This is a genomic window from Myroides sp. LJL116 (genome assembly GCF_054871685.1).
In genome coordinates, this window is the sequence record NZ_JBTXLR010000001.1 from 173,014 (window position 1) to 230,684 (window position 57,671).

52 protein-coding genes and 2 tRNA genes (2 of these 54 only partly in view) are annotated in these 57,671 nt (G+C 33.0%); 27 read left to right on the forward strand and 27 right to left on the reverse strand.

Annotated elements, in window-relative coordinates; translation table 11 throughout:
• Positions 1-296: the final stretch of a radical SAM family heme chaperone HemW gene (hemW, locus tag ACYSNM_RS00830; RefSeq protein WP_461755226.1), read on the forward strand. The gene continues 832 nt to the left of window position 1, outside the view; the window shows 296 of its 1,128 coding nt (coding positions 833-1,128); its start codon lies beyond the left edge, outside the window; the stop codon is at positions 294-296.
• Between the two features lie 11 nt (positions 297-307).
• Entirely contained in the window at positions 308-1,084 is a 777-nt protein-coding gene (locus tag ACYSNM_RS00835; protein ID WP_461755227.1) for a cyclase family protein, read from the forward strand.
• A 47-nt stretch (positions 1,085-1,131) separates the two neighbouring features.
• Here the strand turns inward: ACYSNM_RS00835 and ACYSNM_RS00840 are convergent, their stop codons facing one another.
• Positions 1,132-1,713: a MiaE family protein gene (locus tag ACYSNM_RS00840; RefSeq protein ID WP_461752666.1), complete on the reverse strand. Its 582-nt coding sequence runs from the start codon at positions 1,711-1,713 to the stop codon at positions 1,132-1,134.
• A gap of 87 nt (positions 1,714-1,800) precedes the next feature.
• Here ACYSNM_RS00840 and ACYSNM_RS00845 point away from each other — a divergent pair, with 87 nt between their 5' ends.
• The gene (locus tag ACYSNM_RS00845) at positions 1,801-3,054 is read left to right on the forward strand and encodes a glycosyltransferase (protein ID WP_461755228.1); all 1,254 of its coding nucleotides are present in this window, start codon (positions 1,801-1,803) and stop codon (positions 3,052-3,054) included.
• Between the two features lie 54 nt (positions 3,055-3,108).
• Here ACYSNM_RS00845 and ACYSNM_RS00850 read toward each other — a convergent pair whose 3' ends face one another.
• On the reverse strand, positions 3,109-4,497 hold the full coding sequence (locus ACYSNM_RS00850) for a dipeptidase (RefSeq protein ID WP_461755229.1): 1,389 nt from the start codon (positions 4,495-4,497) through the stop codon (positions 3,109-3,111).
• A gap of 137 nt (positions 4,498-4,634) precedes the next feature.
• Between ACYSNM_RS00850 and ACYSNM_RS00855 the strand changes: the two genes are divergently transcribed.
• The 4 genes from ACYSNM_RS00855 (at position 4,635) to ACYSNM_RS00870 (ending at position 7,003) form a co-directional block, all read left to right on the forward strand.
• A tRNA-Leu gene (locus ACYSNM_RS00855) sits at positions 4,635-4,716 on the forward strand.
• Between the two features lie 158 nt (positions 4,717-4,874).
• Positions 4,875-4,956, forward strand: a tRNA-Leu gene (locus ACYSNM_RS00860).
• 290 nt (positions 4,957-5,246) lie between these two features.
• Positions 5,247-6,020: a mechanosensitive ion channel family protein gene (locus ACYSNM_RS00865; RefSeq protein ID WP_461755230.1), complete on the forward strand. Its 774-nt coding sequence runs from the start codon at positions 5,247-5,249 to the stop codon at positions 6,018-6,020.
• A 191-nt stretch (positions 6,021-6,211) separates the two neighbouring features.
• A complete protein-coding gene (locus ACYSNM_RS00870; RefSeq protein ID WP_461755429.1) occupies positions 6,212-7,003 on the forward strand; it encodes a glycoside hydrolase family 25 protein in 792 nt (263 codons plus the stop codon).
• On the opposite strand, the gene ACYSNM_RS00875 is transcribed toward ACYSNM_RS00870, so the two are convergent.
• Together ACYSNM_RS00875 and ACYSNM_RS00880 are read right to left on the reverse strand one after the other, a co-directional pair.
• Positions 7,004-8,095 carry an ABC transporter permease gene (locus tag ACYSNM_RS00875; protein WP_461755231.1) on the reverse strand — a complete coding sequence of 364 codons (1,092 nt, stop codon included), beginning with the start codon at positions 8,093-8,095 and terminating at the stop codon, positions 7,004-7,006.
• Positions 8,096-8,103: 8 nt separating this feature from the next.
• Positions 8,104-10,386 (reverse strand): carboxy terminal-processing peptidase, encoded by a 2,283-nt coding sequence (locus ACYSNM_RS00880; protein ID WP_461755232.1) that lies wholly within the window; start codon positions 10,384-10,386, stop codon positions 8,104-8,106.
• 178 nt (positions 10,387-10,564) lie between these two features.
• Between ACYSNM_RS00880 and surE the strand changes: the two genes are divergently transcribed.
• From surE to ACYSNM_RS00900, 4 genes are read left to right on the forward strand one after another with little or no spacing between them, the layout of a single operon-like run.
• The gene (gene surE / locus ACYSNM_RS00885; RefSeq protein WP_461755233.1) at positions 10,565-11,335 is read left to right on the forward strand and encodes a 5'/3'-nucleotidase SurE; all 771 of its coding nucleotides are present in this window, start codon (positions 10,565-10,567) and stop codon (positions 11,333-11,335) included.
• Positions 11,335-11,613 (forward strand): hypothetical protein, encoded by a 279-nt coding sequence (locus tag ACYSNM_RS00890; RefSeq protein WP_461755234.1) that lies wholly within the window; start codon positions 11,335-11,337, stop codon positions 11,611-11,613. Before surE ends, ACYSNM_RS00890 begins: the two co-directional genes overlap by 1 nt.
• Complete coding sequence (lpxB, locus tag ACYSNM_RS00895; protein ID WP_461755235.1) at positions 11,614-12,738, forward strand: lipid-A-disaccharide synthase; 1,125 nt, start codon at positions 11,614-11,616, stop codon at positions 12,736-12,738. It abuts the gene before it with no gap.
• 10 nt (positions 12,739-12,748) lie between these two features.
• Positions 12,749-13,399, forward strand: coding sequence for a C40 family peptidase (locus tag ACYSNM_RS00900; protein WP_461755236.1), 651 nt, complete (start codon positions 12,749-12,751; stop codon positions 13,397-13,399).
• A 79-nt stretch (positions 13,400-13,478) separates the two neighbouring features.
• On the opposite strand, the gene ACYSNM_RS00905 is transcribed toward ACYSNM_RS00900, so the two are convergent.
• From ACYSNM_RS00905 to ACYSNM_RS00925, 5 genes are read right to left on the reverse strand one after another with little or no spacing between them, the layout of a single operon-like run.
• Positions 13,479-13,931 carry a thioredoxin family protein gene (locus tag ACYSNM_RS00905; protein ID WP_461752656.1) on the reverse strand — a complete coding sequence of 151 codons (453 nt, stop codon included), beginning with the start codon at positions 13,929-13,931 and terminating at the stop codon, positions 13,479-13,481.
• A 23-nt stretch (positions 13,932-13,954) separates the two neighbouring features.
• Positions 13,955-16,072 carry a peptide MFS transporter gene (locus ACYSNM_RS00910; protein WP_461755237.1) on the reverse strand — a complete coding sequence of 706 codons (2,118 nt, stop codon included), beginning with the start codon at positions 16,070-16,072 and terminating at the stop codon, positions 13,955-13,957.
• Between the two features lie 36 nt (positions 16,073-16,108).
• On the reverse strand, positions 16,109-17,644 hold the full coding sequence (locus ACYSNM_RS00915; RefSeq protein ID WP_461755238.1) for a peptide MFS transporter: 1,536 nt from the start codon (positions 17,642-17,644) through the stop codon (positions 16,109-16,111).
• Between the two features lie 34 nt (positions 17,645-17,678).
• Positions 17,679-19,448 (reverse strand): peptide MFS transporter, encoded by a 1,770-nt coding sequence (locus ACYSNM_RS00920; RefSeq protein ID WP_461755239.1) that lies wholly within the window; start codon positions 19,446-19,448, stop codon positions 17,679-17,681.
• 60 nt (positions 19,449-19,508) lie between these two features.
• A complete protein-coding gene (locus ACYSNM_RS00925) occupies positions 19,509-21,674 on the reverse strand; it encodes a S9 family peptidase (protein WP_461755430.1) in 2,166 nt (721 codons plus the stop codon).
• A gap of 209 nt (positions 21,675-21,883) precedes the next feature.
• On the opposite strand from ACYSNM_RS00925, the gene ACYSNM_RS00930 reads away from it, so the two are divergent.
• Both ACYSNM_RS00930 and ACYSNM_RS00935 read left to right on the forward strand, forming a co-directional pair.
• Positions 21,884-23,200 (forward strand): hydroxymethylglutaryl-CoA reductase, degradative, encoded by a 1,317-nt coding sequence (locus ACYSNM_RS00930; protein WP_461755240.1) that lies wholly within the window; start codon positions 21,884-21,886, stop codon positions 23,198-23,200.
• Positions 23,201-23,204: 4 nt separating this feature from the next.
• On the forward strand, positions 23,205-24,131 hold the full coding sequence (locus ACYSNM_RS00935) for a GYDIA family GHMP kinase (RefSeq protein WP_461755241.1): 927 nt from the start codon (positions 23,205-23,207) through the stop codon (positions 24,129-24,131).
• Positions 24,132-24,188: 57 nt separating this feature from the next.
• Here the strand turns inward: ACYSNM_RS00935 and ACYSNM_RS00940 are convergent, their stop codons facing one another.
• Positions 24,189-24,737 carry a hypothetical protein gene (locus ACYSNM_RS00940; RefSeq protein ID WP_461755242.1) on the reverse strand — a complete coding sequence of 183 codons (549 nt, stop codon included), beginning with the start codon at positions 24,735-24,737 and terminating at the stop codon, positions 24,189-24,191.
• A 122-nt stretch (positions 24,738-24,859) separates the two neighbouring features.
• On the opposite strand from ACYSNM_RS00940, the gene ACYSNM_RS00945 reads away from it, so the two are divergent.
• The 10 genes from ACYSNM_RS00945 to ACYSNM_RS00990 all read left to right on the forward strand — a co-directional run bounded on the left by ACYSNM_RS00945 (position 24,860) and on the right by ACYSNM_RS00990 (position 33,709).
• Positions 24,860-26,089, forward strand: a complete 1,230-nt coding sequence (locus ACYSNM_RS00945; protein WP_461755243.1) for a BaiN/RdsA family NAD(P)/FAD-dependent oxidoreductase — start codon at positions 24,860-24,862, stop codon at positions 26,087-26,089.
• 166 nt (positions 26,090-26,255) lie between these two features.
• Positions 26,256-26,600, forward strand: coding sequence for a hypothetical protein (locus tag ACYSNM_RS00950; RefSeq protein WP_461755244.1), 345 nt, complete (start codon positions 26,256-26,258; stop codon positions 26,598-26,600).
• A 162-nt stretch (positions 26,601-26,762) separates the two neighbouring features.
• Positions 26,763-27,848 (forward strand): diphosphomevalonate decarboxylase, encoded by a 1,086-nt coding sequence (gene mvaD / locus ACYSNM_RS00955; protein ID WP_461755245.1) that lies wholly within the window; start codon positions 26,763-26,765, stop codon positions 27,846-27,848.
• A gap of 49 nt (positions 27,849-27,897) precedes the next feature.
• Complete coding sequence (locus ACYSNM_RS00960; protein ID WP_461755246.1) at positions 27,898-28,293, forward strand: hypothetical protein; 396 nt, start codon at positions 27,898-27,900, stop codon at positions 28,291-28,293.
• A gap of 41 nt (positions 28,294-28,334) precedes the next feature.
• The gene (locus ACYSNM_RS00965) at positions 28,335-28,928 is read left to right on the forward strand and encodes a penicillin-binding protein activator LpoB (protein ID WP_461755247.1); all 594 of its coding nucleotides are present in this window, start codon (positions 28,335-28,337) and stop codon (positions 28,926-28,928) included.
• An 11-nt stretch (positions 28,929-28,939) separates the two neighbouring features.
• On the forward strand, positions 28,940-30,376 hold the full coding sequence (locus tag ACYSNM_RS00970) for a COG3014 family protein (protein ID WP_461755248.1): 1,437 nt from the start codon (positions 28,940-28,942) through the stop codon (positions 30,374-30,376).
• 4 nt (positions 30,377-30,380) lie between these two features.
• On the forward strand, positions 30,381-30,734 hold the full coding sequence (locus ACYSNM_RS00975; RefSeq protein WP_461755249.1) for a cysteine-rich CWC family protein: 354 nt from the start codon (positions 30,381-30,383) through the stop codon (positions 30,732-30,734).
• A gap of 70 nt (positions 30,735-30,804) precedes the next feature.
• Complete coding sequence (locus ACYSNM_RS00980) at positions 30,805-31,743, forward strand: mevalonate kinase family protein (protein ID WP_461755250.1); 939 nt, start codon at positions 30,805-30,807, stop codon at positions 31,741-31,743.
• Positions 31,744-31,809: 66 nt separating this feature from the next.
• Positions 31,810-32,754, forward strand: a complete 945-nt coding sequence (locus tag ACYSNM_RS00985; protein WP_461755431.1) for a geranylgeranylglycerol-phosphate geranylgeranyltransferase — start codon at positions 31,810-31,812, stop codon at positions 32,752-32,754.
• Positions 32,755-32,806: 52 nt separating this feature from the next.
• Positions 32,807-33,709: a pseudouridine synthase gene (locus ACYSNM_RS00990; RefSeq protein ID WP_461755251.1), complete on the forward strand. Its 903-nt coding sequence runs from the start codon at positions 32,807-32,809 to the stop codon at positions 33,707-33,709.
• 78 nt (positions 33,710-33,787) lie between these two features.
• Here the strand turns inward: ACYSNM_RS00990 and ACYSNM_RS00995 are convergent, their stop codons facing one another.
• From ACYSNM_RS00995 to ACYSNM_RS01005, 3 genes are all read right to left on the reverse strand, one after another.
• Positions 33,788-34,522 carry a pirin family protein gene (locus tag ACYSNM_RS00995; protein ID WP_461755252.1) on the reverse strand — a complete coding sequence of 245 codons (735 nt, stop codon included), beginning with the start codon at positions 34,520-34,522 and terminating at the stop codon, positions 33,788-33,790.
• A gap of 72 nt (positions 34,523-34,594) precedes the next feature.
• Positions 34,595-35,176, reverse strand: a complete 582-nt coding sequence (locus ACYSNM_RS01000; protein WP_461755253.1) for a Crp/Fnr family transcriptional regulator — start codon at positions 35,174-35,176, stop codon at positions 34,595-34,597.
• Positions 35,177-35,322: 146 nt separating this feature from the next.
• Positions 35,323-36,516: a pyridoxal phosphate-dependent aminotransferase gene (locus ACYSNM_RS01005; RefSeq protein WP_461755254.1), complete on the reverse strand. Its 1,194-nt coding sequence runs from the start codon at positions 36,514-36,516 to the stop codon at positions 35,323-35,325.
• 119 nt (positions 36,517-36,635) lie between these two features.
• Here ACYSNM_RS01005 and rsmG point away from each other — a divergent pair, with 119 nt between their 5' ends.
• Positions 36,636-37,274, forward strand: a complete 639-nt coding sequence (gene rsmG, locus ACYSNM_RS01010; protein WP_461755255.1) for a 16S rRNA (guanine(527)-N(7))-methyltransferase RsmG — start codon at positions 36,636-36,638, stop codon at positions 37,272-37,274.
• A 38-nt stretch (positions 37,275-37,312) separates the two neighbouring features.
• Here rsmG and ACYSNM_RS01015 read toward each other — a convergent pair whose 3' ends face one another.
• The 7 genes from ACYSNM_RS01015 to map all read right to left on the reverse strand — a co-directional run bounded on the left by ACYSNM_RS01015 (position 37,313) and on the right by map (position 45,216).
• A complete protein-coding gene (locus tag ACYSNM_RS01015; protein ID WP_461755256.1) occupies positions 37,313-38,188 on the reverse strand; it encodes a universal stress protein in 876 nt (291 codons plus the stop codon).
• Entirely contained in the window at positions 38,181-39,779 is a 1,599-nt protein-coding gene (locus tag ACYSNM_RS01020; RefSeq protein WP_461755257.1) for a BCCT family transporter, read from the reverse strand. Before ACYSNM_RS01020 ends, ACYSNM_RS01015 begins: the two co-directional genes overlap by 8 nt.
• Before the next feature lie 190 nt (positions 39,780-39,969).
• Positions 39,970-41,595 (reverse strand): L-glutamate gamma-semialdehyde dehydrogenase, encoded by a 1,626-nt coding sequence (pruA, locus tag ACYSNM_RS01025; protein WP_461755258.1) that lies wholly within the window; start codon positions 41,593-41,595, stop codon positions 39,970-39,972.
• Between the two features lie 102 nt (positions 41,596-41,697).
• Positions 41,698-42,084 carry a Co2+/Mg2+ efflux protein ApaG gene (gene apaG / locus ACYSNM_RS01030; protein WP_461755259.1) on the reverse strand — a complete coding sequence of 129 codons (387 nt, stop codon included), beginning with the start codon at positions 42,082-42,084 and terminating at the stop codon, positions 41,698-41,700.
• Between the two features lie 97 nt (positions 42,085-42,181).
• Positions 42,182-43,426 carry a type IX secretion system plug protein gene (locus ACYSNM_RS01035; RefSeq protein WP_461755260.1) on the reverse strand — a complete coding sequence of 415 codons (1,245 nt, stop codon included), beginning with the start codon at positions 43,424-43,426 and terminating at the stop codon, positions 42,182-42,184.
• A gap of 175 nt (positions 43,427-43,601) precedes the next feature.
• A complete protein-coding gene (locus tag ACYSNM_RS01040; protein WP_461755261.1) occupies positions 43,602-44,366 on the reverse strand; it encodes a class I SAM-dependent methyltransferase in 765 nt (254 codons plus the stop codon).
• Between the two features lie 31 nt (positions 44,367-44,397).
• Positions 44,398-45,216 carry a type I methionyl aminopeptidase gene (map, locus tag ACYSNM_RS01045; RefSeq protein ID WP_461754987.1) on the reverse strand — a complete coding sequence of 273 codons (819 nt, stop codon included), beginning with the start codon at positions 45,214-45,216 and terminating at the stop codon, positions 44,398-44,400.
• Between the two features lie 185 nt (positions 45,217-45,401).
• Between map and ACYSNM_RS01050 the strand changes: the two genes are divergently transcribed.
• Positions 45,402-46,670 carry an acetyl-CoA hydrolase/transferase family protein gene (locus ACYSNM_RS01050; protein ID WP_461755262.1) on the forward strand — a complete coding sequence of 423 codons (1,269 nt, stop codon included), beginning with the start codon at positions 45,402-45,404 and terminating at the stop codon, positions 46,668-46,670.
• A 42-nt stretch (positions 46,671-46,712) separates the two neighbouring features.
• Here ACYSNM_RS01050 and gpmI read toward each other — a convergent pair whose 3' ends face one another.
• A complete protein-coding gene (gene gpmI, locus ACYSNM_RS01055) occupies positions 46,713-48,227 on the reverse strand; it encodes a 2,3-bisphosphoglycerate-independent phosphoglycerate mutase (RefSeq protein WP_461755263.1) in 1,515 nt (504 codons plus the stop codon).
• Between the two features lie 248 nt (positions 48,228-48,475).
• Between gpmI and ACYSNM_RS01060 the strand changes: the two genes are divergently transcribed.
• A complete protein-coding gene (locus ACYSNM_RS01060) occupies positions 48,476-49,240 on the forward strand; it encodes a murein L,D-transpeptidase catalytic domain family protein (RefSeq protein WP_461755264.1) in 765 nt (254 codons plus the stop codon).
• Positions 49,241-49,315: 75 nt separating this feature from the next.
• Here ACYSNM_RS01060 and ACYSNM_RS01065 read toward each other — a convergent pair whose 3' ends face one another.
• On the reverse strand, positions 49,316-50,926 hold the full coding sequence (locus ACYSNM_RS01065) for a L,D-transpeptidase family protein (protein ID WP_461755265.1): 1,611 nt from the start codon (positions 50,924-50,926) through the stop codon (positions 49,316-49,318).
• Between the two features lie 219 nt (positions 50,927-51,145).
• On the opposite strand from ACYSNM_RS01065, the gene ACYSNM_RS01070 reads away from it, so the two are divergent.
• Positions 51,146-53,023: a TonB-dependent receptor plug domain-containing protein gene (locus ACYSNM_RS01070; RefSeq protein ID WP_461755266.1), complete on the forward strand. Its 1,878-nt coding sequence runs from the start codon at positions 51,146-51,148 to the stop codon at positions 53,021-53,023.
• 35 nt (positions 53,024-53,058) lie between these two features.
• On the opposite strand, the gene ACYSNM_RS01075 is transcribed toward ACYSNM_RS01070, so the two are convergent.
• The 5 genes from ACYSNM_RS01075 to ACYSNM_RS01095 form a co-directional block, all read right to left on the reverse strand.
• Entirely contained in the window at positions 53,059-53,709 is a 651-nt protein-coding gene (locus tag ACYSNM_RS01075) for a WG repeat-containing protein (RefSeq protein ID WP_461755267.1), read from the reverse strand.
• A gap of 28 nt (positions 53,710-53,737) precedes the next feature.
• A complete protein-coding gene (locus tag ACYSNM_RS01080) occupies positions 53,738-54,484 on the reverse strand; it encodes an SDR family NAD(P)-dependent oxidoreductase (RefSeq protein ID WP_461755268.1) in 747 nt (248 codons plus the stop codon).
• A 9-nt stretch (positions 54,485-54,493) separates the two neighbouring features.
• The gene (locus tag ACYSNM_RS01085; protein ID WP_461755269.1) at positions 54,494-56,770 is read right to left on the reverse strand and encodes a hypothetical protein; all 2,277 of its coding nucleotides are present in this window, start codon (positions 56,768-56,770) and stop codon (positions 54,494-54,496) included.
• A gap of 73 nt (positions 56,771-56,843) precedes the next feature.
• Entirely contained in the window at positions 56,844-57,416 is a 573-nt protein-coding gene (locus ACYSNM_RS01090; protein ID WP_461755270.1) for a pentapeptide repeat-containing protein, read from the reverse strand.
• 43 nt (positions 57,417-57,459) lie between these two features.
• Positions 57,460-57,671 carry the 3' end of a glutathionylspermidine synthase family protein gene (locus tag ACYSNM_RS01095; protein WP_461755271.1) on the reverse strand. Its footprint extends 928 nt past the window's final position, so the window shows 212 of its 1,140 coding nt (coding positions 929-1,140); its start codon lies off the right edge, out of view; its stop codon occupies positions 57,460-57,462.

Consider the following 57,671-nt stretch of genomic DNA (forward strand, 5'->3'; position numbering starts at 1 on the left):
ATAACTTATATATTAAAGGGGTAGAAAGCTCAGAATTACGTTTTGAAAAAGAACATCTTTCACTAGCGGATCGTTATAATGAGTATATTATGACTGGACTTCGAACCATTTGGGGAGTGGACACTTTAAGAATAGCAGAAGATTTTGGTAAGACTTTTCAAGATTATGTTCTTCAAGGTGCTCAAAAGCATATAAATAGTGGTTTAATGCACTTGGAGAACGGAGTTTTAACCATAACAGATCAAGGTAAATTTTTAAGTGATGGACTTGCAAGTGATTTATTTTGGACCAAATAAAAGGTATTACTATGAAAGCAACTATAGAGTATAATGCGACTACATACAATATTGACTTGTCTTGTGCATTGGATTTGAGTATTGAACTTCAAGGCAACCAAAACAATCCCATTGCTTGGTATTTATCCGAACCAAGTATTTTACCAGTTAAAATAGGGGATTGGGTAGGAGAAGTTAAAAGCGGTAGTTCTTCTACCAATTTTAATACTATAACAGTTAATCCCCATGCTCATGCTACCCATACAGAATGTCTTGGACATATTACCTTAGAAAAGTATTCTATAAATGATCATTTAAAGGATTTCTTTTTTCTTAGTCAATTGGTAAGTGTTTATCCAAAATACCAGGATAAAGAACAGGATCAAGTTATCACATTAGAACAAATTGAAGCCCTGTGGGTGGATAAAGGACAAAGTGCTTTCATAATACGTACTCTACCCAATAATAATGATAAAAAAAGCAAAAAATACTCTCATACTAATCCGCCTTATTTATCTTGGGAGGTTGCTGAATTTTTAAAGGAAAAAGGAATTAAACACCTACTGGTAGATCTGCCAAGTGTGGATAAAGAAAAAGATGATGGAGCACTTTTAGCGCATCGCGCATTTTGGAATATTACCCAAATAGATCCATTGAACCGTACTGCTCGCTTAGATGCTACTATTACGGAGTTGATTTACGTAGAAGATAAAATCAAGGATGGTTTTTATTTTTTAAATCTTCAAGTAGCCTCTATTGCTAATGATGCAAGTTTAAGTCGGCCAGTCTTATTTAAGATAGAACAGTAAAAGGGTTTTGCATACAAAAGAGAGTTATCTTTTGTATGCAAAGTATTTTACCCGTGTATTTGCTCTTTGTTACCGTAACTTTGTATAAGGTTACCTTCAAACTCTAACCATTCTTTCCATCTTTTGTCTACATCTACCTTCTCGGTGTATTTTCTAGCAAAATTTAAAAAAGTAGTATAGTGATTAGCCTCAGAAACCATTAGGTCATAATAGAATTTTGCTAACTCAGGATCTTGAATGTTTTGATGAAGAACTCTAAAACGCTCACAACTTCTTGCTTCAATCATTGCAGCAAACAATAGTCTGTCGATAAATGCATCATTTCGACTTCCATCTTTTTTACAAAATTTATAAAGTTGATTTACATAGTCATCTTTACGCTCTCTTCCTAAAGTATATCCTCTGTCCTTGATGATTTGATGTACCATTCTAAAATGTTCCATTTCTTCAATAGCAATATTTGTCATTTCATCTACTAAATCTGGATATTCAGAGTTATAGGTGATAATAGTAATTGCATTGGTTGCTGCTTTTTGTTCACACCAACAATGGTCTGTTAGAATCTCCTCTAAGTTTGATTCAGCGATATTTGCCCATCTTGGGTCAGTCAATAATTTTAATCCTAGCATAATCCGTTTCTTTTATGCAAAAATACTAAATATTATATAGATTAAAAATGAGTGTATTCCATCTATAGAAAGCGTATTTTTGCCTTTATGAATACAGCATTCCAAAATAAAAGAATTGTCATCTTGGCACAAGTGTGGCCAGAGAGTAGATCATCAGCTGCTGGAAAGCGCATGCTTCAGCTTATTGAAACTTTTCAGAGTTGGGATATGGAAATTTTTCTAAGCTCAACAGCTAATAAGAGTGAGTTTAGTGATGATTTAAGCCCTTTTAATGTAAAGGAGTTTGAGTTTTGGCTCAACGATTCAAGAACAGATCAGATCCTAAAAGATTTAGATCCAGATATTGTGTTATTTGATCGCTTTATGGTCGAGGAGCAATTTGGTTGGAAAGTCCAAGAGCAATGCCCAAGAGCAATGACGGTGCTAGATACAGAGGATTTACATTTTTTGCGTTATGCACGAGCTCAAATGTTTAAGGACAATGCAACGGATTTACAATCTTATTTATTTACCGATAGGACTAAAAGAGAATTAGCAAGTATCTTGCGTTGTGATCTTAGCCTACTTATAAGTGATTTCGAATATGATTTACTTATCAACACCTTTGAGGTGAAAAAGAGTCTACTTTTTGTGCTGCCTTTTTTGGAGGCACCTTTGCCAACACAAGAGATGGATAGTTGGTTGACTTATGAACAAAGGCAAGATTTAGTCTTTATTGGCAATTTTATTCATGAGCCTAATTGGCAAACGGTTTTATACATAAAAAAACACCTATGGCCTTTATTGAGAAAGCAATTGCCAGGTGTTAAGATGCATATTTATGGAGCTTATCCCTCCCAAAAGGTATGGGACTTACATAATGCTTCCCAAGGATTTTTAGTGCACGGTAGAGCTCAAGATGCCTTAGGGGTAATTGCCAAAGCTAGAATCATGTTAGCTCCAATTGTTTTTGGAGCTGGTATCAAAGGAAAGTTTATTGATGCCATTAGAGTAGGAACCCCTTCTATTAGTTCTGAAATTGGTGCAGAATCTATGGGGGATCAAACCATTTGGCCAGGATTTATAGCCAATACTCCAGAGGATTATGTACAAAAGACCCTTGAGCTATATACCAATAAAGAGTTGTGGCTAGAAAAGCAACATAAGGGCAAGGATATAATAGAAAAACTATATAATAAAACAAAGCATGCTTCTAATCTATACAATTGTTTAGAGAAAATATTTAAAAACTTAGAAAAACATAGACAAGAACATTTCTTAGCACAAGTTTTTAAACACCATAGTGCTTTAAGTTCAAAGTATATGGGATTGTGGATTGAAGCAAAAAATGCTTTAAAGTAACTACATAATAAAAAAGTCGGATTAGTGATCTAATCCGACTTTTACTTTTATAAACTATTTAGCTAATTCTGTGTAGTATTTGTAGAATAATGGAATAGTTTCAATACCTTTTAAATAATTAAATATTCCAAAATGTTCATTTGGTGAGTGGATTGCATCTGTGTCCAAACCAAAGCCCATCATAATACTTTTAGAGCCTAAAACCTCTTCAAATAAAGCAACAATTGGAATACTTCCTCCAGAGCGAACAGGAATTGGATCTACTCCAAAAGTATCTTTATATGCTTTTTCAGCTGCTTTATAACCAATAAAATCAATTGGAGTAACATAACCTTGTCCACCGTGGTGTGGAGTTACTTTTACTTTAACTGATTTTGGAGCTATACTTTCAAAGTGCTTCTTAAATAACTCAGTAATTTCCTCCCATTCTTGGTTTGGTACTAATCGCATAGATATTTTAGCAAATGCTTTACTTGCTATTACTGTTTTAGCACCTTCTCCTGTATATCCTCCCCAGATTCCATTTACGTCTAGTGTAGGGCGAATAGAGTTACGTTCATTTGTAGAGTAACCTGCCTCTCCATGTACATCTAAAATATCTAAATGTTCTTTGTAAGCATCCAAAGAGAATGGTCTTTTTGCCATTTGATCTCTTTCTTTTTGAGAAAGCTCTTCTACTTTATCGTAGAATCCAGGAATAGTAATTTTATTGTTTTCATCATGTAAAGATGCAATCATCTTAGTTAAGATGTTGATAGGGTTAGCAACCGCTCCACCGTATAAGCCTGAGTGAAGGTCACGGTTTGGTCCTGTTACTTCCACCTCTACGTAACTTAAACCACGTAAACCTGTAGTAATAGAAGGATGCTCATTAGAAATCATTCCAGTATCACTAATTAAAATTACGTCATTTTTAAGTTTCTCTTTGTGGTTTTTAATAAACCAACCTAGACTAACTGAACCTACTTCCTCTTCTCCTTCAATCATGAATTTGACATTACAAGGTAAGGTGTTTGTAGAAATCATATATTCTACAGCTTTAACATGCATAAACATCTGGCCTTTATCATCACAAGCTCCTCTTGCGAATATGGCTCCCTCTGGATGAATAGCTGTTTTTTTAATCACTGGTTCAAATGGGGGAGAGTCCCAAAGTTCAATTGGGTCTGCAGGTTGAACATCATAATGACCATAAACCAATACAGTAGGCAAAGCTGGATCGATTATTTTTTCAGCGTAAACAATAGGATATCCTGGTGTTTCACATATTTCAACGTTATCACATCCGATCTTTTCTAAATTTTCTTTTACAGCTTCTGCTGTATTGAAAACATCCTGTGAATAGGCACTGTCTGCACTTATAGAAGGCATTTTTAATAGTTCAATTAACTCATCTATAAGACGTTGTTTGTTTTCTTGAACAAATTGTTTTGAATCTTTCATTTTTTATAAAGGTAGATTGTTTTTGTAGTTACAAACATAAGCATAAAAAAAAATAAAGTTTTTCTTGCAGATTAAAAAAGTCATTGTATATTTGCAACGTCTTAAAGAAACCGAGACAGGTTTCTAACCAAGTGTTCGCGGGTATGGTGAAATTGGTAGACACGCCAGACTTAGGATCTGGTGCCGCAAGGTGTGAAGGTTCGACTCCTTTTACCCGCACAAAGCCTCTTCTATAACAGAAGAGGCTTTTTTTATTCCTTCTTTTTAAAGGTGAAAAAAAACTTTATTTTTTTTAAAATAAATATTGCACATTAAAAAACTAATAGTATATTTGCAACGTCTTAAAGAAACCAAGACAGGTTTCTAACCAAGCATTCGCGGGTATGGTGAAATTGGTAGACACGCCAGACTTAGGATCTGGTGCCGCAAGGTGTGAAGGTTCGACTCCTTTTACCCGCACAAAACCTCTTCTAAAACAGAAGAGGTTTTTTTTTATCCGTATTTTTCATTATACTACTAATTCCTAAGGAATAATTGATTTTGAATTAGTTATATTTACCTTAGATAGGATTATTTAATGTAATGCCAATTATATGGTTTTAGAGTATGATTTTTTTTGTAAATTCACACTTAAAATTGAATCGCTTTTTCATTAAAGCGTATTATTATAGGGAATTAAATCCATTGCATTGAATTTAAAAGCATTTTTTACCAAACTCTTACATTACGAGTTTTACGCAAGCCAGTCTATGTCCATAACCGTAGGAACTATTTTGTTTATTATAGTGACAGTTATTGTAACGCGTTATGCATTATATTTTTTAAGGAAGGCCATTTTGAAAATGGTTACTCCAGATGTGACAGCTCGTTTAAAGACAGTATTTAACTTTGTTAATTACTTTATTTATTTGATAATGTTTTTTTTCATTCTAAATGCTATTGGAATAAACATTACTTTAATTCTAACTACTTCTGCAGCCTTATTTGTAGGTTTAGGATTAGCGTTGCAAGATATTTTTCGAGATTTGATTGCTGGAATTTATATCATCATTGATAAGACTTTAAATGTTGGAGATGTTATTCAAATTAACAATGAGGTAGCCAGAGTTAGGTCTATCAGTTTGCGTTGTACTATTGTAGAGACTAGAAATAGAAAAAATATTGTAATACCTAACCGTAAGCTTATAGACGATGTGGTATATAACTGGACACATATGGACCCTGTTATTCGTGCTAAAATAGAAGTTGGGGTATATATTGGAACAGATCCAGAATTAGTTAAAGCAGTACTTCTTTCCTGTGTGGATAGTCATCCAAAAGTTTTAAAAAATCCAAAAAGCTTAGTATTTCTTCATGATTTTTCAGAGAGTACAGTTCGCTTTTATCTTTATTACTTTATCGATAGAGCTTTTGAAAATGATCGTATAGCTAGTGATATCCGCTATGAAATTGATCGTAAATTTAAACTTAATAATATTCCATTACCTGTTCCTGTTATTCGATTAGATAATCATAAAATGTAGATGGTTTATTTGTGTCATTTTAATTCTACAAAATAATAGGTATCATGTCAAAGTCAGATCCTAAGCAAAAAGACGTTGATTCAGCAATAAAGAAGATACGCAAAGCGCCTAGAAAAACTACTTCCACTACGGTTAAGAAAACAACAAGAAAAAGTCCTAGAAAAAAAGTGGCTCCAAAGAAGCCCACTAGTATGAAGCTTTATTTAAATAGAATAAAGTGGATTAGTATAATTGTGGGATTATTGGGTATTGGTATTTGGTTTGGAATTCATTTCAAGGAAGGAATTCAATACATATTACAAGATAATTCCAAAGGAGGTGGCCATAAAAGTCTCTATGATGTAAGGACCGTTGAGGTGCTATCTAGACATCAAGAAATGATGGTAGGATTTGATGTTTCCCATTACCAAGGAGTAATAGACTGGCCAAGTATTGATTCTATCGCTTCTTTGAAGCCTTTAGAGTTTGTATTCATTCGTGCTACAATGGGAGTGGATGGAGTGGATAAGGCTTTTAAGTTAAATTGGAAAGGGGCAAGGAGTAATCACTTTATTCGAGGTGCATATCATTATTACCGTCCGGATGAAAATTCTTTGCAACAAGCCAATAATTTCATTAAGAACGTTAAATTAAGTGAAGGAGATTTACCTCCTGTTTTAGATATAGAAGATTTACCAAAAAATCAAAGTATGGACTCTTTACGAAGTGGTTTACAAAGGTGGATTGCCACTGTAGAGAAACATTATAAAGTGAAACCTATTCTGTATTCCGGTGAACATTATTACACGAAAAATTTAAAAAAATGGTTCCCAGACCATATTTTATGGATCGCTAATTACAATTTTTTTGTAGAGGAAATTAAACCAGATTGGCATTTCTGGCAATTTAGTGAAAAGGGAATAATCCCAGGAATTGATACCAAAGTAGATTTAAATATTTATCAAGGAAATAAGACACAAATCAGAACAATGCTCATCAAGTAATTATTTGCTTTTTACATCCAAGGCGTCTCTTAGAGCATTTCCTATCATCATAAAGCTAACTACTACCAAAAACATTGCAAAGCCTGGGAATAGGGCTAAATAGGCTTTCCCTACTAGAATGTAATTATAATTTTCTTTAATCATAGCTCCCCAACTAGGGGTAGGTATTTGAGTACCTAGTCCTAAAAAACTTAGACCACTTTCCATAAGTATTGCTGAGGCAAAGTTTGCTGCACATATCACAATAATAGGGCTTAGGGTATTGGGCAAAATATGTTTGGACATAATACGCAAATCACTATAACCAAGAGCTTTTGCCGCAATGACATATTGTTGGCGTTTAATGCTTATTATTTGCCCTCTAATTACACGTGCAACTTCTACCCACATGGTTAACCCAACTGCTATGAAGACTTGCCAAAACCCCTTTCCTAGAGCTAGGGTTATAGCAATTACTAATAAAAGTGTTGGTATTGTCCAGAATATATTGATAATCCATAAAATAAACGCATCGATTTTCCCTCCATAATAACCTGCTATGCTTCCTAGGGTAATACCAATTAGTAAAGAAATACTCACTGCAACAAATCCAATGCTTAAAGAAACTCTTGAACCTAAAACTAAACGACTTAAAAAATCTCTTCCTTGATTATCTGTTCCCAGATAAAAAGTTTTGTCTTTTATTATTTTATTTAAAGGCGTGTTAGCAGGCCATAGATCTAGTGAGATAGAATCCATTTCTGTTCTTTGAATCCCGTTGGAGAAGCGTTGGTAGTAGATATTGTTTTTATCTATAAAGAAAGTGTCAATACTAATTGGAGAAACATAATTAGTACGTCCAATAAAATAGTCCTTAACACTAGCATTACTTTGTTGAGGTAATATAATTTGCTTAACACTAAATCCAGGTGATTTGGAGTGTAGGGCTAAATCACCACTATTTGCATTTTTACTCTTATCTGGTATGATAAAAAAAGCACCTAAAGAAAGTATAAATAATAGGATGATTATCCAAAAAGACAAAACGCCCCAAAAATTTGATTTGAATTTTTGGAGCGCTAGTCTGTTATGTGAATTTCTATTTGAAATCATTATTTAGTTTAATGGGTATAATTCAACTGAGCATCTATTTTTTTCATGCTACTAGGAGTCTTTTGAGACTGTAAGTCTTTTAATATATTAATTCCTTCTTCTACATAAACATCTGATTTTAGCATTTCATGCCATCTATCTCTTTTTAATTTAATTAAGGAATCTTCTTCTACTCTAATCATTTCACTTGGTAATGAAGCGAAATTAAGAGAGTTTTTATATTCAGAAATAGGTTTGAATTTTTTAGTGATCTCTTCTATTTCTTTTTGTTTTTCTTGGAATTTATCTAAGTTTAATGAGAAAGTCTTTTCATCTTTTCTTTGATTAATCCATTGTGCATTTTCATCAATTAAATTGAATTGTGCATTATCCAAGATACGTTTTTTACTCTTATCGATAACAGAAGAGAAGTCGTAATTATAAGGTACGTAGGCAGCACGCTCGATTTTATCCCAAGGCATTGCATTTTGTAAATCTCTTTCTCCCATATCAATATAAGAATAGCGATCTGGAAGTACAATATCACTTAGAACTCCTTCTTTTTGAGTGGAACCTCCATTAATTCTATAGAACTTTTGTAAGGTTACTTTTAGAGCTCCTAAATCCCCATATGGTTGTTTTTTTAATAGATCATTTAAGTCAATAAGGTTTTGAACTGTTCCTTTACCATAGGTGTGCTTACTTCCAATAACAATCCCTCTGTTATAATCTTGTATTGCGGCAGCGAAAATTTCTGAAGCTGATGCTGAGAAGTTATTTACTAAAACTACTAGTGGACCATCCCAAACAATTTCAGTGCGTTTATCATCTAAAACTTGTTGCTTGCCACGAGAGGCTTTTACTTGTACCACTGGCCCTGGTTTGGCAAATAATCCCACCATATCAACAACAGTAGATAAAGAACCACCACCGTTGTTTCTAAGGTCCATGATTATTCCGTCAATACCTTGTTCTTTTAATTCTATTATTTCTTTTTGAACATCTGTAAAGGCATTTCTCCTGTCTTTGTTTTCAAAATCAATGTAGAATTTAGGTAAGTGAATAATTCCATATTTTCTACCTTTATCTTCAATGATAGAACTCTTAGCATAGGTTTCTTCCATTTCAACTACTTCACGCATAATAGGCACTACTTTAATAGTTCCATCTATTTTTTTAATCGTTAAGTAAACCGTTGTTCCTTTTTTACCTTTAATCTGTTTTACTACATCATCTAATCTAACTCCAACGATATCGGTAGGTTCTTCATTTTTATTTTGGGCTACTTTTAAGATAATGTCTCCCACTTCGATTTCTTTACCTTTCCAAGCTGGACCTCCAGTAACAAGTTCGTTGATTTCAACACCTTCTGCTTTTTTGCGTAATACCGCTCCAATTCCTTCAAAGTTTCCGCTAATGCTTGCATCAAATCGATCTTTGTCCTCTGGTGCGAAATATAAGGTATGTGGGTCATATTGCTCCATGATAGAGTTGATGTATACAGTAAACCAATCTTTTCGCTCCAAATCTTTCATTGCATCAAAGTATTCTGCAAGTGATTTTCCAATAGATTCTCTGGCGTCTATTTCTAATTGCTCAAAAGATTTAATTTCTATTGGTTTTGCTTTTAAAGAGTCGTTTTGCACGCTAGTATCCTCACTATCTACAAAAATTGCTTCTTGTTCTGGTGTGTCAACCTCTATGATTTCTTGTTCTTGCGTAGTTTCTGACTCAGCATCTTGTTCTTTTTGTCTTTTTTCCTGTATTTTAAGGTTATCTGTAATAGTAGATAAAGCATTTAACTTAAGTTGTCTAGCCCATCTTTGCTTTAATTCCTCGCGGTCCTTAGCAAAGGCTAAATTTTCATAATCTGCATCAAATTCTTCATCAATAGTAAAGTCAAATGGCGTAGCTAAAACCTCTTGGTAAATCTGTTCCGATTCAGCCATTCTTTGTTCGATACGTTTTTGAGTTAAATCAAAAAAAGATAAATCCTTTAATTGAATCATATCGTCAATTAAAAGTTCATATACAGCAAATTCGTCTACGTCGGATTGAAGTAGATATCTCTTCATAGGATCGATTGCTTCTAAGTAGGATTTATATACGTTTTGTGAGAATTCATCGTCTATTTTTGCAGGGTCATAATGTGTTTGCTCTAAAAGATAAGTTACTAACTCTAGTAATAATTGGTCTTTTTCAGGACTATCTTTCGGATCTTTCGGCATAAAACTCCATAGCACTGCCGATACTCCTAAGAGAAGTAATATAACTTTAAAATTCTTTTTCATAAACAGCCAAATAGTATTCATTAAATAGTTTTCATCTAAAGTAATTAAAAAAGCAAAGATATAGATGCAATAGGAGATAATTATTTGTTAAAGAGATATGTTTTTGTTCCACTAGAGGTTAACTTGGCTATAGAAAGCTTTTAAAGTGAATTATGCTAAAGTTATAATTAGTAAATTTGCTTGAGTTAAAAATATAAAGATGAAGAAAAAACCACTAATATTAGTTACAAACGACGATGGAATTACAGCTCCTGGGATGAGAGCACTTATTGAGGTAATGAAAGAGCTTGGGGAAGTTGTTGTTGTAGCACCAGATAAAGCTCAGTCAGGAATGGGACATGCAATGACTTTAAATGATACATTGACTTTAGAAAAAGTAGATATCGATAAGGACATAGAGGTAGAGTACGCTTGTTCTGGGACACCAGTGGATTGTGTAAAGATTGCTTTAAGTCAGATTTTAGATCGTAAACCTGATTTATGTGTTTCAGGGGTTAATCACGGATCCAACTCCTCCATTAATGTTATTTATTCGGGTACGATGAGTGCAGCACTGGAAGCTGGAATGAGTGGAATACCTGCTATTGGTTTTTCTTTATTAGACTTTAGCTGGGACGCTGATTTTGATCAAATCAAACCTTTTATAAAGAATATAACCCAAAAAGCACTGGAAAATGGTATTCCTACTGATGTAGTTTTAAATGTAAACTTCCCTAAATTATTAACCCAAGAAATAAAAGGAGTTAAAGTTTGTCGACAAGCAAAGGCTACTTGGAATGAAGAATTTGATAAAAGGGTTTCTCCACATGGAAAGGAATATTACTGGTTAAAGGGAGAGTTTGTAAATTTCGATAAAGGGGAAGATACCGATGAATGGGCTTTACACAATGGATATATCTCTGTTGTTCCTGTACATTTTGATTTAACTGCTTACCATAGTATTAATCGTTTAAATGATTGGGATTTATAATGAAATCAAAAATTAATCAACTACTTATAGGTTTTTTTAGTGCTTTACTAGTAACTATTATAGGGAGTGAACTCTATTTAAGGGTTTTCACTCATTTTGACTTTTTTTTAGATTTTGAATTTATTGTCAAAGCAAAAATGCTTGGCAAGGTAATTGCAATTGGGTCTATTTGTAATTTATTATTATTTAGTGTTTTTATAAATAAAAAGTTAGATAATTACGCCAATGGCTGTATTTTAGCCGTTATAATTTTAACCATTGTAACCCTAGTATTTTAGATGAGGTATTACATTATAGCAGGAGAGGCTTCTGGAGACTTACACGGCTCGAATTTAATTAAGGCTATCAAGAAAAATGATTCTAGTGCGGTAATCCGTGCCTGGGGAGGTGACTTAATGCAAGATCAAGGTGCTCAATTAGTTAAGCATTATAAGGATTTGGCATTTATGGGTTTTATTGAAGTGATTCAAAACTTAGGTACTATTTTGAAAAATATATCTTTTTGTAAAAAAGATATATTAGAATTCAAACCAGATGTGTTAATATTTATTGATTACCCTGGATTTAATATGCGTATTGCAAAATGGGCAAAGCAATTAGGTATACCTACCCATTACTATATTTCTCCTCAAATTTGGGCGTGGAAAGAAAATAGGATTAAAGCCATTAAAAGAGATGTGGATTATATGTATGTAATCCTACCTTTTGAAAAAGATTTTTACCAAGTTAAACATAACTTCCCAGTTACTTTTGTGGGACACCCATTAATCGATGCTATCGATAATTATAAGATTAATTATAAAGGTGATTTCAGAAAAGAAAACAATTTAGATGATAGGCCTATTATAGCTTTATTACCAGGAAGTAGAAAACAAGAGATTAGTAAGCTACTCGAACAAATGTTGGCAGTAGTTGAATTTTACCCTCAGTATCAGTTTGTTATAGCGGGTGCTCCAGGGCAAAATAAAGAATTTTACGCTAATTTTATAAAAAATTCAAATATTACAGTTGTCTTTAATCAGACCTATGCTTTACTCAATCAAGCTTACGCAGCCCTTGTAACTAGTGGGACTGCCACACTTGAAACAGCTCTTTTTAGAGTGCCTCAAGTAGTTTTATATAAAGGAAATGAAATTTCTTTTCAGATTGCTAAGCGAATAATTACTTTGAAATTTATATCTTTAGTGAATCTTATCATGGATAAAGAATTAGTTGTGGAATTAATTCAGAAAGATTGTAATCCAAATAGGATAAAAAAAGAGTTAGATAAAATTCTTCAAACACCTTATAGAACTAACTTATTAGCAGAGTATGATCAATTGATTAATAAGTTAGGGGGAAGTGGAGCTAGTGAGATAACTGCTTTGAAGATAATTGAAAACAGTACTATTACGGATAAATAAACTTTAATTTATGGCAAATTTAATTGGTTTAGCAGTCGGCTTTCTATGCACTACAGGTTTAACTATTGGTAGTGTAAATGCAGCAAATGGTAATTTGGAGCAGTTAGATAATTTTAAAATAGAGAAGTTAGAATCGTCTTATAATGATCCTAAGAAGATAACTGTTTTAACCCAGAGTAAAGACCAGGATAAAGAGCTGCAAGAACAATTAGATAGCCTTTTAGAGGAGTTTATGTCACAAATGGATCAAAGAGAAGTAGAGCTTTCTTTTGTTTCTAGTCAAATTATAAATTCTGCTTTTGATTTCTACGGTGTACGCTACCGTTATGGTGGTACAACAGAAAATGGAATTGACTGCTCTGGATTAGTTTTAAATGCTTTTTCTCAAGCTAGTATAGATTTACCTAGACGTTCTTTAGATATGGCTAAGGTAGGGGAACAGGTTAAAAAGGTAGATGCTCAGAAAGGAGATCTTATTTTCTTTAAGACTAAGGGAAGCCGTATTAATCATGTAGGTATTATTACAGAAGTATCTCAAGATGAAATCAAATTTATTCATTCCTCTACAACCAGAGGAGTAATTGTTTCTTCTACTAAAGAAAATTACTACCATAATAGATTTGTTCAAATCAATCGAGTTTTAGATAAATATAGTATTTAATCCTTGTGGGATTATTTCGAAATAAGATATAAAAAAAGGGCTATCTCATCGAGATAGCCCTTTTTTATGGGAATATATATTATAATTTTGGTGCTAATTCTGTAGGAGTTTTATACCCGACAATAACTTCACTTACATTTAAATCATTTCCTAAAATTACCATAGAAGGGTAACCAGGGATATTTAAAAACTTAGTGAATTCATGCGTAGCATTTCTTCCTTTGCGATTTGCATCATAATTTGGATTAGTGTACTGTTGTCCTTTGTAATTAATTGTCTCTGTACCTTCAGCATCAAATTTTACTGCATTATACTTTGTATTAATTAATTCAACAATAGCTGGGTCACTAAAGGTATTCTTATCTAACATTTTACAAGGTCCACACCATGCTGTATAAGCATCCATGAAAATTGGTTTACCGTTTTTCTTTTGAGCTTCCACTGCTTGGTCAAAAGTCATCCAGTTAATCTCTTGAGCATATGCTCCTAAAGAAAGAAGAGATACTGCTAAAAATAAAAATATTTTTCTCATAGTATTTAATTTTAAATTACCAATTATTTTACTCCGTGCATTAATTTCTTAAGTACAGGATTTAATGCAATTACTAAAATACCTGCAACTATTGGTACTATTGTAAAGATTAAGAAGAAAGTGGAAAGTGAATACTGTTGTGTAATTACTTCAATTTGCCCTCCTAATTTAGCTGCTAAGTTATTTCCAATTGCGATGGCAAGATACCACATTCCGAACATTAGTGCAATCATTCGTGCAGGAACTAATTTAGAAACATAAGATAAACCAACTGGTGAAGAGAATAATTCTCCTAGAGTATGCATTAAGTAAGCAAATACTAACCACAGCATAGAAACTCTTGTATCCTCAGTAATACCATGAGATCCATAAGCTAATATACCAAATCCTAAAGCCATAATAATTAGCCCTAAACCGTATTTAACAGCAGCAGGCGGATTGTATTTAGAGTCCCATAATTTAGAAACTAAAGAAGCAAATGCGATGATAAAGAACGAGTTCAAAATAGAGAACCATGAAGCAGTTATTTCTACTTGATTGTCTTTTGTACTTACGATAGTACCTTGAACAATTTCTGGTACTTTATCATACTTAGCATAGTCTTGTGTTAGTTTATGGTGCTGAGAATTATCAATGATATGGTATTTACCTAATTCTTCATACATAATAACAGGTGCTCCCTTTTCTAATAATTGTTCATTAGCAACTATTGCATGATGAGTAACAACTGTTTCTCCTGTTGTAGCGACATAGTTTTCACTAACTGGTTGGTAGTGATAAATTAGGTCTCCGTGCTCACTTTTTTGGTGCTCACCTGATTTGTCCATCACTGGTGATTGGATTGCTCTATAAGATATTTCATAAGTATGAGATGACCAGTCACGGTTAAGCATCCATATAGCAGCTGCCCAAACTCCGATAAAAGTAATAGCAAGAATTACATTGGATAAAAGTGCTTTTTTATAAGTTTGTTTAGCTAATAAAATAAGTACGTAGCTTACTATTAACAACGGTACAATAGTCAATAAAAGATTAAAGATATTGAAGGTTGTAGCTAAATTACCAGATAAAATTCTTTGGGTATTATCTCTGGCAAAAATTACTAAAGAAGTTGCTCCTTGCTCAAAACTCATCCAGAAGAAAATAGTAAAGAATGCAAAAATAATTACAGCAATCATTCTATCTCTGACTATTTTAGTATAACGAACGATTCTCGAAATAATTAAATATAAGAAAATTACAAGGCCAAAGGCAATTCCTACTGTCTTACCATCAATACCTAAGATAGTATCTGGGAATAATCCGAAACCACCAATAACCCTAAAAGGATCATCAAAGGCATATAAGAACCCTATTATGGTAGTTAATACAATTAAGATGTAATCTGTTGTAGTAAAAGGATTCGGTTTCTCTACCTCTTTTTCAGGTTGAGTACCACCTTGTGTAGTTTGTATTTGTTCTTGTTGTTGCTCTTCTTCTTGTTTTTGTTTACTTGGAATATCTCCAATATTTCCAAAAATTGGTTTTGCTAACCAGAATTGTAATGTTCCTAGTAACATGAAAATACCAGCTAAACCAAATCCATAATGCCAACCAATCTTTTCTCCTAAATATCCACAAAGCATCATTCCAAAGAAAGCACCTGTGTTTACCCCCATGTAGAAAATAGTATAAGCTCCATCTTTCTTTTCTGGGAAAGACTTGTACATTTCCGAAAGGATAGAAGTCATATTGGGTTTAAAGAAACCTGTTCCAGCAACTAGTAGAGCTAGACCTAAATACATGTAAAAAGGTGACTCTAAAGTCATAGAAGCATGACCTAAGGTCATTAATAAGGAACCGATTAAAACGGCCCATCTATAACCTATATATTTATCGGCAATTATACCACCAAAAATAGGAGTAATATATAGTAGCATTGCATAGGTTGCAAAAATAGAACCTGCATCTACGGTAGACATTTCCCATCCAGGGTTAAGTCCAATAACTGACATTGTTAAGAATTGAATCAAAAGTACTCTCATTCCGTAAAAGGAGAACCTTTCCCACATTTCTGTGAAAAACAATACAAACAGCCCTGAAGGGTGTCCTAGTACTTTTGTGTCAAAAAAATTTGGATTTGCTCCGATGCTTTTTTCCATGTTAATAAGTGTAAGTATTTGAAAACAAAAGGTGAATTACTTCACCTCTTGCATTAATTTTTTAATAAATGGGGAAAGCGCAATTAGGATCACTCCTGCTATTACTGCATATAACCCTAACTCTTTGTATCCATTTGTAAATGCAATTAAAGCATCATAATTGGGATCTCCTCCAGTTGATTCTACTGCATTTTTACTCATTGCAGCTCCTAAAAGCCCTGCAACATATTGACCATATGCACTAGCTAAAAACCACATTCCCATCATCATTCCTTGTAGATTAGCCGTGGATAATTTTGTCATAATAGACAGTCCAATTGGCGATAAACAAAGCTCTCCTAGAGTAATGATTAATAAGGCTAGTGTAAAGAAATCTAAAGAAGTTATTCCCTGTAGAGTTGCAAAGAATTTTGTTGCAAATAAAGCATAGTACCCAGCTCCTAAAAGTAAGAATCCAAGACCAAATTTTATAATTGTATTTGGCTCAATTCCTTTTTTATGTAAGTAAATCCATAATAGACCTAATACAGGCGCTATGAAAATAATAAAGAATGCTCCACCTGAATTATTTACTCCGTTTGGATCTAAGTGCATACCTAAAAGATTAGCATCTAGGTTTTTTGAAGCGAAGATACTAAGTGACCCTCCTGCTTGCTCGTAGATACCAAAAAACAAAATAGAGAAAACAATAAAGATTAATGCAGCAATAATTTTCTTTCTTTCACTTGGCGTTAGCTTTGTCATTTCATAGAATAAGTAAAGTAGAGCTAAAGGACCTACTATTATCATGAAATAATTGGTGTACTCGGTATTGTCAATCATTAAAACTACCAATGGAATCATTGCAAATGTAGCTATGTAAGTAGCTATTTCTTTCCATAAAGGCATTTTAGTTTCTTTACCATCTTTATCGATTTGCATAGGTTGTAAACCAATAGGACCTAATGATTTTTTAGTTAAAACAAAGTTTATTAAACTAATAATCATTACCAATGCTGCTAAACCAAAGGCAACATTCCAAGTTTTATCGGATGGAATATAAGTTTCAAATAAGTGCCCTTTTCCAATAGCGATACATACATATCCACCAATTAGTGCACCTAGGTTAATCCCTGCATAAAACAAAGAGAAACCAGCATCTGTACGACCATCTCCTTTTTTATATAGCTTACCTACCATTGTAGAAATATTTGGCTTAAAGAAACCTGTTCCAATTACTGTAAAGGCTATTCCAGTAAAGAAAAAAGTTTTCGGATCATAAGCTAAAATTAAGCTACCAACAATCATAAGTAGACCTCCCCAGAATAGAGATTTTCTAAAACCTAAAATTTTGTCTGCGAAAATACCTCCTAAGAAGGTAAACGCGTAAACAAATGCTTGGGTGGAACCATACTGTAAATTGGCTTGCTCTTCTGCAAAATCCAATTGGTAAATCATAAAGAATACCAACATACCTCTCATACCATAGAAGCAAAAACGCTCCCACATTTCTGAGAAGAATAAACTCCAAATTTGCTTTGGATACTTTCCAGAGAAATTTTGGATTTGTTCTAATGTTTGTGTTTGACTCATTTAAAAGGGTAGTTATTACAAGCAAGGGGTTTGATTAACGAACCCCATGCATTAGTTTTTTTAATAATGGATTTAATAATATAACTAAAACTCCAGCTAAAGCAGGTATTAAAGTGAATAAGAAAAAGAAGTGACTCAAAGAGTAAGACTCTTTAATTACCTCGATTTGACTTCCTAGAATAGCTGCAAATTTCTGTGCAATTGCTAAAGCTAGGTACCACATACCAAACATAAAGGCTAACATTTTTGCTGGAACAAGTTTTGAAACATATGAAAGTCCAACTGGTGAAATAAATAATTCCCCTAATGTATGGAATAGATATGTTAAAACTAAAAATATCATCGACATTTTTACGCCAGGACCCATTCCATGAGATCCTAGGCCTAAAATTAAAAATCCAATGGCTACTAAAATAAGTCCGAAACCATATTTAAAAGCTGCAGGTGGATTGTATTTAGAATCCCATAGTTTAGAAACTGTTGAAGCTAAAGATATAATAAAGAAAGAGTTCAAGATAGAAAACCAAGAAACTGTAATTTGAGAAGTCTCTCTAGAAAACTCATTGTTTAACATCCAAATTGCCAATAACCAAATACCTATAAAACAAATGAAAAGGATCACGTTAGATAAGGCTATTTTTTTCCAAGTGGCTTTGGCAAGTAGGAATAAAACCCAAGAAATAATTAAAAGTGGAATAATAGTCAAGGCTGTATTTACCACATTAAAAATTATTAAGGAATTTCCTTGAAGATCTCTATCAACATAATCTCTAGCTACAAGAACTAAAGAAGTAGCACCTTGTTCAAAACTCATAAAGAAGAACATTACAAAGAATGCCAGTATAATTACGGCAAACATGCGGTCTCTAATAATAGAGCCATATCGTAAAATTCTAGAAACTACTAAGTATATAAATGCTACTAAGGCTAAAATACCAACTATATTTTGTCCTCTTAAAAATGGGGTGTCTAAAGCTTTAAATATATCGATTACTCCATTTTTAGATAAAGGGTCGTTAAAAGCATATAATAATCCAATAATAGAAACAAATGCTATCAAGATATAATCTTTCGCTGTATAAGGGTTTTTCGTTTCTTCTATTTCCTTTAACTCCTGTGGTGTTGGTTTAGTTTGGGTTTGTGTGTTTTCTAATACACCTACATTTCCAAACAAAGGTTTAGCTAACCAGAATTGAATAGTACCTAAAAGCATAAAAATTCCTGCTAGTGTGAAACCATAATGCCAACCTTGGGTTTCTGCAATGTATCCACAAAGCATCATTCCAAAGAAAGCACCAGAGTTTACTCCCATGTAAAAAATGGTATAAGCAGAATCCTTTTTCTCTGGTAAATATCTATACATTTCTCCTAGCATGGAAGGCATGTTTGGCTTAAAAAAACCAGTTCCTAGTACTAGACAGGCTAGTCCAATGAAGAACATAAATTTAGCATCGAAAGCCATAGCACCATGGCCTATAGTCATAATAATTGCTCCTACTATTACAGCCCATCTTGAACCAATGTATTTGTCAGCAATGATACCTCCAAAAATAGGAGTAAGGTATAAAAGCATTGCATAAGTACCATATAAGGCACCTGCTTGTTCTGCGCTCCATCCCCAACCGGAGAAAGGATCATTGTCAAATAATACTTTTGCTGTTAAAAATTGAATTAATAAGACGCGCATTCCATAGAAGGAAAATCGCTCCCACATTTCTGTGAAGAATAATACGAAAAGACCTGCAGGATGGCCTAATACTTTTGATTCAAAAAGACTTGCATTGGTAGAAGTTTCTACTGCCATTTTTTAATTAGTTTGTTTTGGGTTATGTAATGTAATTGTTTTGGAGAACAAGGGGGGGGATTATAAATTATTGACAACGAAATCTGTCATCTTGTTGTATAATTGTAATCTTGTTTTACCTCCATAGATTCCGTGGTCTTTGTCTGGGTAGATTAACCAGTCGAAATCTTTACCTTCTTGCACTAAAGCCTCAATCATGGACATTGCATTTTGAACGTGAACATTATCATCTGCCGAACCGTGAATTAAAAGGTATCTACCTTTTAAGTTTTCCGCATATGTAACAGGTGAGTTCATATCATATCCTGATGGATTCTCTTGTGGAGTTTTCATATATCTTTCTGTGTAGATAGTGTCATAATATCTCCAGTTAGTTACTGGGGCAACAGCAATAGCTAATTTAAACACATCTGGTGATTGAAGTAAACAGTTAGAAGACATAAAACCTCCATAACTCCAACCCCAAATACCAATTCTACTTGCATCTACATAAGGAAGGTTTCCTAAGTGAATTGCAGCATTTGTTTGATCTTCTACTTCGTATTTACCTAATTCATTTTGAGTAACTTTTTTGAAGTCAGCCCCTCTATAACCTGTACCTCTTGGGTCAACAGTAACTACAATATAACCTTTTTGGGTAAGCATTGCATGCCAGTAATCATTAGAGTCATACCATTTATTTGCAACGTTTTGTGAACCAGGTCCACTATATTGATACATAAATACAGGGTATTGTTTTGTAGGGTCAAAATCAGCAGGTTTAAACATCCAAGCATTTAATGTTACTCCGTCAGTAGTAGGAATTTCAATGAATTCTTTCACAGGTAAATTATAGGCTTGTAGCTTTTGTTCTAGCTCTTCATTATTTAGAATCTCTTTTACAACTTTAGCTGTTTTACTTTGTTTAAGTGTGTATTTTGGTGCTGAAGTAGTAGAAGAATGTATGTTGATAAATAAATCATATGCAGGACTGAAAATAGCAGAGTTAGTACCTTTTTCAGACGACAGTTGTTTTTTGTTTTTACCATCTAATCCAATAGAGTAAATATCTCTATAAATAGGCCCATTTTCAACAGATTGGTAGTATACTTTTTTATTCTTCATATCTACTCCATAGTAGTTGGATACTTCCCAATCTCCTTGAGTAATTTGATTGATTAACTTACCGTCTTTATTATAGTAGTAAAGGTGATTGTAGCCATCTCTTTCACTTAACCATACAAAATCATTATTGTCTTGGAAAGTGATTGTTTGTATATCTACATATGCTGGATCTGTTTCATTTAGAATTAAGTTTTTCTCTAAAGTGTTTCCATCAATGAAAAATACCTTCAAATCATTTTGATGTCTGTTTATGATTTGTGCACTTAGATATTGGTTGTCATTTGTCCATTTTATGCGAGGAATATAGAAGTCATTAAACTCACTTAAATCTACTGTTTTAGTGTCTTTATCTTTTAGGTCATAAATATGTAAAGAAACGATAGAGTTTTGCTCTCCTGCTTTTGGATATTTGAATTTTTGTTGTGTTGGGTATAATCCTTTTCCATAGATGTCCATTGAATACTCAGGAACTTGAGATTCATCGAATTTCACATAGGCAATTTTGTCGGAATCTTTGCTCCAGTCGAACATTCTTACTATTCCAAACTCTTCTTCATATACCCAATCTGAAATACCATTAATGATATGATTAGACTGACCATCTGTAGTTATTTGAGTGGTTTTTTGATCTAAGATATCGTAGATATAAAGATTGTTTTTATAAGCATAAGCGATTTTATTTCCATCTTTAGAAAAAGTTGGTTGTAAAATTTGGTGGTCTGCTATTTTTGTGAAAGAGTTATCCTTTGGATTAAATAGGTAATAATCTGCTAAGGTAGAGTGTCTGTAAATTGAAGTGGGGTTAGTTCCAATTAAGATTTGTTGCTCTTTGTCATCAAAAATATAAGAAGCAATAGAGCTAATTTGTTGATGATCTTGGGTAGAGAACAACGTTTTAACTTTTTCTAGTGTTTTGAAACTATATAAGTTGATTTCTTGGTTGTCTTTACCATTACGTTCAAGACGAGTGTAGTTATTCGAGTTTTTCATCGAATTAACAGATTGCATTGCTTTTGAACTAAAAGTTCCATTCCACAATTCTTCTTGTTGGATTTTCTTCTGTGCAAAAGCTATTTGGGTCAAAATAATGCACAATAATAAGGTTAGGTTAGCGTATTTCATGGTTGTCATAATTGAAAAATCTGTCAATTTTAAACAAAAAATATGATTTAGCCCAATTTATTTTTGGTATTAACTAGTAAAAGGATAAAAAGATAGCTATAAGAAGCAATAGTTGCATATAAATGGGACATTAAGTGGTAATTGTGCTTAGATAAGAATTTTTATCTCACTTAGAATAAGTTATATTTGTGCTTTAAAAATAGAAATTTATGCAAAGTAATATTAACGGTTTTTCTAAACTTGATAAGCTTGAGAAAATCAATTGGATAGCTAAGACTTATTTTCAAGATTCTAGTGAAGTAGAAAAAACAATACAAAAATATTGGAATACTGATAAAGATTTACAGAAACTCCATGATGAATTCATTGAAAATACTATTACTAATTTCTATTTGCCTTTTGGTGTTGCACCAAACTTTTTAATCAATGGGAAGTACCATACTATACCAATGGTTATTGAAGAAAGCTCTGTAGTTGCAGCAGCATCTAAAGCAGCTAAATACTGGAGTAAAAGAGGTGGCTTTAAAGCGGAAGTTTTAGGGACCAAAAAAATAGGACAAGTCCACTTTATTTTTCAAGGAGAAAAAGAAGCTTTAGAGAAGTTTGTAGAGAGTATCCAAGAGGATTTTTATAAAGATACCCTTGCTATTACACAAAATATGCAAAAGCGTGGGGGTGGAATTCTATCCATAGAATTGAGAGACAAAACCCATGATATGCCTAATTACTATCAGCTTCATGTAAGTTTTGAAACTAAAGATAGTATGGGAGCTAACTTTATCAACTCTTGTTTAGAGCAAATTGCTTCTACTTTAAAGCAAAAAGCCCTAGAATATAGTGGATTTACATCAAGTCAACAAGACATAGAGGTGATTATGAGTATTTTGTCTAATTACGTTCCAGAGTGCGTGGTTAGAGCAAGTGTGAGTTGTAAAATAGAAGAATTGCGCTCTAGTGATATAGAAGATCCTTATATGTTTGCTGAAAAATTCATTCAAGCTATTCGCATTGCAGAAGTTGAACCATATAGAGCAGTTACTCATAATAAAGGAGTAATGAATGGTGTGGACGCGGTTGTTTTAGCTACTGGAAATGATTTTAGAGCTATTGAGGCAGGAGTGCACGCTTATGCTAGTAAAGATGGACGCTATAGTGGATTATCTCATGCTAGTATTCAAGGTGATGAATTTACTTTTTGGATTGATTTACCTTTAGCAGTTGGAACAGTAGGGGGGCTTACTTCTTTACATCCAATGGTGAAGGTTGCCTTGCAAATGCTAGAGAATCCTAATGCACAGGAATTAATGCAAATTATGGCAGTAGCAGGGTTGGCTCAAAACTTTGCGGCTGTGAAATCTTTGACTACAACAGGTATTCAGAAAGGACATATGAAAATGCACCTTAATAATATTCTAAATCAATTTGGTGCAGATAAATACGAAAAGAAATGTGTATTAGAACATTTCGAAAATAAAGTAGTTACGCACAGTGCTGTTGTTGACTTTTTAGAAAATTTACGTTCGTAAAACTATGCAGAAGTTCTATAGTAATGCAAAAGTATTATTAACAGGAGAGTATCTTGTTTTAGATGGGGTTAGATCTTTAGCTTTGCCTTGTAAGAGTGGACAAACTATGGAGGTTAATCCTATAGAACAACCAATCATAAAGTGGAGTAGTTTTGATAGCGATGCTTCGCTTTGGATGCAAGAAAGTATTGAAGTTTGCGATATTTTAAATAATACCCCAAAAAATGCACAAAGTGGATTCTATACTGCTTTGTTTGAGGTGTTACAAGTAGCTCATACTTTAAATAAGGATGTATTAAATAGCCAGAGCGGATTTGAAGTTAAATGCTTTTTAAGCTTCCCTCGTTTATGGGGATTAGGAACTTCTTCCACTTGGATTAACAATGTAGCCCTTTGGTTTAAAGTAAATCCTTATTTACTTTTAGAAAAATCTTTTAAAGGTAGTGGGTATGATATTGCTTGTGCCAACGCACAAGGTCCTGTTTTTTTTACAAGAAAAGGACACAACCCTGTAATAGAATCTGTTTCTCTTGCTTCAAGTTTGACAAAAGATTTATACTTTGTGTATCTTAATCAAAAACAATGTAGTAAAGAAGGTATTGCTCATTATAGAGAAGTTCTCAAAGAGAATAAGTTTTTATTTGAAAGCAGTGCTAAAGAGGTAGAGCATATAGGACAGACAATTAGTAAATGTAAGGTAGTAGAGGAGTTTATTTCACTTATAGCTACTCATGAGAAAATTATTTCTCAATTAACTAATCAAAGCTGTGTGCAAGAAACTTTGTTTTCTGATTTTAGTGGACAAATAAAGAGCTTAGGCGCTTGGGGAGGAGACTTTGTTTTAGTAGCAAGTAAAAACGATCCTAGTTCTTATTTTATAGAAAAGGGGTATACTACCGTTATACCTTATCAAGATTTTATTTTAGAATAGAAATAAAACTATATAAATGTAAAAAGCGCTTTCCAAAAAAGGGAAGCGCTTTTTATTTTATCTCACTGGTCTTAAAGTATTGCTGAAAGTTACTTTAAAAGGTGTTTTTTTATTTGCGTTGTTTTTCATGATGTAGATAAACTTAAACTTTTTAGCAAGTGAGTTCTCTATGACAACCTCGCCGTTAGTATAGTTATCCTTTACAATGAAGTCTTTGGTGTTGTCTACTCGAATAGATTTTGCTATTCCTGTAGATAAATCACTCATTGTCATGGCGTTAAAAAAGGATTTGTCCTTATTTTTAATGCTTATATTCTCTCCTTTATATCCTTGAGTTAATATAACAACGGAATACATATCCTCTGTGGCACGCATGCCCGCTAAATAGTTGTTCTTTGTTGGTTCTGAAACAGAACGAAAATCGTCTCTAATTTGAGCGAATTCAGGCAAATCGAAAACTTCCAATTCCTCCTCTTCATCTTGTTTTTTGTCTTTTTCTTTTAAAACCTCCTTATTTACCGAATAATCCTTTTTATTGGAAATGTGTTTAGCGGATTTACACATTGTAAATAACGCTAGTAAAGCTAAAAAGGGTAATTTTTTCATATTCTTATAATTAACAATGATACGTATGCGATCGTAAGTAAGTATCTTTGTGGTGGTAAAGATAATTTTTTAGCCCTATAAAAAAAAAATATAGTGTCTAAAAAATTAAAACTAAAAAGGAAATGAATTACGACGTTATAATAATTGGTGGTGGAGCTGCCGGATTTTTCACTGCTATCAATATAGCTCAGTCTAATGCTGATTTGAAAATTGCTATTTTAGAGAGAGGTAAAGAATTTTTAACTAAAGTGAAAATAAGTGGAGGTGGTAGATGTAATGTAACCCATGGATGTTTTGATCCTAAGGAATTAACTCAATTTTATCCTAGAGGAGAAAAGGAGTTGTTAGGGCCATTTCATCAATTTTGTAGTGGAGATACTATTGCTTGGTTTAGTGATCATGGAGTAGAGTTAAAAATGGAAGAGGATGGAAGAATGTTCCCTACTACGGATAGCTCCCAAACTATCATTGATTGTTTTTTACGTTTAGCAAAGAAATATAAAATTGATTTAATTTCTAGTTGTAGTGTTTCAAGCCTATATCAAAAACAGGATACTTGGCGATTAGATACTATTAAAGGTACTTTTGAATGTGCTAAGTTAGTTATGACTACAGGAAGTAACCCAAAAATGTGGGGTTTATTACAGGAGCTAGGGCACACTATTATAGACCCAGTACCTTCTTTATTCACTTTTAATATCAAGGATAAACGCATTAAGGATTTAATGGGGATAGCCCAATATGCTAATGTACAAGTAAAGTCTACCAAGTTAGAAGCACAGGGACCAGTTTTAATTACGCACTGGGGAATGAGTGGACCTGGGATTTTACGTTTATCGGCTTGGGGGGCTAGAATATTGGAAAAGAAAAATTACCAATTTTCCATTTTAGTAAACTGGCAAGTGGATCATGATCAAGATTCCATGTTTGAGCAGTTACAGGCTTTAAAAAAAGAACATGCTAGAAAAAATGTTGTAAAGCGTTGTTTTTTAGAAATGACCAATAGGTTATGGGAGAGCTTAGTTATCGCTAGTGGGATTGATTCTAGTTTAACTTGGGCTGATTTGAATAATAAGCAATTACATTCTTTAGCTAAAGAGCTAACAAATGGGGAATATGCTGTTAATGGGAAAAGTACTTTTAAAGAGGAGTTTGTAACAGCAGGGGGAGTAGATTTAAAGCAAGTTAACTTTAAAACAATGCAAAGTAAAGTTTTGGATAACATGTACTTTGCTGGAGAGATTATTAATATAGATGCTATCACTGGTGGTTTTAATTTCCAAAATGCATGGACAACAGGTTTTATTGCAGCTAGAGATATTGTCGCTAAATTGGATGTAACAAATGAGTAAATTTAGTTATTATAATTCCACAAGTAGGATATTATTATTGCTTTTAGCTATAGGGCCATTTTTTAGTATGTCTGTTTACTTACTAGTTTTTGGTAATACTTTAGCCAAAGTTCTAGGAGTAGTATTGTTTTTTCTCTTTCTTGTATTTGGCTATAAATCTCTCTGTATGAAAGTTATTCTGGACCAGGAAGGGGTGCATTATAAAAGCTTGTTTAAGAAGCAAACAATTCTTTGGGAGCAATTATATGATGTATTAATTGTAGTTAGACAAAGGCGAAATATGCCGGACTATTACAATTATCAAGAGTGGATACAAAGTGGAAATTCTAGTAACGGTAGCTTTTTGTTATTTAGAAGAAACCAAAGTTTTCCGGAAAATCCAATGTTTATGTTTAGTCTGCCTGTAACCCATAATTACATCAGTGTACAGTATAGAGATAAAATAAATGATTTACTACAGGAGTATTATAAGCCTGGGGGTAAAAAGGAAATAGAGGATGTGAAAAAGTAAATTAAACCATGGGGCTTTTCCTATTTGCTTATTTAATTATAATTGAACAGATTCCGGTAGAGATTATCTTCTTTAACTAGGGCTGTTTCAGTCAAAAGACCCCTTGAGATTTGATTGTTATAAAAAGGTAGTATTTTTGTATAAAGTAGAAAAAAAATTGACATGACTATAGATGAATTTATTTTTAATAAACCAGTAGATTATACTCAAAATAGAAAAGGAAAGTTTTCTTGGAACTCTCCTAGTAACATAGCCCTTGTAAAGTACTGGGGTAAAAAGGAAGATCAAATTCCAGCTAACCCTTCTTTGAGTTTTACCTTGAACAACTGTAAAACTACAACTGAATTAGCCTATACTTCCAAAGAAGAAAAGGCGATTAGTTTTGAATTGTTTTTTCACGGTGAATTAAAACCATCTTTTAATGAGAAAGTAGGTAAGTTTTTTGAGCGAATAGTAAAGTATTGTCCTTATATAGAGTATTTTAATTTTAGTATTCATACTGAAAACACCTTCCCGCATTCTTCAGGTATTGCTTCTTCTGCTTCAGCTATGGCGGCTTTAGCGGTTAACATAATGAGTTTAGAGAAAGTACTTAATCCTGCAATGGAGCAAGATTATTTTAATAAGAAAGCTTCTTTTTTAGCTCGTTTGGGGTCTGGAAGTGCTTGCCGTAGTATACATGGAGAAGTTGTGGTATGGGGACAGCAAAAAGATATTGAAGGAAGTAGTGATTTATATGGAGTGGAGTTTCCATATGAGATACATCCTGTGTTCAAAAATTATTGTGATGTAGTTCTATTGGTAGATAAAGGACAAAAGCAAGTTTCTAGTACGGTAGGACATGAGTTAATGCATGAGCATCCATTTGCACAAAGACGCTTTGAACAAGCCCATGAGAATTTAAGTAAGTTAAAGGATATATTAATTCAAGGTGATTTACCTGCATTTATGGCACTAGTGGAGAGTGAGGCCCTTACTTTACACGCTATGATGATGACCTCTATGCCTTACTTTATTTTATTCAAGCCTAATACTCTTGAGATTATTGAAAAAATTTGGGCTTTTAGAGAACAAACAGGTGTTCCAGTTTGCTTTACTTTAGATGCAGGTGCAAACGTTCATTTATTATTTCCAGAACAAACTGAGCAACAGGTAATGAAGTGTGTAGAAGAACAATTAGCACCGTTTTGTGAAAAAGGTCAATTTATTGCAGATAAAATGGGCTTAGGTTCAACAGAAAATAAATAATTTTTAGTATCTTTATACTATAAAGTATGTAATTATAAATATTAATATCATGAGAAGAACGTTGTTTATTTTTACCTTGTTTTGCATGAGTTTATTTACTCAAGTAAAAGGTTATGCACAAGAATTAGCTCCTGATCAAAATCCGAATTACAGAAGTAGTATGTACCATTATTTAGCTATAGCGGATTCTATTACTCAAACTGAAGGAACAACTCTTCAAGATACTTATAAGGCCTACGATTGGTATGAAGCTAAGCAAGAAAAGAAGTTATTAAGAAAGCAGTGGCGTCATGAAGAACGCATGGAGAGAGCTAAGTATTCTAGAAATTACTATAACGGTTATTCAGGAGGTTATTACGGTAACTATTATAATCGTTGGAATAATGGGTGGAATTGGGCTCCTAGGATAGGATTTAGAACTGGAAATTGGTGGTTCTCTACCTAATATAGAATAGTACAATACATAAAACTAATATAAAAGAAATTATGCAAATAAAACGTATCGCATTAGCAACAGTTTTTGCTCTAAGCGCCTTAGCGATTACTTCTTGTGGTCGTCAAGTAACTCGTGTAAGTACAGATGAAACAATTGACATCAGTGGTCGTTGGAATAATTCGGATTCTAGAGAAGTTGCACAGCAAATGACTAGACAAGTCTTAGAAGGTCCTTGGATAGGAGATTTTCAAGAGCAGCATAATGGTAAGAAGCCTGTTGTAATTGTTGGTATGGTATACAATAAAAGTCATGAGCATATCGATGCAGAAACATTTGTAAAAGATGTGGAACAAGCCTTTATTCAAAGCCAACGTGTGCGTTTAGTACAAGGAGGACAAAAAAGAGAGGAGCTTCGTGCAGAAAGAGCCGATCAACAAACTAATTCTTCTGTTTCTACAATGAAGAAGTTTGGATTAGAAAATGGTGCGGACTTTATGCTACAAGGATCTATAAACTCTATTGTAGATTCTCATAAGAAAAAGAAAGTAGTATACTACCAAGTAAATCTTGAATTAACTAATATCCAAACAGGAGAAGTAGTTTGGATTGGGGATAAGAAAATTGCCAAGTACGTTAAAAATTAAATTAGCTAAAAATGGTGTTTAACCACTTATTTTCTATACTAAAAAGAACATCAGTATTTTTTTTACTGGTGTTCTTCTTATTTGGGTGTGCCTCATATAATCAAAGGATTACAGAATATTATAATTATGTAAGCTCAGGTGATCTAGAGGGAGCAAAAAAGTCATTAGAGAAGAATAAGCTTTTAAAAAAGCCTAGGAACCAGTTATTATATGACATGGAGATGGGTAGACTTATGCATTTAAGAGGCGAATACGCCTTGAGTAATGAGTATTTAAATAAAGCAGATTTACTAATTGAAGATGGTTTAAGCTCAGGCTCAGATGTAGTGGTAGGATTAGTATTGAACTCTATGTCCCAAAACTATAAGGGAGAAGAGTTTGAAATCTTTATGCTACATTATTATAAAGCTTTAAATTATATGTATTTGGGACAAATCCAAGAAGCTGTTGTGGAAGCTAGAAGAATTAGCTTGCAAAACTATGCCCAAGGAGATAAGTATAAAGATAAATTAAACCGATACTCTAAAGATGCCTTTTCTTTGATATTACAAGGATTGATTTACGAATATGATCGCAATTACAATGATGCTTTTATATCCTATCGCAATGCAGTGGAAGTGTATACTTCTGCTGAAAATGGTACCTATTACGGGGTTAAAATGCCTAAAGATCTGCAGATAGATGTAATGAGAATGGCCTATCTAGTTGGTTTTACTGGTGAATTAAAACAATTTGAGCAAGACTTTAAAATCAATTATACTTACTCACCTCCTAGTCAGGGAGGAGATTTGGTTATTTTCTGGGAAAATGGTTTAGCTCCTATAAAACAACAAGAAGATGTTATGTTTGCCTTAGTAAAAGGGCAAAGTGGGGGATTGTTTTTCACGAATGCTTTAGGAATCATGATTCCCATAGATTTAGGAATAGCAGGTGGAACCTCTTTAAATAATGTACATAGTTTAAATATTGCCTATCCTAAGTATTTGTCTATAGTTAAGCCTTATATTAGGGCCGTTGCTAGTGTGAATAATAAGGGTAGATATGATTTTGAATTAATTCAAGATGTAGACAATCTTGCTGTTGCTACATTAAGAGAAAGATCTACAAGAGAACTCAGTAAGATTTTAACGCGTATGGCAGTTAAGAAATCTGCCGAATATACTTTAAAAGCTGCTGCTAAGAATAATGGTAGTAATGGAGATAGTAATCCCTTATTAGAAGGACTTGGCTTTGGTGTACAACTTTATAATTTGCTCTCAGAGAAAGCCGATACTAGAAACTGGCAAACCTTACCTAGTCAAATTAATTATGTACGTGTAGGTTTAGAAGAAGGAGAAAATACCATTAAAGTTGAGCTACAACCTAATAGCGGTGGTAAATCTCATTATGAATTTAAAATGCAAGGAAATGGAAATCTTCAATTTTATAACTTTGCTACAATGAAATAAAACAATGGATAAAAATAAAAATTGCACACATTGCTTAGAGCCAATACAATGTAAAGTAGAGGATATTGGCAATTGTGATTGTTCAAAGGTAGATGTAAGTGGTGATCTTAGGGTTTTTTTAGCAAATAGCTATCATAAATGCCTTTGTGTGAGTTGTTTGGAGAAATTCCAAAAAATGCTAGAGTATTCTAAGGAGAATATATTTCCAAGTCGAAGAAGCCAGATGATAGAAGGAGTACATTACTATATAGAAGGAGGGTATTTTGTTTTTACCGAACAGTATCATTTATCCAAAGGACAATGTTGTCAAAATGGATGTAGACACTGTGTTTATGGCTTCAAAAACAGATATTTATAAATTATTGACTAAATTTACTCTCGGGTGAAAATATAATATGTATTTTTGTCTGGTAAATTACTTTTGTGTTATGAAAGGACCTTTGTTTTATTCGAAAATTCTTCTTTTTGGAGAATATGGAATCATTAAAGATTCTAAGGGTTTATCGATACCCTACAATTTTTATAATGGAGCTCTTAAGATTGAGCAGAATTTAGATCAGGTTGCCTCTAAATCTAATCAAAGTTTAAACAGTTTTGCTTTATACTTAGAGGATTTACAGTTAGCACAACCTGACTTAGTACAATTTGATTTACAAAATTTATTCAAGGACATTGAAAATGGACTTTATTTTGACTCAAGTATTCCTCAAGGATATGGAGTAGGAAGCAGTGGTGCTTTAGTTGCTGCTATTTACGATAAGTATGCACAAAATAAAATTACTGTTTTAGAAAACTTAACTAGAGATAAATTAATTGTTCTAAAGAACATATTTAGTAATATGGAGGCTTTCTTCCATGGGACTAGCTCTGGTTTAGATCCTTTGAATAGCTATTTAAGTCTTCCGATTTTAATTAATTCTAAAGATAATATTGAACCTACAGGAATTCCTTCTCAACAAGTAGATGGGAAAGGAGCTGTATTTTTAATTGATAGTGGTATAGTAGGAGAGACTGCTCCAATGATTACTATTTTCATGGAAAAATTAAAAGACCACGGTTTTAGACAAGTTTTAAAAGAACAGTTTGTTAAACATACGGATGCTTGCGTAGAGAACTTCTTGAAAGGAGATATTAAATCTTTATTTTCTAACACAAAAGAACTTTCAAGAGTAGTTTTCAATCACTTCCAACCAATGATTCCAGAACAATTTCACAAAATTTGGAAACAAGGAATTGAATCTAATGATTACTACTTAAAGCTATGTGGTTCAGGTGGTGGAGGATATATCTTAGGATTCACTCCGGATTACGAGAAAGCAAAAGAATCTTTGAAAGATTATAAACTAGAGTTAGTTTATCAGTTCTAAAAATATAAGCGTATAATAAAAATAGTATAATCTTTAATTGTGAGTTAATCCCAAGCTAGCATGGAAATATTACCTAGGAAATACAAAATACTCTTAGCGAAAGTTTTCAGTTTGTTTTCTGTAGTTAGAGGTTATAATATTTTTATTATTGTTTTAGCCCAATATTTGGGGTCAGTATTTATCCTAGCTAATGAGAAAAGAGCGTGGGATGTAATTTTTGACTGGCGTCTATTTTTGATTATTTTTTCTAGTTCGTTAGCTATTGCTGGTGGTTACATTATCAATAATTTTTACGATGCAGAAAAAGATCAGATAAACCGTCCAATTAAATCTAAGTTGGATCGTTATGTAAGTCAAAGTACCAAATTGAGGGTTTACTTTACATTAAATTTTATAAGTGTAGCTTTAGTGCTACCAGTTTCTTGGCATGTAAGTTTATTCTATGCTGTATATATTTTTCTTTTATGGTTTTACTCCCATAAATTAAAGAAATACCCAGTAATAGGGAATTTAATGGCTTCATTGTTAGCTATTCTGCCCTTCTTTAGTATTCTGATGTATTTCCAAAACTCTTATCCCCAGATTTATTATAATGCTTTTTTTCTTTATTTGATTATCTTAATCAGAGAGCTTATTAAAGACATGGAGAATGTTCCAGGAGATTTTGCTAATAACTATCAGACTATTGCAGTGAGATTTGGAGAAAAAACAGCCAAGAAAGTAATTACCTTCCTAGTTTTTTTAACGCTTGTTCCAATTTATTTGTTGTTAAAAGATGATAGTATGGGATATATGGGCTATTATTTTTACCTATGTATCGCAGTTTTGTTTATTTTTTTATTTAGATTGTGGAAATCAAGTACTTATAAGCAGTACCATCGACTACATATCAGTTTAAAACTATTGATTTTATTAGGAGTTTTCTCTATTGTATTGATAAAACCTTCTGTAATTGTAAGTGGAACTACAATTTTAAGGGAAGATATTCAATTAAGAAATGGGAAAAGTTAAAAGTATATTTAATAAAGACTTTGTTTAACTATCTTTGCAAAAATAATTTATTATGAATAACGGTAAGTCAAATTCAAAAAATAACAAATCTTCTTTTGGTAGAAGTAAGAAAAATGATGCTAGAAAGCCATTTAAGAAGTCTACTGTAAATAAGAATAAAGATACAGGAGCAGGTTTCTTAGCAAGCTCTAATCAGCCATTTGACGCTAAGCCTAAAGTAAAAGCTACTAATAGTTTAAAGGAATCTTCGGATATACGTTTAAATAAATATATAAGTAATTCTGGAGTATGTTCTCGTCGTGAAGCAGATGTTTATATTGTTTCTGGGAACGTTAAGGTAAATGGCGTTGTAGTAACAGAAATGGGGTATAGAGTTAAGCCAGGTGACGTTGTAAACTTCGACGGATCTTTAATTACACCAGAGAAAAAAGTGTACGTTTTATTAAACAAACCAAAAGGTTTCTCTACTATTAACGAAGAGGGTATTTCTCAAGAAAATGTACTTTCATTAATTAAATCAGCAAGTAAGTCTTATTTATCTCCAGTAGGTAGAATGGATAAAAGTACTTTGGGATTAATGCTATTTACTAATGATAGCGATTTATTGCAAATGCTAAACTCTCCTAATCAACGCTCTTCTAAAGTGTATCAAATTTCTTTAGATAGAAATCTGAAATACGAGGATTTAGAGAAAGTGAAGAAAGGCCTTTACATTGATGAAAAACGTGTTTTCGTGGAAGATATCGCTTATGTGGAAGATCAACCAAAAACAGAGATAGGAATTAAGCTTAAAGCTTCTAACGTGAAGTTAGTACGTGCTTTGTTCGAAAGTTTAGATTATAATGTTCTAAAAGTAGACCGAGTAATGTATGGACAAATTACTAAATGGAATTTACCAAGAGGTAAATGGCGTTTTTTAACGGAGGAAGAAGTTCGTAGCTTAAAGAAAGGATAATTTAACAAGTGATTATAAAAAAAGCTCAACAGTTGTAATTGTTGAGCTTTTTTGGCTTTAGTACTATCGGTTTGTTGTTTATTGTGCTAGGTAAGAAGGTAATTCCATTGGAATTTCCATAAGTAATAGCTCGCTATTTGACTGAGCTATAATTTCAATTTTGTCTTCATTGCTTATACCAATTGCATCTCTTGTTTGCAACGTAGTATCGCCAATTTTAACTTCACCACTTAAGACCATAAGAAAAATTCCGTTTTCTTTATCTTTCTTTTGGTAATCTAAAGTAACGTCTTTATCTAAATCGGCTAAAGAAAACCATGCATTTTGATGAATGTATGTACCCTCTCCATAAGATTTAGGGGATATAATTGTATCCCATTTATTAGACCTGTTTTCTTTGTTTAAAGTAATTTGATCATAACGAGGTGTTACATGTAAAGTATCTGGGAACACCCAAATTTGTAAAAAGTGAACCTCATCTGTTTTACTTGGGTTAAATTCACTGTGTTGAACTCCTGTTCCAGCGCTCATTACTTGAATATCTCCTGTTTTTATTTCAGAGCTATTTCCCATAGAGTCTTTATGGGCTAAACTTCCTTTCAAGGGAATAGAAATGATTTCCATATCTTGATGTGGATGTGAACCAAATCCCATATCTGGAGCCACGATATCATCGTTTAATACTCTTAATACACCAAAGTGCATACGTTGGAAATTTTGGTAATTGGCAAAGCTAAAAGTATGGTTAGAGTTTAACCAACCATGATTTGCTTTACCTCTTGAGTCTGCTTTATAAATTATACTATTTTCCATTTTCCTTATTTTTAATACAAAGGTAGTAGGAAATTCACCTAGAAGCACTTAACCTAAATTAAGTAAAATAGTTTATTTTGGATTTTTTAGAAGATTTCTTTTCATTTTACTAAAAAATTCTGGAGTAACTCCAAGATAAGATGCAATTTGCTTTTGTGCTAGACAGTTTTTGATAGTCGGATATCGCTTATTAAAACGCTCATATCTTTCCTGTGCCGACAGGCTTAAATTATCTATTATTCTTTGAGAATTTGCAATTAAAGATCTTTCCAGTAATATTCTAAAATAGCGTTCCATTTTTGGTACATTCTCAAACAAAGCAGTTTGGTTTTCTCTGGTTAAAATAAGTACTTCAGATTGTTCTAATACCTCAATATAAGAGGAACTCACACTTTGGGATAAAAAGCTATACATGTCAGCCATCCACCACCCCGAACTAGAAAAGCTTAAAGTATGTTCGTTACCTTGTTGATCCACGTAGTAGTTTCTTAAAATTCCAGATAAAACAAAATAGGTAGAACTAATTTGCTTTTCTGCCTCTACAAGTCTTGTTTTACTAGGATAGGATTCTTTAATAAAGTAACTGAGAACTTGTTGTTGTTCTTGTTCACTTAAATTGATATGAAGGGCAATGTTTTTTAAAAGTAAATCCATAGTTGCATAATTTTGTGAGATATTAGGTATATCTATAGTCAAATATACACATTGTAGTTTGTTTGTGTAGGGAATTGTTTTAAAAAACAAAAGGAGATACCTTTTTAAAAAGATATCTCCCTTGTATTATATAGGTATAAGCTTGATTAGATAGTCAATGCTTTTTTAATTCTAGCAAAAGCTTCTATTAATTGGTCCTCACTAGTTGCATAAGAAAAACGAATACAATCTGGGTTACCAAAAGCTGCACCTGTTACACAAGCAACGTGGGCTTTTTCTAATAAGTAAAGAGCTAAATCATCTGCATTGTTAATCAATGTACCTTGAAGAGTTTTTCCAAAAAAGGAAGATACATCAGGGAATACATAAAATGCTCCTTCTGGTACATTTATTTTAATTCCAGGAATTTCTCTTAAAAGTCCAACTACTAAATCTCTTCTTTTTTTGAAAGCATCAACCATTTGATGTAATACACTTGGATCAGCTTCTAAAGCAGTGATAGTAGCACGTTGAGCAATACTATTAGCTGCAGAGGTAACTTGTCCTTGTATTTTAGTACAAGCCTTGGCAATAAACTCAGGTGCTCCAATATAACCGATTCTATAACCTGTCATAGCAAAGGCCTTAGCGATTCCATTAACCGTAATAGTTCTATCAATTAAATTATTAATAGCTCCAATACTTGCAGTTTTACCACTAAAGTTGATGTGCTCATAGATTTCATCCGAAAGGATAAATACATTTGGATGCTTCTCTAATACTTTAGCTAAATTTTGGTATTCTTCTAAGCTGTAAACTGAACCACTTGGATTACATGGAGAACAAAACCAAACCATCTTAGTTTTGTCTGTAATGGCATTCTCTAATTGCTCAGGAGTGATTTTAAAGTCGCTCTCAATACTTGTAGGTACCTCAATTGGTATTCCACCACATAGTTTAACAATCTCTGCATAACTCACCCAGTATGGAGCAGGAATAACGATTTCATCTCCAGGATTAATCATTACTTGAGCAACATTATATAAGGATTGTTTAGCACCTGTAGAAACTACGATTTGGCTAGGGGAATAGTTTAAATTATTATCTCTTTTAAACTTTTCACTAATAGCTTGTCTTAATTCTAAATATCCATCTACTGGAGGATACTTACTATAGTTATCTTCGATGGCTTGAATAGCCGCTTTTTTAATAAAATCAGGTGTATTAAAATCAGGTTCTCCTAGACTTAGACTTATCACATCAACACCTTGTTGTTTTAATTCTCTTGCTAAAGCTGCCATAGCTAAAGTTTGAGAAGTTGCTAAGCCTTTAATTCTATCGGATAAAAATTCGCTACTCATAATTTGAAATAATTTTTTTTTGAGGGATATCAACCAAAGGTACTTATTCTAGTTTTATAATTGAAGTTTTCAAGAGGTTTTTACCAATAAAAAAGCTTATTTTTGTCAAAATTTAAGACATGGAAGAAATTTTAAAATATTTCCCAAACCTTACTGAACTACAAATCGAGCAATTCACTAAGTTAGAAGAAGTATATACGGATTGGAATGCAAAAATAAATGTTATTTCAAGAAAAGATATTCATCAATTATATACCAAGCACGTGCTTCATTCTTTAGGTATAGCTAAGATTATGGAGTTTAAAGACGGGGCGTCTATTTTAGATGTTGGTACAGGAGGTGGATTTCCTGGAATCCCATTAGCTATTTTATACCCTGAGGTAAACTTTTATTTAATTGATATTATTGCTAAGAAAATTAGAGTTGTCAATGAGGTAGTAAAGGAATTAGGACTTAAAAATGTTCGCGCAGAGCAAAAAAGAGCAGAAACTCTAGAGGAGAGTTTTGATTTTATTGTAAGTAGAGCAGTAACAAATATGCCTGATTTTGTTAGTTGGATTAGACATAAAACAAAGAAGGAAAACCATCATGAATTTGAAAATGGAATACTTTACTTAAAGGGAGGGGACTTAACGGAAGAATTAGCTGGTTTCCCAAAAGCAGTGCAATTTGATTTAAGCAATGTTTTTGATGACGAATTTTTCGAAACAAAAAAAGTAGTTTACTTACCATTAAAGTATAAATCAAATAAAATATAATTAAAATGCCGCATTAAAAAATGCGGCATTTTTTTTGGTTATTTCTTTATTTCCTTTACAAATAATAAACAAGTATTTGTTGGGCGTTGCAGTACGTGATTGGCTACACTACCTAAAAATATTTCTTTTATACTTGAGTAGCCTTTGACACCTAAGATTAAAAGATCGGCGTGTTTATCGCTAGCGTATTGCATAAGTGCTGCTGGAACATTTTGATCTTTAGCTCCAACTACATCTATTTTGGTGTAATTGGAATAGGTCTTATTCCATTTTTGTTGTTTTTCTAAAATATCCTGTTTACTGGCCTTCTCGAATTGATTATCTGTAATCATGGCATAGAACCCCCAAGAGAATTTCGAAATATGAACAGCCGTATGCTCGATTAAAAGATTCTTATCATTGTTTTTAAAGCGATCTGCCCAATTCATGATAATAGGTGTGTACTTGGAGAAGTCGATAGCATCAATTACTGTTGCTATCGTTTTATTAAAGGTTTCAGGAACAAGTAAAGTTGCTAAAGGCAAAATACGTATTAGTTTTTGTGCTAAAGCTCCATTACCACTTAAGTGCTGTTTGTTACCAAGTATTAGCATATCATATAGCTTTTTCTTGCTAAGTTCTATAAATGCTAATTCAGAGTAGGTATGTAACCCAATTTCTACACTAAAAGTATAATCGATTTTGGTTTGAGCTACTTGTTGCTCTATATTTTGTTGAATTCTTTCCTTGATCAGTGAGATACTTTCTTGGGTAAGAAAGTCTTTGGAAAGTTCCGTGATTTTAATGTTATGTACAAAAGTGATGTGTTGGATGTTAAGTACTGAGTCAAGTACTTCTAGGTACTCAATCAAGTACTTATCCATAAAAGATAGGTCTAAACCTACTAGTATATCTAATGCTTTATTCTTATTCATTTTCTGTAGTTTTAGGTTGAGCTAATAAATCGGAGATTACCTGTTGATAGGATTTTTCTTCTATGGACATTTGTTGCTTTTGCTTTTTCTTTAATTCTTCCTGTAAACCTTTATAAAGGCTGAAACACAGAATTATTAATATAACAGCAAAGGGTAGTCCAGTGATTATTACAGCAGTTTGTAAGGCATCTAAACCTCCACCCCATAATAAAACAATGGCAATTAATCCTTGAGCAAAAGACCAGAAAACACGCTGCCATACAGGCGATTTTCCTTCACTATTAGAGGTAATATTATCTATTACTAAGGAACCTGAATCGGAAGAGGTAATAAAGAATGAAAATACTAATATAATAGCAACTATAGATAAGAACTCAGAATAAGGAAAATGTTCCAAAAAGGAGAATAGGGCAGTGGATATATCTGTAGTAACAGCCGTTACAATAGTAGTATCTCCATTTAGAATCATTTCTAAGGCACTAGAGCCAAAGATATTCATCCAAAGCAGAGTAATTAGTCCTGGAACGATTAAAACCCCTAAGATAAACTCTTTTATGGTTCTACCTTTTGATATACGTGCAATAAAGCTACCAACAAAAGGAGACCAAGCAATCCACCATGCCCAATAAAATATTGTCCATGCGTTTTGCCAACCACTAGAACCATAGGTGTCATTCCAAGTACTTATGTCTATAAAATTAGCCAAATAAGAACCAGTGTTTTGTACGTAGCCTTTTAATATAAATAAAGTAGGGCCTAATATAAAAATTGTTAGCATAAAGGCACTTGCTAAATACATATTGGCATTACTTAGTAATTTAACTCCTTTATCTAATCCAGAGAATACCGATATACTTGCTACACCAATAACAAGTAGAATGATACCAGCCTGTACCATAGGAGAGATTTCCCATCCATAAAGATAGGTTAGTCCTGCACTAACTTGGGTTACTCCAAGACCTAGTGAAGTGGATAAACCAAAGACAGTTGCTAAAGTGGATAAAATATCAATGGTATGTCCCCACCAGCCATGGATTCTTTCTCCCCAAAATGGATAAAATAGGGAACGGAAAGTCATAGGCAGTTTTCTGTTAAAAGAGAAAAAAGCCAATGCTAAACCTACCATAGCATAGATTGCCCAAGCATGTAACCCCCAGTGTAAAGAAGTGAATTCCATTGCTTGAATAGCCGAATCTATATCGGAAGAAGTGGGTCTTGGTGGATTTATGTAATGCGATACAGGCTCTGCTATACTATAGAACATAATTCCAATTCCCATACCTGTGCTAAATAACATTGCAAACCAGGATGTCTTGGTGAATTCTGGTTCTGCATTATCTCCACCTAAACGGATGCTACCGAATTTACTAAAGGCGAAATAGAGTGCAAAAATCAAAATGATATTAACGGTAATAATAAAGAACCAACTAAAGTTAGTGGTTACTAGGTATTGTGCTTGAGCAAACCATGGACCTATTTTTGTTGGAAATAGTAAGCAGGCACTAATAAGGCTAATAATTAATAAAATCGAAGTGAAAAACACTGGTGGATTAATTACTAGCTGTTTGTTTTGAATTAATTTTTTATACATGTTCTAGATTATTTTAAAATGAATCCAGTACTAAAAAATTATTAAGGATAAAAATAGCAAAAGCTAATTAGGGGAGGGCTTTGAGAAATACTTTTATATGATCTTCATAGGGATGCATGAATCCTCAATAAATGTACTGTGAAAAAAGAAGCGGTGCTTCTATAAAGAGCACCGCTTATAAGGTATATGATTATCCTAAGAAAGGATATTTGTAGTCTGTTGCAGGTACAAAAGTTTCTTTAATTGTACGTGGAGATACCCAACGTAATAAGTTAAGAACTGAACCAGCTTTATCATTTGTTCCTGAAGCTCTAGCTCCTCCAAATGGTTGTTGACCTACTACTGCTCCTGTTGGTTTATCGTTGATGTAGAAGTTACCAGCAGCGTTTTGTAATGCTTCTGTAGCTTCGATAATTGCATAACGACATGTAGCTAAGATAGCTCCAGTTAAAGCATAGATTGAAGTTTGGTCTACTAATTTTAAAGTTTCGCTCCATTTTGCATCTTCGTAAACATAAACTGTTAGAACAGGTCCGAACAATTCGTTTTCCATTGTTGCATAGTGAGGGTTTGAAGTTTGGATAACAGTTGGCTCAATGAAGTAACCTACTGATTTATCATACTTACCACCTAAAATTACTTCAGCATCTGTATCAGCATTCGCTTGATCAATAGCTTTAGCTAATTTATCAAATGAAGATTCTGAGATAACAGAAGATACAAAGTTAGCTGGGTCCTCAGGAGTTCCCATTTTGATTGTAGCTAAGTCTTCTGCCATGTATTTTTTAACATCTTCCCATAATGAAGCAGGGATGTAAGCTCTTGAAGCAGCAGAACATTTTTGTCCTTGGTATTCGAAAGCTCCTCTAGTTAAAGCAACAGCAACTTCTTTTGGACAAGCTGAAGAGTGAGCAACTACGAAGTCTTTTCCTCCAGTTTCCCCAACAATTCTTGGGTATGTTTTATAGTTATTGATGTTTTGACCAATTTTATTCCACATAGAGTTAAATACTCCAGTTGATCCTGTAAAGTGGATACCTGCGAAATCTGGGCTAGCCAATAATGTATCAGTAATCATAGCAGAGTTTCCGTAAACTACGTTGATAACTCCTGCAGGTAATCCTGCTTTTTGTAATACTTCAACAATTACTCTTGCAGAGTAAATTTGAGTTGCTGAAGGTTTCCAAACTACTACGTTACCCATCATTGCAGCTGATGTAGGTAAGTTACCTGCAATAGCTGTAAAGTTAAATGGAGTAATTGCATAGATGAATCCTTCTAAAGGTCTGTGCTCTAATCTGTTCCACATTCCTTCTGATGAAGCTGGTTGCTCTGCATAGATTTGCGCCATAAATTCAGCGTTAAATCTTAAGAAGTCAATAAACTCACATGCTGCATCGATTTCAGCTTGGTGTAAAGTTTTTGCTTGAGCAATCATTGTAGCAGCGTTGATTTTAGCACGGTAAGGTCCAGCTAATAAATCAGCAGCTTTTAAGAAAATAGAAGCTCTATGTTCCCATGGCATAGCAGCCCATTTAGTCTTAGCTTCTAAAGCAGTTGAAACAGCTTTTTCAATTAAGGCTTGGTCAGCTTGGTGGTAAACTCCTAATTTATGTTTGTGATCAAATGGAGGGAATAAATCTTTCGTATCTCCTGTACGAATTTCTTCTCCACCGATATATAGTGGAATATCAACTTGTTGGTTGTATTGTTCTTTGAAAGAATTCAAAGTCAATTCTCTTTCTTTTGTTCCTGGTGCATAAGACTTAACTGGCTCGTTAATTGCTGTTGGAACTTTGTAGAATCCGTTTGACATATTTTTTCTTTTTAAATTTTGTTGTAAAATGAATTTGTACAAAGATAATAAAAAATTCGCAAAGAATTTTAAATATCTCTACTTTAATGGGACTTATTTGGCCTAATTCATCGCATACGAGGCGATTAATTTGAAATTAGGTATTTGAACTTTAAAAAACTTATTATCCACTAAATTAGCTACTTTATAGTAACCTTCCATCGAGCCAATACTAGATTGTAAGATGCATCCACTACTATAGGAATGACTATCTAAAGGCAAAATGATAGGTTGCTCTCCGACAATGCCAGGACCTTGAACTATTTTAGTTTCATTTAAACTATCATATATCTGCCAAAACCTAGAATCTACTTTAATAGGTACTTGGGAATTATTAGTAATAGTTATGGTGTATTTAAAGGCATAATACAAAGTATTGCCTTGATAAAAACTACCTTTGAAATGTGGAGTCACACCTACTTCAATGTCTTTATTTGTCTGTATATTCATAGTGAAAGGGAAGTTAGATACTCAAAGTTAATCAATTATTTTACAGCATTTGCCTAATTAACACTCTATAACAGACTTTGTTATGGTTATTTAACGTTTAATAGGTGATGTCTTTGGCATTGGCATGGCCTATTCCTATTGCTCTATCGTATAAGTCTGTTGTTTTTCTATAATAAACGATCACTTGATAGGCATTAGTAGTTTGAGCATAATTACCATCAGGGTTATTTTGCGGTGAAACCTTATTGTCAATTACAGCCGTATAACTATAATTGGTAAAACCCTGTTTAATCAATATTGCTTTTTCATAGATTTTTTTCTCAGGGTTGTAATCCATTTTACTTTCTTGGTTTAAAGCATAATCATTAAACATTCCACTAATGTAATATTGGGTATTCTCAGGCATATCCTCACTAGGTTGATAAGAGAAATACACCCAGGAGTATTCCGCTTCTATACTAGGGTCTCTACCATTGATATTTCTTGGAACAAATTGTCCGTTAATATCCGGGAAATAAGTATATCCTTTATTTTTTCTACTTTGGTTTAAATATAAATAGGTATTGTAAATACCATTATCTGAATTGGTTTGGGCAATATAACTGTTGGTTAGTCGTATATCACTATTATCAAAGTTGAGGTATTGGTTTAGGCCCCAGTATTGAGTTGGGTTTTCGTATTTATATAATAAGTCATTACCAATTGTATATTGAGGTTTTATATGACCTATAAAACTATCCCACCTGCCATTTTGAAAAATAGCCACTTTTATATTAGTAGTAGGATTTTGGTATAAGTTATCTCCTAAGGCTACAGTGAATTCTAGATTTTGCTTTGTATCATAGACATCTAAGTCTCTAGTTCGCTTTACATTTAGTCCTACTTGAACATTTTGTTCATAGAGAACAAATTTTCTTCTAATGATTACCTGATCATCTTGATCATATATCTCTAAGACATAATTACCACTTTTAGTTACCCTATATACTGAGTTAGGTAAGGTTAATTTATAATGGGTGTAATTTTGTAGAGTATTATAGGAATTATCTTCCTGCATAATACGCTGATTGTTCATGCCTGAAATATATTCGATTGGTCTAAGTTCAGAAGGGGTCCAATCATAATTATAGGCAATTACTCTATAATAGTAATTACTATCTTGGCCATATAGATCATCAAATTCTAATGTGAAAGGATCTCCTAAGGCAAAAAAGGGATTACACGATTGACCTTGACACATAAAGCTGGCTGATTTTATGTAAGGGGCAGTGGTGTTTTGTGGAACTTGAGCCCAAGAAAGGGCACACCATAACACGGCTATAAATAAAAAATATTTTTTCATTGAAGCAAGAATATTTATATAGTAGGATCTACTTGATGAAAGTTAAAGATACTTATAAATATGGGCTTATAGAAAGAAATGTTTTAAAAGGAAGTGTTTTGTTTTTTTAGCACAAAAGTAATGGTCACTCTAATTATTAACCTAATTGATATTATTTGCAATAGATAAAAGATGTCTATTTATAGACAATTGGCAAGATTTCTCCTTTGGCCAAACAGTAAGTCTGTATTTCTTTGTCGCTAAGGGTAGAAGTGTAATCTACTGGATCTACTTTAAAGCCAATTTGAGCTAGTTTATCAAAGTAGTCTCTTCCATATATTCTTACATGGTCATACTGCCCAAAAATCAAAGTTCTTTCTTTAGGGTCAGTAATAGAATCATCAACAAAAGTAGTTGGACGGTCTAAGTCTTGAGGAACTTGAAAAATACCCATTGCTCCGGGTTTCATAATACGGTATAATTCCTGCATTGCTTTTGTATCATCTGGTATATGTTCTAAGACATGATTACATAAAATCATATCAAAGCTATTGTCTTCGAAAGGAAGATTACATATATCTGCTTTTACATCTGCAAGGGGAGACTCTAAATCCGTTGTGATATAGTTAAGGTTGGCCTGTTTTTTAAACCTTTTGTAAAAGGCTTGTTCAGGGGCAAAGTGTAAAACACTTCTCTTTTTAGAAAAGAAATCGGTTTCATTAACCAAATACAACCATAAAAGGCGGTGTCTCTCTAAGGATAGTGTACTAGGGGATAAGACGTTTGCCCTAGTGGTAGCATAACCATAGGGTAAAAAAGTTTTAAAGCTTTTTTGGTCAATAGGATCCGTGTATTTGTCTCCTTTTAAATACCATGCTAATACAGGTCTAACAAGGTAACTCAACCGAATTAAAATCGGTCGAGGTACAATGTTTAATATCCATTTGAACGTTTTCTTCATTGAAAAAAGTAAGAAGTCTTTACTAAGTAGTTTATAAAACTAAAGGTTTAGCTCTAAATTCTTTCTCTTCATCACTTTGAATTCCCAAAGCATCATAAATATATTGGAAAGTAGAAAGCAATTCTGGTTTACCATTAATTAAGGCAACATTATGTTCAAAGTGAGCAGATGGTTTTCCATCTCTAGTTACAATAGTCCAACCGTCGCTAAGTTGCTTAATATTTCTAGTTCCTAAATTGATCATTGGCTCAATTGCAACAACTAAACCTTCCACAAATTTCTTTCCTTTCCCTCTTTTACCATAGTTTGGCATTTCAGGACCTTCATGCATTTTTCTTCCTAGACCGTGACCTACTAGCTCACGAACTACTGTATAGCCTTGTGCCTCACAGTAACGTTGGATTGCACTTCCTACATCTTCCACGCGATTTCCAATAACGAATTCGCGAATTCCTACGTATAAAGATTCTTTAGTTACTTGTAATAATTTCTTAGTTTCTGGCTTTACTTCACCTACTTCAAAAGTATAGGCGTGATCTCCATAGAACTCATTCATTAAAGCTCCACAATCTACAGAAACAATATCTCCTTCTTGTATAGGTGTATTGGTTGGAAGTCCGTGAACAATTTGTTCATTCACACTTGTTAATAAAGTAGAAGGACAACCATATAAGCCTTTAAAACCTGGTACAGCACCATGGTCTCTGATGAACTCTTCAGCTTTTTTATCTAAATCTAAAGTTGTTACTCCAGGCTTTAGTTCTGTAGCAATCATTCCTAAAGTTTTGGAAACCAGCAAAGCACTTTGTCTGATTAACTCAATTTCTTCTAGAGTTTTTGGAATTATCATACTTTTTATTTTTAAGTGCTACAAAATTACACTATTACCAGCAATGAAAAAAATGTAACGGTATAGTTTTTTGGTTGCCTTGAAAGAGTTAAAAACGTATTTTTACACTTTTGATAAAAAAAGTGTGTTTTTTCATTGATAAAAAACATTATTTAAACCAAAAGTACATATTTATTAGTTAAAAGATGGTATACTTAAACGCCCAACAAGCTGCTAGTCAGATAAAATCAGGAGATAGAATTTATCTACATGGTATAGCTTGTACTCCAAATCATTTAATTGACGCTATTGTCGATCGCGCCGAAGAATTAACAGATGTTGAGTTTTGTCACATCCACACCCTTGGGCCTGCAGCTTATGCTGATTTAAAATATAAAGATAGTTTTAGAGTAAATTCTTTTTTCACAGGGGGAAATGTTCGTCATACTATTAAACAAGGTAATGGTTCATATACTCCAGTGTTTTTGAGCGAGGTACCTACTTTATTTGATAATGAAATTTTAGACTTAGATGTCGTTTTAATTCAGGTTTCATCCGTAGATGAACATGGTTTTGTTTCTTTAGGAAGCACAGTAGAGGGAACTTTAGCTGCTATTAGAAATGCTAAATTAGTTATTGCTCAAATCAATAGCTTTATGCCTCGTACTTTTGGAGATGCAAGCATTCACATTTCACAAATTGATACGGCGGTGTGTTTTGATACTCCAATTATTGAAGATTATGGCTCTGGTATTGCTAGTGAGCAAGATGAGCAAATTGGAAATTATATCGCTCAAATGATTGAGGATGGAAGTACTTTACAAATGGGAATAGGAAGTATTCCGGAAATTGTATTACAAAAATTAAAGAATCATAAAGACTTAGGTTTACATACAGAAATGTTTTCTGATGGAGTGATTGATTTAATAGAAGCAGGCGCTTTAACTGGAGCCAATAAAAACATAGATAAGTACAAGGCTGTTGGAACTTTTGCTGTAGGATCTAAACGCTTATATGATTTTATAGACAATAATCCATTGTTTTTATTTAGAGAATGTTCTTATACGAATGATGTTTCTATTATTAGACAAAATCCAAAAGTAATTGCAATTAATTCGGCAGTTGAAATAGATGTTACTGGTCAAATTTGTGCAGACTCTATTGGATCAAAAATTTACTCAGGTGTTGGAGGTCAAGTCGATTTTGTTAGAGGAGCTAGCCTAAGCAAAGGTGGTAAGGCAATTATTGCCCTTAGTTCAACTACTAAGAAAGGAGAAAATAAGATCGTTCCTTTTTTAAAGCAAGGTGCCGGAGTAGTTACAACACGTGCACATGCACAATACGTTGTGACTGAATATGGTGTAGCAGATCTAAGAGGAAAGACAATTCGTCAAAGAGTAGAGGCTCTAGCTTCGATTGCTCATCCTAATTTTAGAGAGGAAATTTTGAAGACTTATTTCGATAGTATTCAATAGATATAAAAAAAGCTCCATTTTATGGAGCTTTTTTTTATTCATTTAAAGTAGTGACTTTCCTGTCATATCTGAAGGCTGTTCTACCCCCATTAATTCTAATATAGTTGGAGCTACATCTCCTAGAACACCACTGTGGATTTGTTTAATATCCTTATCCACTAATATCATTGGTACTGGGTTAGTAGTATGTGCTGTATTTGGAGTTCCATCTGGATTAATCATTGTCTCACAGTTACCGTGGTCAGCAAGTACTAAAACGGTATAGTTGTTCTTTAATGCTGTATCCACTACTTGTTCCACACATTGGTCTACGGCTTGACAAGCTTTAATAGCTGCTTGCATATCTCCAGTATGCCCAACCATATCTCCATTGGCAAAGTTCAAGCATACAAAATCAACTTCTTGTTTATCTAGCTCTGGAATTAATGCATCTTTTAGTTCAAAAGCACTCATTTCAGGTTGTAAATCATAAGTTGCTACTTTTGGAGAAGGACATAAAATGCGCTGCTCTTGATCGAAAGGTTTTTCTCTACCTCCTGAGAAAAAGAAAGTTACATGTGGGTACTTTTCTGTTTCAGCAATTCTGATTTGTTTTTTATTATGTTTTTCCAGTACTTCTCCTAGTGTATTGGTAATATTGCTTTTATTGTACACTACGTGTATTTTTTCAAAAGTCGGATCATAATTAGTAAGGGTAACCATGTATAAAGGCAGCTTACTCATATTATACTCAGGGAAATCTTCTTGAGTTAGAACTTGCGTTAGCTCTCTACCACGGTCTGTTCTGAAGTTGAAAAATATTACTACATCTTCCGGGGAGATAGTTGCAATAGGATTTTGTTGTTGGTCTACCATTATAATAGGCTCTAAGAACTCATCAGTAATCTTGTCTTGGTAGCTTTTTTCTATAGACTTTAAAGCATCTGTACTTTTTTGACCATCTCCATGTACAAGTAGGTTATATGCTTTAGCTACTCTTTCCCAACGTTTGTCTCTATCCATAGCATAATATCTTCCAATGATACTCGCAAGTTGAGCTTTTCCTTGGCTTTGTTCTAAAAGATTTTTCACATGATTTAGTCCAGACTTAGGATCTACGTCTCTTCCATCAGTAAAGGCATGTACAAACAGATCTTTTACTCCTTGGTTATGAGCTGCATTGATTAATCCATATAGGTGTTTTTCATGAGAGTGTACTCCTCCATCTGAAAGCAAACCTAAAAAGTGTACTTTTTTATTGTTTTGCTTAGCATATTGAAAAGCTTCTTTTAATGCAGGTTCTTCTGCTAAAGTATTATTCTCTACCGCCATATTGATTTTAACTAAATCTTGGTATACTATTCTTCCAGCTCCAAGATTCATATGGCCTACTTCTGAATTACCCATTTGTCCTTCTGGTAATCCTACATTTAAACCATCTGTTAGAACAGTAGTATGCGGGTAGTTTTTATATAAAGAATCAATATATGGTGTTTTAGCAAATTCTATTGCAGATACTTTTGGATCTTGGGTTTGTCCCCAACCATCCAAAATCATTAAGATTACTTTTTTATTCATAGTCTTAAAAAAAAAATTAGTTGTGTTATGCAAAATTACTCATTAGTAATGGAATTTATCTATTGCAGCACAGAGATTTGTTGTTTTTTATTGAGTAAGTTTTGCATGTGTTGAAAAAGAATTCACTTAGAAGTGTTAAAATCAAGTAGTTAGTTGTAAAAAAACGATAAAAGTACGGGTGGCGTAATTTTTTTTTATATTTTTACTTTTTTTAATTTTTGGTTTAACTCCCTATAAATTAGTAAGTAATGAATAAAATGTTTTTTGCCATAGGGGTTATAGCCTGTGTGTTGACCGGGGCAGGATTAAAGGCTAGTTTAACTTCTTTAGACAAAAGAGAATTTGAAGAGACTAAGGTATTTGAAAGTATAAAAAGTGAGACTAAAGAGACAAGTGTATTGAGTAAGGAAGAGCGCTTTGAGTTAGAAGCAAGCCAAATATACACCTCTCTTACTACTAATTATTTTGATTTACCTGCACAGCAAATTTTTTACCAGGCCTTGAAAGGCTATTTCTATTTGCAAGAAAAGGGAGAAATATTGAATAACAAATTAACCATAGTTGATTTTAGTGCTTCCTCTACTAAGAAAAGACTTTGGGTTATTGATATGGATAAGTATGAAATTGTTCTACAATCCTATGTGGCTCATGGAATGAAGACGGGGCAGGAGTTTGCTTCCACTTTTTCCAATACACTAGAATCCCATATGAGTAGTTTAGGTTTTTATAAAACTGCTGAGGTTTATCATGGGATTAATGGATTGTCTTTGCGATTAGATGGACTAGAGAAAGGTATCAATGACAATGCGCGTAAAAGAGCTATTGTTATTCATGGAGCCAAATATGCTTCTGAAAATATAATCAAAGCTCAAGGAAGATTAGGCCGTAGCTTTGGGTGCCCAGCGGTTCCTGTTGAGGTAAATAAAGAGTTAATCGATTTAATAAAAGATAAATCTTGTTTATTTATTTACCATGATAGTGCACAATATCAAAACAAAACTACATTTGTATAGTAGTAGACAATAGCAATACATAACAAAATAAAAAAGAGTAGATAAACCAAATGTCTAGGGTTTATCTACTCTTTTTTATTTACTGATTAATTTTTTATACAAGACGTTATCGTAATTATATATATCGTGGATTACGGTAGGATAAAGCTTTTTATCTAAGTTTAAAGTCCAGTATAATAAGTATACGCCAATAGGGTTTTTTGAAACACTAATATTGGTGGTTTTTTCCGAGCTTAGTATCTTGTCTATATCTTGTTTAGAAATATCATTATCTTGTAGTTCAAAAATAAATTCTACTAAATCAAATGGATTTTGTACTCTAACACAGCCCGAACTCATGTCCCGAACTTGTTTATCAAAATAAGTTTTATTCGGAGTATCGTGTAAATAAACAGAATGATTATTTTTAAACATAAACTTCACTCTTCCTAGTGTATTTCCAGGGCCTCCTTTTTGAACATACCTATATGAATTATACCTACTAGCATCCCATTGTGAAGGTTCTACTACTTTACCAGTTGAGTTTTGATAAATGGTAAAGCCCATTGAATTAAAATAATTCGAATTCCTTTTAGCCTTTGGAACTATATCATTCTTTAAAATAGTAGGAGGAATGGTCCATGTGGGATTAAGTACCACAGTTGTTAGGGTAGAACTTAGAATCGGTGTGTTTCTCCTTGGGGTTCCTACAATTACATTGTGCTTTTGTATCGTATCTAGATTAGCAACACTTACTAAAGTGAAGTCAGGAATATTTACCAAAATATAATCCTTTCCATATTTTCGTGGGAACCATCTAAAGCGTTCTAAATTTACAATTAGCTTTTCAAATAGTTGCTGTTTCTCTTTTTCAAGGGCTTCAATAGCCTTCGAGTCAACATAATTATTCTTTGGTAATTTATGAGCCTGTTGGAATTGCTCTAAACTATGTTGTAAGGCTTTATTATAGTGCGGATCAATTCCTATTGAGTCTGGCCAATATCCTAGGAAATGTAAGTTTTCTTTTAAACCTATTAACTCTTGGTAGTCTTTACCCGGCTTTGGTAGGCTATCCAGCAAAGACAAAGAAGTATCTTGTAAGGCATAGTATTGCTTTAATTTATCGCGATATCTTCCATATTGTTTATGGTGAGGTCGTATTGAGTCAAATGCTTGGAGTACAGCTGTATTATCTAATACTAAAATAAGGGTTGCAGCTGTGTTGATTTGATGGTATTCTAAATCCCAATCATTATATAATTTTCGTGGATCTAGTATACCATTGAATAAGCTTTGCGTTAATTTATTAAAAGTAGTGGTATAGGCAATATCTGCTTGCACTAGAACAGAATCTGCTAATGTTGTGTATTGTTGGTCGTAATTAGATAGAATAGAGGAATCAAAGATGGATGATTGGATTCCATCGTATTTAATATCAGCAATAACTTGTAATAAATCTTGTCTATCTTTTGAATCGCCCCAAGCTGTTTTAAAATTATTTAAAGCATAGAATTCTTGGATAGCCTGATTATATCCTTGTAAATAAAGAGAGTCTATTTCCACTGTTTTTTCAACAGCATCAATAGGCTCTACAACTAATGTATCTGCAACGGCATCTTTGAAGACAATGCGCATTTGTTGCTTTTTCTTAGAAGTACAAGCAAAAGTAGAGACTATAATTAAAAAAAGGAAGCTTATATATTTCATGGGATTTCACTATTAAAATAAATACACTACTGTTAAAAATACGCATTATTATTTGTAAAACCTTGGATGTTTTGTAATAATTCTTTCCAATTCAGGAAACTATATCTGGCCTACTGTATATTATTAAACTGGACTATAGCCCATTGTAAAACCCTAAGTAGTTTTGCCACAGTTTTATAGCTCTTAGAAGTAGCTATAGTAAACAGTAATATTTAAAATATGAAAGTTAGTTTTTTTAGCCGTTTTTTATTCGGCTTTGCATCTATATGCAGTCCTTTTGTTTTTTATGGACAAAATATTTCCAATCCTGATCAGTTAGAAGAAATTGTTATCTATGATACCTCCTTACAAGCTCATAATGGTTTGAAGAATAAAAATGTAAGTATAATAACAGCTCAAGATATAAAAGAGTTACCTGCCAAGAATATTGCAGATGTTCTTTCCTATGTTTCAGGTGTAGATATTCGTAGTAGAGGGCCCTTTGGGAGTCAGAGTGATATTAGTATTGATGGGGGTAGTTTTGATCAAAGTATACTTTTAATCAATGGTCAAAGTATATCTGATGCACAAACTGGTCATAACAGCTTAAATATGCCTGTTAGTTTAGATTTAGTGCAAAGAATTGAAATTATAAAGGGACCAGCGGCTCGTTTGTACGGAGCCAATAGTTTAACAGGAGTAATTAACATTGTAACTAAAACACCAAAAGAATCGATGTTCTTCGCCTCTGCTGTAATTGGAAGTAATTTTACTAGGCAACAGGAGCAAGAAGATGCGGATTTATACTATAATACGGGAGTGCAATTTGGAGCAAGTATTGCAAAGAAAAAGTCGAATCACTTACTATCAGCAAGTCATGATTTTGGTAATGGAAGTAGGTATAATACAGACTTCAATAATGATAAACTTTTTTATCAAGGAAACTTCTTAGTCAATCCCAAAAATTCTATTCAAGTTTTAGCAGGGTATGCTAAAAGTAAATTTGGTGCCAATGGATTTTATGCCTGGCCATCGGATAAGGAATCCGAGGAGGTGGTGCAAACAAGTATTTTGCATATTAAGGCAAAGAATTACCTTTCCGATAAACTAATCTTTACTCCTAGCGTAGGAATCCGTTATAACTTCGATGATTATCGTTTTTATAAGCATGATTTAAATACTGCAAGAAGTAGACATTATAATACCTCCGTGCAAATTGCAATGCAAATGCAGTATTTATTAGATAAGGGAAGTATTCACTTAGGTACACAACTACAATATGATCAAATAAATTCTACCAATATGGGGAATCACCATAAAAATAACTATGGTATATTTTTAGAATATAGCACCTTTGTATGGAACAGGTTACAACTTAATACTGGGGGGTATGTTAATTATACTAGTAATTATGGTTGGCAATTTTACCCAGGACTTGATTTGGCTTATTTTATCAAGGACAATTGGAGAGTGATGGCTAATGTTGGAAGTGCGACTCGTTTGCCAACCTTTACGGATTTATACTTAGATCAGCGTCCTGGAAATATCGGAAATCCACAGGTGCAACCAGAAAAATCCTATCAATTAGAGTTAGGAAGTAAATATGAGTATAAAACCTTTGAGGCTTCTGGTTTTTTATTCTATAGAGATATATCTAATTTTATTGACTGGGTTAGGGAAAGCAAGGATTTTCCATACCAAAGTTTTAATATAGGAAATAACAAAACTCTTGGAGTTAATTTAGATGGAAAATATCGCTTTGATAGACCATTAGTAAAATGGTATGTTGGATTGTCTTATACCTATTTAGATCCTAGTATAATTGGAGGTATCCAAGATGTAGAAAGTAAATATGTTTTAGAAAGCTTAAAGCATCAGGCAATGGCTAGGTTAGGCTCAAATGTAGGAGACTGGCACTTTACCCTTAGCTCAGGATACAAGCAAAGATTTAGTTATAAAAGTTATTGGGTAAATAACTTTAAAGTTAGTTTTACAAAACCTACTTATGATATTTATTTAGATGTGCAAAACTTTACTAACACTACCTATATTGAGGCTGGTGTAGTGCCTCTGCCTAAAGCATGGTTTAATTTAGGATTTAAATTCAAAAGTAAATAATAAAAAAATGGTCCTTGTTTACAAGGACCATTTTTTTATTCTGCTATTTTTCGTCCTTTAGTATCAATAGTAAAGGAGGCATTTTTAATTTGAACGAAAGCTTGGTCATCCTCAAAATCACTTGCATAATCGTAAATTAAGGGAATGATAGTTGCACCATTAGTATTGATATACCCAAACTTATTATTCAGGGAAACTAAACAAAGTCCTTGGTTAAATTCACTGACATAATCAAAACTAGGTGGAATTACTATTTGTCCTCTAGTATTGAAAAAGCCCCATTGTCCGAGTTCAAAAAAGGCAATTCTATTTTGAGAGCTACTTTGTAATTCTTGGTATTGAAAGGGAATCACAATCTCTCCTTTTTGATTTATTGCCCCTTGAAGATTATCAAAAGTTACAATAGAAACTCCATTGCTGAAGGATTCGATTTGAGAGAACATCGGCTCCATAAATAATTCTCCTTGTTTTGTTTTAATACCAAAAAGGGCTAATTTATTATCCTGGAACCATTGTAGGTTATTTTCAAATTGGAAATCTACATCCTTATTTAAGTCAATATATAAAGTGTCTTTTCTTTGCAGTAGAGAGTTTATTTCTATAAAAGATTTTAGCTCTGCTTTGTGGGCTTGAACATTCAAGTTGTACAATCCTATTAAGCCTAGAATTGTTAATGGTATATTCATGTATGTGTTAAGATAAAATCGGTCGTATTTATTTTCTATGAATACTACTAGCGTTAGCTTGAGCTTTAGGTAGTATAGTTATATCTGCTATTTGTACATGATCAGGCTGCTTTAATGCATAAGCAATTGTTTGGGCAATATCTTGAGCTGATAAAGGATCAAATCCAGCATATACGTTATCTGCTTTTTGTTGATCTCCTTTAAAACGAATCAAAGAAAACTCTGTATTAACAGCTCCGGGCGCAACATTTGTTACTTTTACCCCTTGTTGTAGTAGGTCAATTCTCATACCTTGAGAAAGAGCTTCTACAGCCGCTTTACTAGCGCAATATACAGCTGCATTTCCATAGGTTTGTTTTCCAGCTATAGAGGAAAGGTTTACAATATGAGCTGAGGTGCTTTCTAATAAATGAGGTAAAACAGCTTTTGTTACATAGATTAATCCCTTGACGTTGATATCAATCATGTCTTCTAAATCTTGTAGATCTGCTTGCTGAAAACTAGCTAGTCCATGTGCATTTCCTGCATTGTTAATTAAGATATCAATATTTTTCCATTCTTGTGGCAAAGTATTGATTTTCTCAAAGACTTCTTTTTTGTCTCTAACATCAAATACTAAAGTATGTACTTGGGTTATTTTTTTTAGTTCTTCTTCTAATTCTAAAAGATTTTGCTGTCTTCTACCGCATAAAATAAGGCGAAAATCTTTAGCCAATTCCATGGCAGTAGCTTTGCCAATTCCTGAGGTAGCTCCAGTAATTAATACAGTTTTCATAGTTGATTATTATAATATAGTTTGCTTTAATCCTTGCAGTACGCATAACCAAAGGTAATTAAAAAAAGACTTTTCTTTCGTTCGTTTTACCTCGCGAATATCTTTTGTTATCACCTTGCCTTTGGTGTCTTTTCGTATAAATAAATTACCTACTGCAGAGAGGAAATTTCGTTTTACTTTTCCGTCTTTTTGATAAAGGGTCACTTTTAAATTATTGTAATCCATGGCGAATTGTCCAGTAGCATATTCATTATTTCCTGTAAAATTAAACTCTACTAAATCAAGTCTACCACTAGTGGATGCTTTAATATAAGGTTGTATAAAGGGATCCATAGCATCACTTGGAAAACCTTTGATTGTACCATTGATATTGAATTGGTCTTGTTTGTTAAGTACATTAAATTTCCAGTTTACTACTAATGGAGCTGCATTCATAAAACGGGCATCTACTCGAATATAGGTGTCAGGTACGTTACTTTTACCATAACCACTATAAACATTATCAATGTTAGCGTATAAATTGGAGAAAGTTAGCTTTCCTGGAGCTACTGCTTTTTCATCATATTCCTCATATTCTAAAGTAGACTGGACAATTTGTGTATTATCGATTTGAAGTCCGAAATTTAGCTCGCGTAGAGACTGACTAAATAGGGGTTTATATATTGTATCATGTGGGGGAGTCTTATCCCTGTAGATATTGGCGTTCACTCTTGATGCAACTAATTGTTTACTCTTTAAATTGAAAACTCCCTTTTGATCAAAGTGCCATTGATAATTAGCTAACTTTATATCATTGGCCTGTACGTTATAAATATCCACTGCAGTTTTGTTATCCTTTACAATCTTAGCTCTTGAATACTTTGGTTTCATTAGAAAATTAGCAAGGCGTAATTCTGTGTCATTAAGAGATATAGATTCTAAATAAAGATCATACGTTTTGTTAGTGTTATAATGTACTTTTTTGGTTGTTAGATGTTGAGTGCTATAGGAAAAAGGTACTTTTTTTAAAGTAGTTTTTGGGTCTATAACTATATTTTGTACTAAAGAGTTAATACTATTAATCTCTAAAGTATTTTGTGGTAAGTCAGAGTGCTTTACAATTAAGTTAGCATTGTTAATAGCAAAAGAATCAATTAGTATATGATCGGTGATTTGTTTTAATTTGACAGAAGGAGAATTAAATGTTTGCTTTGGGAAATGTGAAATAGCGGCATCGTTTAATTGAATACTTTGCAGATGTAGTTTCTGGTTAATAGTATTTTTAATGTTATTAAGCAATATCGTTGCTCCGGTTGTTTTCCAAGTATCTAAGGAGTTAAAATAAAGATTGTTTATTGCAATTTGCTCAATAGAAAGGTTAAATGGAATTAATGTAGGAAGAATTTTTTTTGCCTCTTCCTGTAGTTGTTGCTCTGTTTTTATTTTGTGCTGTAAGATATCTAACTTAGCTGAAGGCGTTGAAATTTGGCCAATGGTTAAGTAGAAAATATTTTCATTATCATATCCCCAATCTGTTTTGGATAATTTTATATCCGGAAGGTCTAAACGAAGAATATTATCATTGGTATATTGATTATACCCAATAGGTTTGATTTTCACATAGTCCATTACTAAATCATCTGTAGTTACCTTTGTTGAACCTAAGTGTAATTTTAAGTGTTCATTTAAACTGGCATATACAGAATCCGCTTCTAAAGTATAATCTTTATAAGTAAATGGAATAGGTTTGTTTTTGGTTTGTTGTGAAAACTCTACTTGATTTACTTGTGCATTAAAATTAAAGACCTCTACCATCGGACTTGTTTGCCCTATGTCCTCTATACGGACATGAGCATTTTTAATTCTAATTTCATGGATATCTACACTATTGGTTACTTTGCTATGCTTCTTAGAAGTAATAATATCTCCTTTAGCTTTGGTAACTTGAAAATCAGGGGTGTTTAAAGTGATTTTAGAAGCTTTAATATTATGGTTTTTAATCAACTCAAAATAATCAACTCCTTGGATAGAAATTTGTTTAATTTGACCATAGAAATGACTTAGGGAATCAGGTACATGCTCGTCTTTTGGGGTAATAGATACCTCTGAAAGACTTAATTTACCTAGTGCAATAATGAATTCCACCTTTTTATATTCTAAGTTGTAAGGAGTGTCATTCTTTTGGGCAATGATTTTAGGTAATTCTCTATGTAAGTACGCGTTTAGAAGACTTTGACCAAATAGGTAAAGTAGAATAAGGGATAAAATAAAGATCCCTAAGGTACGTTGTTTGGTAGTTAGCTTCATTGGTAGGCTTTTAGTATAGGAAAATGTTCTCTAAAATACGTAAATTATGTTGAAATAACGTAATTTTTAGGGACTACTTGATAATTAATTGGTGTTTTAGTAAAAGACCTTCTAAACCATCTTTAGAAAAAATAGCTTTTTTTAGTTTTGTACTACTAGGATCAATGTCGTAATTATAACTGGAATAAAAATCTGCTTTTTCTGCTTTTGCTTTGGTAAAAACAGCTCTGTGTAAATTACAGTTTTCAAACAGGGCTTGGGTCAAGTCGCATTGCATAAAATCAGCACTAATTAAACTACAATTAATAAAGGAAATGTTTTTTAACTTAAGATTGTAGAACTGGGTGAATTCTAGATTACAGTTAAAAAAATTAAACTCAAAAATCGTTTGGTCTATCATAGCGAAGTTTACTCGTGTAAAATTACAATTCGCAAAATCACATGTTCTGAGTCCTACATAATTAATTTGAGCATCCTTAAAATTACAATTGGAAAACTCACAATCGATAAAAATTGCCGATAAAAAAGAACATTCTGTAAAGTCACAATCAATGAATTTACAATTTTCAAACTCTTTGAAACTTATGCTGTTTATTTCAAAATGTTGGTTTTCAAATGTTTTGTCGTATATAAAATCTTCACTCATAAGAAAAAAATTAACCCATTATACAAGATAATGGGTCATGGGATTATTCAATAATATGGGGTATAAATCTACTTTTATCTGTAGTGATTAATTGATCACTTTCTCTAAAGGTAATTCCACATGGTTCTTGGCCAATTAACCAGCTACCAATAATGGTAAAACCTGTTGGTTGCTCTATAGTATTTGCTAAACTTTGGTAGATATAACCCTGTTGGCCATATTCTCCTTGGGTCTGTTGAAAGATAGTACCCTCTT

Excerpts from the sequence above, each read along its gene's own strand:
- ACYSNM_RS00835 (WP_461755227.1), top strand. The coding sequence starts at position 308 with ATGAAAGCAACTATAGAGTATAATGCGACTACATACAATATTGACTTG.
- ACYSNM_RS00840 (WP_461752666.1), bottom strand. The coding sequence starts at position 1,713 with ATGCTAGGATTAAAATTATTGACTGACCCAAGATGGGCAAATATCGCT.
- ACYSNM_RS00845 (WP_461755228.1), top strand. The coding sequence starts at position 1,801 with ATGAATACAGCATTCCAAAATAAAAGAATTGTCATCTTGGCACAAGTG.
- ACYSNM_RS00850 (WP_461755229.1), bottom strand. The coding sequence starts at position 4,497 with ATGAAAGATTCAAAACAATTTGTTCAAGAAAACAAACAACGTCTTATA.
- ACYSNM_RS00865 (WP_461755230.1), top strand. The coding sequence starts at position 5,247 with ATGTCCATAACCGTAGGAACTATTTTGTTTATTATAGTGACAGTTATT.
- ACYSNM_RS00870 (WP_461755429.1), top strand. The coding sequence starts at position 6,212 with ATGAAGCTTTATTTAAATAGAATAAAGTGGATTAGTATAATTGTGGGA.
- ACYSNM_RS00875 (WP_461755231.1), bottom strand. The coding sequence starts at position 8,095 with ATGATTTCAAATAGAAATTCACATAACAGACTAGCGCTCCAAAAATTC.
- ACYSNM_RS00880 (WP_461755232.1), bottom strand. The coding sequence starts at position 10,386 with ATGAATACTATTTGGCTGTTTATGAAAAAGAATTTTAAAGTTATATTA.
- surE (WP_461755233.1), top strand. The coding sequence starts at position 10,565 with ATGAAGAAAAAACCACTAATATTAGTTACAAACGACGATGGAATTACA.
- ACYSNM_RS00890 (WP_461755234.1), top strand. The coding sequence starts at position 11,335 with ATGAAATCAAAAATTAATCAACTACTTATAGGTTTTTTTAGTGCTTTA.
- lpxB (WP_461755235.1), top strand. The coding sequence starts at position 11,614 with ATGAGGTATTACATTATAGCAGGAGAGGCTTCTGGAGACTTACACGGC.
- ACYSNM_RS00900 (WP_461755236.1), top strand. The coding sequence starts at position 12,749 with ATGGCAAATTTAATTGGTTTAGCAGTCGGCTTTCTATGCACTACAGGT.
- ACYSNM_RS00905 (WP_461752656.1), bottom strand. The coding sequence starts at position 13,931 with ATGAGAAAAATATTTTTATTTTTAGCAGTATCTCTTCTTTCTTTAGGA.
- ACYSNM_RS00910 (WP_461755237.1), bottom strand. The coding sequence starts at position 16,072 with ATGGAAAAAAGCATCGGAGCAAATCCAAATTTTTTTGACACAAAAGTA.
- ACYSNM_RS00915 (WP_461755238.1), bottom strand. The coding sequence starts at position 17,644 with ATGAGTCAAACACAAACATTAGAACAAATCCAAAATTTCTCTGGAAAG.
- ACYSNM_RS00920 (WP_461755239.1), bottom strand. The coding sequence starts at position 19,448 with ATGGCAGTAGAAACTTCTACCAATGCAAGTCTTTTTGAATCAAAAGTA.
- ACYSNM_RS00925 (WP_461755430.1), bottom strand. The coding sequence starts at position 21,674 with ATGAAATACGCTAACCTAACCTTATTATTGTGCATTATTTTGACCCAA.
- ACYSNM_RS00930 (WP_461755240.1), top strand. The coding sequence starts at position 21,884 with ATGCAAAGTAATATTAACGGTTTTTCTAAACTTGATAAGCTTGAGAAA.
- ACYSNM_RS00935 (WP_461755241.1), top strand. The coding sequence starts at position 23,205 with ATGCAGAAGTTCTATAGTAATGCAAAAGTATTATTAACAGGAGAGTAT.
- ACYSNM_RS00940 (WP_461755242.1), bottom strand. The coding sequence starts at position 24,737 with ATGAAAAAATTACCCTTTTTAGCTTTACTAGCGTTATTTACAATGTGT.
- ACYSNM_RS00945 (WP_461755243.1), top strand. The coding sequence starts at position 24,860 with ATGAATTACGACGTTATAATAATTGGTGGTGGAGCTGCCGGATTTTTC.
- ACYSNM_RS00950 (WP_461755244.1), top strand. The coding sequence starts at position 26,256 with ATGAAAGTTATTCTGGACCAGGAAGGGGTGCATTATAAAAGCTTGTTT.
- mvaD (WP_461755245.1), top strand. The coding sequence starts at position 26,763 with ATGACTATAGATGAATTTATTTTTAATAAACCAGTAGATTATACTCAA.
- ACYSNM_RS00960 (WP_461755246.1), top strand. The coding sequence starts at position 27,898 with ATGAGAAGAACGTTGTTTATTTTTACCTTGTTTTGCATGAGTTTATTT.
- ACYSNM_RS00965 (WP_461755247.1), top strand. The coding sequence starts at position 28,335 with ATGCAAATAAAACGTATCGCATTAGCAACAGTTTTTGCTCTAAGCGCC.
- ACYSNM_RS00970 (WP_461755248.1), top strand. The coding sequence starts at position 28,940 with ATGGTGTTTAACCACTTATTTTCTATACTAAAAAGAACATCAGTATTT.
- ACYSNM_RS00975 (WP_461755249.1), top strand. The coding sequence starts at position 30,381 with ATGGATAAAAATAAAAATTGCACACATTGCTTAGAGCCAATACAATGT.
- ACYSNM_RS00980 (WP_461755250.1), top strand. The coding sequence starts at position 30,805 with ATGAAAGGACCTTTGTTTTATTCGAAAATTCTTCTTTTTGGAGAATAT.
- ACYSNM_RS00990 (WP_461755251.1), top strand. The coding sequence starts at position 32,807 with ATGAATAACGGTAAGTCAAATTCAAAAAATAACAAATCTTCTTTTGGT.
- ACYSNM_RS00995 (WP_461755252.1), bottom strand. The coding sequence starts at position 34,522 with ATGGAAAATAGTATAATTTATAAAGCAGACTCAAGAGGTAAAGCAAAT.
- ACYSNM_RS01000 (WP_461755253.1), bottom strand. The coding sequence starts at position 35,176 with ATGGATTTACTTTTAAAAAACATTGCCCTTCATATCAATTTAAGTGAA.
- ACYSNM_RS01005 (WP_461755254.1), bottom strand. The coding sequence starts at position 36,516 with ATGAGTAGCGAATTTTTATCCGATAGAATTAAAGGCTTAGCAACTTCT.
- rsmG (WP_461755255.1), top strand. The coding sequence starts at position 36,636 with ATGGAAGAAATTTTAAAATATTTCCCAAACCTTACTGAACTACAAATC.
- ACYSNM_RS01015 (WP_461755256.1), bottom strand. The coding sequence starts at position 38,188 with ATGAATAAGAATAAAGCATTAGATATACTAGTAGGTTTAGACCTATCT.
- ACYSNM_RS01020 (WP_461755257.1), bottom strand. The coding sequence starts at position 39,779 with ATGTATAAAAAATTAATTCAAAACAAACAGCTAGTAATTAATCCACCA.
- pruA (WP_461755258.1), bottom strand. The coding sequence starts at position 41,595 with ATGTCAAACGGATTCTACAAAGTTCCAACAGCAATTAACGAGCCAGTT.
- apaG (WP_461755259.1), bottom strand. The coding sequence starts at position 42,084 with ATGAATATACAGACAAATAAAGACATTGAAGTAGGTGTGACTCCACAT.
- ACYSNM_RS01035 (WP_461755260.1), bottom strand. The coding sequence starts at position 43,426 with ATGAAAAAATATTTTTTATTTATAGCCGTGTTATGGTGTGCCCTTTCT.
- ACYSNM_RS01040 (WP_461755261.1), bottom strand. The coding sequence starts at position 44,366 with ATGAAGAAAACGTTCAAATGGATATTAAACATTGTACCTCGACCGATT.
- map (WP_461754987.1), bottom strand. The coding sequence starts at position 45,216 with ATGATAATTCCAAAAACTCTAGAAGAAATTGAGTTAATCAGACAAAGT.
- ACYSNM_RS01050 (WP_461755262.1), top strand. The coding sequence starts at position 45,402 with ATGGTATACTTAAACGCCCAACAAGCTGCTAGTCAGATAAAATCAGGA.
- gpmI (WP_461755263.1), bottom strand. The coding sequence starts at position 48,227 with ATGAATAAAAAAGTAATCTTAATGATTTTGGATGGTTGGGGACAAACC.
- ACYSNM_RS01060 (WP_461755264.1), top strand. The coding sequence starts at position 48,476 with ATGAATAAAATGTTTTTTGCCATAGGGGTTATAGCCTGTGTGTTGACC.
- ACYSNM_RS01065 (WP_461755265.1), bottom strand. The coding sequence starts at position 50,926 with ATGAAATATATAAGCTTCCTTTTTTTAATTATAGTCTCTACTTTTGCT.
- ACYSNM_RS01070 (WP_461755266.1), top strand. The coding sequence starts at position 51,146 with ATGAAAGTTAGTTTTTTTAGCCGTTTTTTATTCGGCTTTGCATCTATA.
- ACYSNM_RS01075 (WP_461755267.1), bottom strand. The coding sequence starts at position 53,709 with ATGAATATACCATTAACAATTCTAGGCTTAATAGGATTGTACAACTTG.
- ACYSNM_RS01080 (WP_461755268.1), bottom strand. The coding sequence starts at position 54,484 with ATGAAAACTGTATTAATTACTGGAGCTACCTCAGGAATTGGCAAAGCT.
- ACYSNM_RS01085 (WP_461755269.1), bottom strand. The coding sequence starts at position 56,770 with ATGAAGCTAACTACCAAACAACGTACCTTAGGGATCTTTATTTTATCC.
- ACYSNM_RS01090 (WP_461755270.1), bottom strand. The coding sequence starts at position 57,416 with ATGAGTGAAGATTTTATATACGACAAAACATTTGAAAACCAACATTTT.